Annotated in this window: 59 protein-coding genes (1 of these 59 cut by a window edge); 33 read left to right on the top strand and 26 right to left on the bottom strand. The window is 66.2% G+C overall.

What is annotated here, in order from left to right:
• From A6723_RS23755 to folM, 6 genes are all read right to left on the bottom strand, one after another.
• Positions 1–622 carry the 5' portion of an ABC transporter substrate-binding protein gene (locus A6723_RS23755; RefSeq protein ID WP_064979868.1) on the bottom strand. It extends 155 nt beyond the left edge of the window, so only the first 622 of its 777 coding nucleotides appear in the window; its start codon is at positions 620–622; the stop codon falls past the left edge of the window.
• Positions 623–810: 188 nt separating this feature from the next.
• Positions 811–1149: a HopJ type III effector protein gene (locus A6723_RS23750; protein WP_024762690.1), complete on the bottom strand. Its 339-nt coding sequence runs from the start codon at positions 1147–1149 to the stop codon at positions 811–813.
• Positions 1150–1161: 12 nt separating this feature from the next.
• Positions 1162–1473: a DUF1244 domain-containing protein gene (locus A6723_RS23745; RefSeq protein WP_054908682.1), complete on the bottom strand. Its 312-nt coding sequence runs from the start codon at positions 1471–1473 to the stop codon at positions 1162–1164.
• 126 nt (positions 1474–1599) lie between these two features.
• On the bottom strand, positions 1600–1971 hold the full coding sequence (gene folX, locus A6723_RS23740) for a dihydroneopterin triphosphate 2'-epimerase (RefSeq protein ID WP_017519088.1): 372 nt from the start codon (positions 1969–1971) through the stop codon (positions 1600–1602).
• A 1-nt stretch (position 1972) separates the two neighbouring features.
• On the bottom strand, positions 1973–2533 hold the full coding sequence (gene folE, locus A6723_RS23735) for a GTP cyclohydrolase I FolE (RefSeq protein WP_054908683.1): 561 nt from the start codon (positions 2531–2533) through the stop codon (positions 1973–1975).
• 32 nt (positions 2534–2565) lie between these two features.
• Positions 2566–3291 carry a dihydromonapterin reductase gene (folM, locus tag A6723_RS23730; RefSeq protein WP_054908684.1) on the bottom strand — a complete coding sequence of 242 codons (726 nt, stop codon included), beginning with the start codon at positions 3289–3291 and terminating at the stop codon, positions 2566–2568.
• A 144-nt stretch (positions 3292–3435) separates the two neighbouring features.
• Between folM and A6723_RS23725 the strand changes: the two genes are divergently transcribed.
• The gene (locus A6723_RS23725; RefSeq protein WP_054908685.1) at positions 3436–3891 is read left to right on the top strand and encodes a flavodoxin; all 456 of its coding nucleotides are present in this window, start codon (positions 3436–3438) and stop codon (positions 3889–3891) included.
• Positions 3891–4361 (top strand): cupin domain-containing protein, encoded by a 471-nt coding sequence (locus A6723_RS23720; protein WP_054908686.1) that lies wholly within the window; start codon positions 3891–3893, stop codon positions 4359–4361. The genes A6723_RS23725 and A6723_RS23720 overlap by 1 nt, the downstream gene beginning before the upstream one ends.
• A 79-nt stretch (positions 4362–4440) precedes the next feature.
• Here A6723_RS23720 and A6723_RS23715 read toward each other — a convergent pair whose 3' ends face one another.
• Positions 4441–5328, bottom strand: coding sequence for a LysR family transcriptional regulator (locus tag A6723_RS23715; protein ID WP_054908687.1), 888 nt, complete (start codon positions 5326–5328; stop codon positions 4441–4443).
• Between the two features lie 113 nt (positions 5329–5441).
• Here A6723_RS23715 and A6723_RS23710 point away from each other — a divergent pair, with 113 nt between their 5' ends.
• Positions 5442–5819: a CidA/LrgA family protein gene (locus tag A6723_RS23710; RefSeq protein WP_024762696.1), complete on the top strand. Its 378-nt coding sequence runs from the start codon at positions 5442–5444 to the stop codon at positions 5817–5819.
• Positions 5806–6492 (top strand): LrgB family protein, encoded by a 687-nt coding sequence (locus tag A6723_RS23705; protein WP_064979867.1) that lies wholly within the window; start codon positions 5806–5808, stop codon positions 6490–6492. The genes A6723_RS23710 and A6723_RS23705 overlap by 14 nt, the downstream gene beginning before the upstream one ends.
• A gap of 3 nt (positions 6493–6495) precedes the next feature.
• Here A6723_RS23705 and A6723_RS23700 read toward each other — a convergent pair whose 3' ends face one another.
• Positions 6496–7209, bottom strand: coding sequence for a WbqC family protein (locus tag A6723_RS23700; protein WP_233298999.1), 714 nt, complete (start codon positions 7207–7209; stop codon positions 6496–6498).
• A 422-nt stretch (positions 7210–7631) separates the two neighbouring features.
• Here A6723_RS23700 and A6723_RS23695 point away from each other — a divergent pair, with 422 nt between their 5' ends.
• The 5 genes from A6723_RS23695 (at position 7632) to A6723_RS23675 (ending at position 11604) form a co-directional block, all read left to right on the top strand.
• Positions 7632–8414, top strand: coding sequence for a class II aldolase/adducin family protein (locus A6723_RS23695; RefSeq protein ID WP_024762699.1), 783 nt, complete (start codon positions 7632–7634; stop codon positions 8412–8414).
• Positions 8414–9319, top strand: a complete 906-nt coding sequence (locus A6723_RS23690; RefSeq protein WP_054910124.1) for an alpha/beta fold hydrolase — start codon at positions 8414–8416, stop codon at positions 9317–9319. The genes A6723_RS23695 and A6723_RS23690 overlap by 1 nt, the downstream gene beginning before the upstream one ends.
• 72 nt (positions 9320–9391) lie before the next feature.
• The gene (locus tag A6723_RS23685) at positions 9392–9685 is read left to right on the top strand and encodes a hypothetical protein (RefSeq protein ID WP_024762701.1); all 294 of its coding nucleotides are present in this window, start codon (positions 9392–9394) and stop codon (positions 9683–9685) included.
• Positions 9686–9797: 112 nt separating this feature from the next.
• Complete coding sequence (locus A6723_RS23680; protein WP_024762702.1) at positions 9798–10709, top strand: SDR family oxidoreductase; 912 nt, start codon at positions 9798–9800, stop codon at positions 10707–10709.
• A 124-nt stretch (positions 10710–10833) separates the two neighbouring features.
• The gene (locus A6723_RS23675) at positions 10834–11604 is read left to right on the top strand and encodes a crotonase/enoyl-CoA hydratase family protein (protein WP_054910123.1); all 771 of its coding nucleotides are present in this window, start codon (positions 10834–10836) and stop codon (positions 11602–11604) included.
• Positions 11605–11786: 182 nt separating this feature from the next.
• On the opposite strand, the gene A6723_RS23670 is transcribed toward A6723_RS23675, so the two are convergent.
• From A6723_RS23670 to A6723_RS23660, 3 genes are all read right to left on the bottom strand, one after another.
• Positions 11787–12134 carry a cupin domain-containing protein gene (locus A6723_RS23670; protein ID WP_045210828.1) on the bottom strand — a complete coding sequence of 116 codons (348 nt, stop codon included), beginning with the start codon at positions 12132–12134 and terminating at the stop codon, positions 11787–11789.
• Positions 12135–12180: 46 nt separating this feature from the next.
• Complete coding sequence (locus A6723_RS23665) at positions 12181–13602, bottom strand: FAD-binding oxidoreductase (RefSeq protein WP_054910122.1); 1422 nt, start codon at positions 13600–13602, stop codon at positions 12181–12183.
• Positions 13603–13716: 114 nt separating this feature from the next.
• The gene (locus tag A6723_RS23660) at positions 13717–14469 is read right to left on the bottom strand and encodes a helix-turn-helix domain-containing protein (protein ID WP_371914070.1); all 753 of its coding nucleotides are present in this window, start codon (positions 14467–14469) and stop codon (positions 13717–13719) included.
• 304 nt (positions 14470–14773) lie between these two features.
• Between A6723_RS23660 and A6723_RS23655 the strand changes: the two genes are divergently transcribed.
• From A6723_RS23655 to A6723_RS23645, 3 genes are all read left to right on the top strand, one after another.
• Positions 14774–16585, top strand: coding sequence for a DUF1302 domain-containing protein (locus A6723_RS23655; RefSeq protein ID WP_054910120.1), 1812 nt, complete (start codon positions 14774–14776; stop codon positions 16583–16585).
• A 22-nt stretch (positions 16586–16607) separates the two neighbouring features.
• Positions 16608–17978 (top strand): DUF1329 domain-containing protein, encoded by a 1371-nt coding sequence (locus A6723_RS23650; RefSeq protein WP_054910119.1) that lies wholly within the window; start codon positions 16608–16610, stop codon positions 17976–17978.
• A 196-nt stretch (positions 17979–18174) separates the two neighbouring features.
• Positions 18175–20703, top strand: a complete 2529-nt coding sequence (locus tag A6723_RS23645; RefSeq protein ID WP_054910118.1) for a LuxR C-terminal-related transcriptional regulator — start codon at positions 18175–18177, stop codon at positions 20701–20703.
• A gap of 4 nt (positions 20704–20707) precedes the next feature.
• Here A6723_RS23645 and A6723_RS23640 read toward each other — a convergent pair whose 3' ends face one another.
• A complete protein-coding gene (locus A6723_RS23640; RefSeq protein WP_054910117.1) occupies positions 20708–21517 on the bottom strand; it encodes a SirB1 family protein in 810 nt (269 codons plus the stop codon).
• A gap of 155 nt (positions 21518–21672) precedes the next feature.
• Here A6723_RS23640 and A6723_RS23635 point away from each other — a divergent pair, with 155 nt between their 5' ends.
• Complete coding sequence (locus A6723_RS23635; protein WP_054910116.1) at positions 21673–22707, top strand: Glu/Leu/Phe/Val dehydrogenase dimerization domain-containing protein; 1035 nt, start codon at positions 21673–21675, stop codon at positions 22705–22707.
• Positions 22708–22725: 18 nt separating this feature from the next.
• Here A6723_RS23635 and A6723_RS23630 read toward each other — a convergent pair whose 3' ends face one another.
• Together A6723_RS23630 and A6723_RS23625 are read right to left on the bottom strand one after the other, a co-directional pair.
• A complete protein-coding gene (locus tag A6723_RS23630) occupies positions 22726–22992 on the bottom strand; it encodes a YebG family protein (protein ID WP_024762711.1) in 267 nt (88 codons plus the stop codon).
• A 270-nt stretch (positions 22993–23262) separates the two neighbouring features.
• Positions 23263–23544 carry a DUF3509 domain-containing protein gene (locus A6723_RS23625; protein ID WP_054910115.1) on the bottom strand — a complete coding sequence of 94 codons (282 nt, stop codon included), beginning with the start codon at positions 23542–23544 and terminating at the stop codon, positions 23263–23265.
• A gap of 169 nt (positions 23545–23713) precedes the next feature.
• Here A6723_RS23625 and A6723_RS23620 point away from each other — a divergent pair, with 169 nt between their 5' ends.
• The 9 genes from A6723_RS23620 to A6723_RS23580 all read left to right on the top strand — a co-directional run bounded on the left by A6723_RS23620 (position 23714) and on the right by A6723_RS23580 (position 31031).
• Positions 23714–24196 (top strand): phosphate-starvation-inducible protein PsiE, encoded by a 483-nt coding sequence (locus A6723_RS23620; protein WP_024762713.1) that lies wholly within the window; start codon positions 23714–23716, stop codon positions 24194–24196.
• Positions 24197–24280: 84 nt separating this feature from the next.
• Complete coding sequence (locus A6723_RS23615) at positions 24281–25252, top strand: HlyD family secretion protein (protein WP_054910114.1); 972 nt, start codon at positions 24281–24283, stop codon at positions 25250–25252.
• Positions 25234–26406 (top strand): ABC transporter permease, encoded by a 1173-nt coding sequence (locus tag A6723_RS23610; RefSeq protein WP_024762715.1) that lies wholly within the window; start codon positions 25234–25236, stop codon positions 26404–26406. The genes A6723_RS23615 and A6723_RS23610 overlap by 19 nt, the downstream gene beginning before the upstream one ends.
• 9 nt (positions 26407–26415) lie before the next feature.
• Positions 26416–27549 (top strand): ABC transporter permease, encoded by a 1134-nt coding sequence (locus A6723_RS23605; protein WP_054910113.1) that lies wholly within the window; start codon positions 26416–26418, stop codon positions 27547–27549.
• A 28-nt stretch (positions 27550–27577) separates the two neighbouring features.
• Positions 27578–27937, top strand: a complete 360-nt coding sequence (locus tag A6723_RS23600; protein ID WP_054910112.1) for a YceK/YidQ family lipoprotein — start codon at positions 27578–27580, stop codon at positions 27935–27937.
• 16 nt (positions 27938–27953) lie between these two features.
• Complete coding sequence (locus tag A6723_RS23595; protein WP_054910111.1) at positions 27954–28286, top strand: YceK/YidQ family lipoprotein; 333 nt, start codon at positions 27954–27956, stop codon at positions 28284–28286.
• A 42-nt stretch (positions 28287–28328) separates the two neighbouring features.
• Positions 28329–29114: a 3-hydroxybutyrate dehydrogenase gene (locus A6723_RS23590; RefSeq protein WP_037016952.1), complete on the top strand. Its 786-nt coding sequence runs from the start codon at positions 28329–28331 to the stop codon at positions 29112–29114.
• A 406-nt stretch (positions 29115–29520) separates the two neighbouring features.
• Positions 29521–30054: a sigma-70 family RNA polymerase sigma factor gene (locus tag A6723_RS23585; RefSeq protein WP_082450808.1), complete on the top strand. Its 534-nt coding sequence runs from the start codon at positions 29521–29523 to the stop codon at positions 30052–30054.
• Positions 30051–31031 carry a FecR domain-containing protein gene (locus A6723_RS23580; protein WP_054910109.1) on the top strand — a complete coding sequence of 327 codons (981 nt, stop codon included), beginning with the start codon at positions 30051–30053 and terminating at the stop codon, positions 31029–31031. The genes A6723_RS23585 and A6723_RS23580 overlap by 4 nt, the downstream gene beginning before the upstream one ends.
• Positions 31032–31101: 70 nt before the next feature.
• Here the strand turns inward: A6723_RS23580 and A6723_RS23575 are convergent, their stop codons facing one another.
• On the bottom strand, positions 31102–33132 hold the full coding sequence (locus tag A6723_RS23575; RefSeq protein ID WP_139093045.1) for a DEAD/DEAH box helicase: 2031 nt from the start codon (positions 33130–33132) through the stop codon (positions 31102–31104).
• Positions 33133–33573: 441 nt separating this feature from the next.
• A complete protein-coding gene (locus A6723_RS23570; protein ID WP_054910107.1) occupies positions 33574–34461 on the bottom strand; it encodes a DMT family transporter in 888 nt (295 codons plus the stop codon).
• Positions 34462–34596: 135 nt separating this feature from the next.
• Between A6723_RS23570 and A6723_RS23565 the strand changes: the two genes are divergently transcribed.
• From A6723_RS23565 to A6723_RS23540, 6 genes are all read left to right on the top strand, one after another.
• The gene (locus A6723_RS23565) at positions 34597–35994 is read left to right on the top strand and encodes a PLP-dependent aminotransferase family protein (protein WP_054910106.1); all 1398 of its coding nucleotides are present in this window, start codon (positions 34597–34599) and stop codon (positions 35992–35994) included.
• An 85-nt stretch (positions 35995–36079) separates the two neighbouring features.
• A complete protein-coding gene (locus A6723_RS23560; protein ID WP_054910105.1) occupies positions 36080–38521 on the top strand; it encodes a TonB-dependent siderophore receptor in 2442 nt (813 codons plus the stop codon).
• 214 nt (positions 38522–38735) lie between these two features.
• Positions 38736–39323: a hypothetical protein gene (locus A6723_RS23555; protein ID WP_054910104.1), complete on the top strand. Its 588-nt coding sequence runs from the start codon at positions 38736–38738 to the stop codon at positions 39321–39323.
• 131 nt (positions 39324–39454) lie between these two features.
• The gene (locus tag A6723_RS23550; protein WP_054910103.1) at positions 39455–39742 is read left to right on the top strand and encodes a hypothetical protein; all 288 of its coding nucleotides are present in this window, start codon (positions 39455–39457) and stop codon (positions 39740–39742) included.
• Positions 39739–41262 carry a PepSY domain-containing protein gene (locus A6723_RS23545; RefSeq protein WP_054910102.1) on the top strand — a complete coding sequence of 508 codons (1524 nt, stop codon included), beginning with the start codon at positions 39739–39741 and terminating at the stop codon, positions 41260–41262. Before A6723_RS23550 ends, A6723_RS23545 begins: the two co-directional genes overlap by 4 nt.
• Positions 41262–41585, top strand: a complete 324-nt coding sequence (locus A6723_RS23540) for a DUF3325 domain-containing protein (protein WP_037016593.1) — start codon at positions 41262–41264, stop codon at positions 41583–41585. Before A6723_RS23545 ends, A6723_RS23540 begins: the two co-directional genes overlap by 1 nt.
• Positions 41586–41709: 124 nt before the next feature.
• Here the strand turns inward: A6723_RS23540 and A6723_RS23535 are convergent, their stop codons facing one another.
• Entirely contained in the window at positions 41710–42585 is an 876-nt protein-coding gene (locus A6723_RS23535; protein ID WP_054910101.1) for a helix-turn-helix domain-containing protein, read from the bottom strand.
• Positions 42586–42721: 136 nt separating this feature from the next.
• Between A6723_RS23535 and A6723_RS23530 the strand changes: the two genes are divergently transcribed.
• On the top strand, positions 42722–43615 hold the full coding sequence (locus A6723_RS23530) for a DMT family transporter (protein ID WP_054910100.1): 894 nt from the start codon (positions 42722–42724) through the stop codon (positions 43613–43615).
• Between the two features lie 148 nt (positions 43616–43763).
• Here A6723_RS23530 and A6723_RS23525 read toward each other — a convergent pair whose 3' ends face one another.
• Complete coding sequence (locus A6723_RS23525; RefSeq protein WP_054910099.1) at positions 43764–44738, bottom strand: D-glycerate dehydrogenase; 975 nt, start codon at positions 44736–44738, stop codon at positions 43764–43766.
• A 314-nt stretch (positions 44739–45052) separates the two neighbouring features.
• Positions 45053–45988, bottom strand: a complete 936-nt coding sequence (locus tag A6723_RS23520; protein ID WP_017519048.1) for a LysR family transcriptional regulator — start codon at positions 45986–45988, stop codon at positions 45053–45055.
• 294 nt (positions 45989–46282) lie between these two features.
• Between A6723_RS23520 and A6723_RS23515 the strand changes: the two genes are divergently transcribed.
• From A6723_RS23515 to A6723_RS23500, 4 genes are read left to right on the top strand one after another with little or no spacing between them, the layout of a single operon-like run.
• Positions 46283–47797, top strand: coding sequence for an efflux transporter outer membrane subunit (locus A6723_RS23515; RefSeq protein ID WP_082450806.1), 1515 nt, complete (start codon positions 46283–46285; stop codon positions 47795–47797).
• A 1-nt stretch (position 47798) separates the two neighbouring features.
• A complete protein-coding gene (locus A6723_RS23510; RefSeq protein ID WP_054910098.1) occupies positions 47799–49985 on the top strand; it encodes an FUSC family protein in 2187 nt (728 codons plus the stop codon).
• A 1-nt stretch (position 49986) separates the two neighbouring features.
• Positions 49987–50187 (top strand): DUF1656 domain-containing protein, encoded by a 201-nt coding sequence (locus A6723_RS23505; protein ID WP_045211321.1) that lies wholly within the window; start codon positions 49987–49989, stop codon positions 50185–50187.
• Between the two features lie 13 nt (positions 50188–50200).
• Complete coding sequence (locus A6723_RS23500) at positions 50201–51106, top strand: HlyD family secretion protein (RefSeq protein ID WP_054910097.1); 906 nt, start codon at positions 50201–50203, stop codon at positions 51104–51106.
• A gap of 190 nt (positions 51107–51296) precedes the next feature.
• On the opposite strand, the gene A6723_RS23495 is transcribed toward A6723_RS23500, so the two are convergent.
• The 7 genes from A6723_RS23495 to A6723_RS32200 all read right to left on the bottom strand — a co-directional run.
• The gene (locus A6723_RS23495; protein WP_054910096.1) at positions 51297–51548 is read right to left on the bottom strand and encodes a hypothetical protein; all 252 of its coding nucleotides are present in this window, start codon (positions 51546–51548) and stop codon (positions 51297–51299) included.
• Between the two features lie 31 nt (positions 51549–51579).
• Positions 51580–52467 carry a TIGR01459 family HAD-type hydrolase gene (locus tag A6723_RS23490; protein ID WP_054910095.1) on the bottom strand — a complete coding sequence of 296 codons (888 nt, stop codon included), beginning with the start codon at positions 52465–52467 and terminating at the stop codon, positions 51580–51582.
• A gap of 73 nt (positions 52468–52540) precedes the next feature.
• Positions 52541–53197: a dual specificity protein phosphatase family protein gene (locus tag A6723_RS23485; protein WP_054910094.1), complete on the bottom strand. Its 657-nt coding sequence runs from the start codon at positions 53195–53197 to the stop codon at positions 52541–52543.
• 85 nt (positions 53198–53282) lie between these two features.
• On the bottom strand, positions 53283–53669 hold the full coding sequence (locus A6723_RS23480) for a hypothetical protein (protein WP_054910093.1): 387 nt from the start codon (positions 53667–53669) through the stop codon (positions 53283–53285).
• Positions 53669–54499 (bottom strand): SDR family oxidoreductase, encoded by an 831-nt coding sequence (locus A6723_RS23475; protein ID WP_054910092.1) that lies wholly within the window; start codon positions 54497–54499, stop codon positions 53669–53671. Before A6723_RS23475 ends, A6723_RS23480 begins: the two co-directional genes overlap by 1 nt.
• A 61-nt stretch (positions 54500–54560) precedes the next feature.
• Positions 54561–55025, bottom strand: coding sequence for a hypothetical protein (locus A6723_RS23470; RefSeq protein ID WP_054910091.1), 465 nt, complete (start codon positions 55023–55025; stop codon positions 54561–54563).
• A 145-nt stretch (positions 55026–55170) separates the two neighbouring features.
• Positions 55171–55555: hypothetical protein (locus A6723_RS32200; RefSeq protein ID WP_175405578.1), on the bottom strand; the 385-nt coding region annotated here is incomplete at its 5' end.

Raw genomic sequence — 55555 nt, 5'->3', positions numbered from 1 at the left:
CCGGCCGGGCGTTGAGGTTGCGATCGCGGATGGTCAGCAGGCCGGCGATCTTGTCGGTGACGAAGCCGTCGATGCGCTTGTTCTGCAGGTCCAGGAGGATGTCCGGCAGGCCCTTGTAGGTTTTCAGCGTGACGTTGGGCTTGTGCTCGCGCAGCCAGCTTTCGTAGGTCTCGCCCAGGGTAATGCCGATGACCTTGCCGTCCATCTCGTCGATGCTCTGCAGCGGGCTGTCCTTGCGCACGAACAACTGCGCGCCGGAGAGGTAGTAGGGCTCGGAGAAGTCGACGGCCTTCAGGCGTTCGTCGGTAATCGCCAGGCTGCCGATGATGGCGTCGTACTTGCCGGCGAGCAGGCCGCCGACAATGCCGTCCCAGGCGGTGGTCACCGGTTTGGCCGTCACGCCCAGGCGCCGGGCGATGCCATCGCCGATGTCGACGTCGAAGCCCTGCAGCTTGCCGTCGATGTCGATGAAGCTGAAGGGCGGGTATTTGCCGGTGAGGGCGAAGCTGAGTTCGCCTTTCTGCTTGATGCCATCGAGGTCGCCGGCCTGGGCGGCAAGCGGGGTGAGACAGGCGGATGCCAGCAGCAGGCAACCGGCCAGGGCGCGCATTGTTCTTGTCATTGGCGGAGCTCCCGGTAGTCAAGTGAAGTCGCCGGGGAGTGTTCCAATCGCCTGTTTTCGCGTCAATCTATGTTGTTTTTCAATCACATGAGTCGTTTGGCTAAGCACCCGCGGCGTTGAGCCGCTGCGTTCTTCCCGGCCAAGAAAAAGCCCCGCATCGGCGGGGCTTTTTCATCGAGCCAGTCGCCTCAGCCGCGGCGCGACAGCGGCTGGCGCTCGAAGTTGACGCCGGCCAGGCCAGTCACCTGCAGGGCGCGGATGTTGGCGTGATCGGTGCCTTCGGGGTGCTCGCGCACGGCGCGGTAGTGCTCGCCGAACGCCAGCAGGCTCTCTTCCTGGCTCAGGCCTTCGAGAATGGCGAAGCCCAGGGTCTTGCAGGAGCCCTCGTTCTGCCCGGCGGGGTTTTCCACGCTGCCGTTGGTGAAGGCGCTGGGGCTGTAGCTGTAGTGCTCGGCGATGTACGCCAGGGTGTCGGTGAACAGGTGCTGCTCGCTGCGCAGGCGCACGCGAAAATCGGTGAGGGTCATCAAGGCAAACTCTTAGTGTTTCTTCGCGTTATCGAAGGCCGTCTGCTGGGCAGGGGTCGCTTCCGTCTGGTACTTGGCCTTCCATTCGGCGTAAGGCATGCCGTAGATCTCTTCGCGGGCCTGGTCCGGGCTGACTTCCAGGCCCATGTCGTCGGCCGCTGCCTTGTACCACTTGGACAGGCAGTTGCGACAGAACCCGGCAAGATTCATCAGATCGATGTTCTGCACGTCCTTGCGGGTACGCAGGTGCTGCACCAGGGTGCGGAACGCGGCGGCTTCGAGCGCCGTGCGTTGCTCGTCGGTCAGGTTCATCGGCTCGGTCATGGCAGGTCTCTCAACAAAGGCGCTTCAGAGGCGCATGGCGGGGCTGGCGAGATTCTAAGAGGCGGGCGATCTGCCAGCAACGCCCGTTGGCCGACTGGCACGGGCGTGCAGGTGCTTGGGCGGCCTTCAGCGTTGCGCGGCGAGGGCGATGGACACCGATTCGGCGAAGCGCAGGGCGTGGGGCTTGTCCACTTCCACCTCGGCATAGCGTACTGCCGGGTTGGCCATGACCAGGTCGAGCAGCTCCTGGGTCAGGCGCTCCAGCAGGGCGAAGCGGTTTTCCTCGACGTGGGCGATGATCGCCTTGGTGATGGTGCGGTAGTTCAGCGCGTGGTCGATGTCGTTGACTTGCACCGCGTCGCCGGCTGGATAGAGGATGGTGAGGTTGATCAGCACATCCTGCTTGTTGAGGATTTCCTCTTCCTTGATGCCGATGTAGGTGCGTACGCGCAGGTCCTTGACCCGGATCCGCGCCATGCCCGGCTGCAATTGCGTCATTTCACTTGCTCCGTCCGATCAGTTGCAGGAATTCCTGGCGGGTATTGGTCGATTCGCGGAAGGCGCCGAGCATCACCGAGGTGTTCATCACCGAGTTCTGCTTCTCCACCCCGCGCATCATCATGCACATGTGCTGCGCCTCGATCACCACGGCCACGCCAGCGGCGCTGGTGACCTGCTGGACGGCCTCGGCGATCTGCCGGGTCAGGCTTTCCTGGATCTGCAGGCGACGCGCGAACATGTCGACGATGCGCGCCACTTTCGACAGGCCCAGCACCTTGCCGGTGGGAATGTACGCCACATGGGCCTTGCCGATGAAGGGCAGCAGGTGATGTTCGCACAGCGAGTAGAGTTCGATGTCCTTGACGATGACCATTTCGTCATTGTCCGAGGCGAACAGCGCGCCGTTGACGATCTCGTCCAGCGTCTGCGCGTAGCCGTGGCAGAGGTACTGCATCGCCTTGGCCGCGCGCTTGGGGGTGTCCAGCAGGCCCTCGCGGGTCGGGTCTTCGCCGAGCCCGAGGAGAATCTCACGGTAGTGGTGAGACAGGTCTTCGATCATGGTGGGAGTTCCTCGTGCCCGCACCGGGCGGGTCATTTGAGGTGCCGGCCGCCGTTGACGGTCAGGGTGGTGCCGGTCACGTAGGGGCTGTCGAGCAGGTAGCGCACGCTCTGGTAGATCACATCCGGGCCGGGCTCGATGCCCATGGCGGATTTCGCCAGGGTGCGGGCGCGGTACTCGGCGTCGTCGCCGGGATTGAACATGATCAGTGCCGGCGCGATGCCGTTGACCTTGATGCGCGGTGCGAGGCTGGCGGCGAAGGACAGGGTGAGGTTGTCCAGGCCGGCCTTGCTGGCGCAGTAGGCGATGCGGTTGGCGCTGCCCTTGCGGGCGACGTCGTCGCTGAGGTGAATGATGTCGGCCGGGGCGCCGCGCCCGGCGGCGTCGCGTTCGAGCAGTTCGGCGCAGCGCAGGTTGATCAGGTAGGGCGCGAGCATGTGCACGCGGAACAGCGACTCGAAGGCCTGCGCCTCTTCGCCGGGCTGCTCGGTGATCCACGCCGAGGCGTTGTGGATGATCGCGCGCAGCCGGTCGGTGCGGGATTTCAGCTCGTCGATGAAGGCCAGGATGCCGGCCTCGTCGGCCAGTTCGGCGTGAAGGCAGGTGGCGCCCAGTTCGCGCAGTTCGGCGATGCCGGGTTTTTCCTGGCGATAGGTCGCGATGACCGGCTGGCCGTCTTGCAGCAGGCGTTTCGCGCAATGCAGGCCGATGCGCTGGCTGGCGCCGGTGATCAGGATGGGGGCTGGGGTCTGGCCCATGCACGCCTCGCGAAAATCCACAGGGGAAGCGCCGCGATGGACAATGTCCGAGCGGCCGGGTAGGGCAAAACTATACCAGCCCCGGCGCGGTGCGGCACGGATGGGGCATAATGGGCGGCCTTGTATTGCCTTGTGGGAGTGAACATGAAAGTCGCCATCCTGTCCGGATCGGTCTACGGCACCGCCGAAGAAGTCGCCCGTCACGCCAAGCGCCTGCTCGAGGCCGCCGGCTTCGAGGCCTGGTTCGACCCGCGCGCCACCCTGGATGCGGTGATCGATTTTTCTCCCGAGGCCTTCCTGGTGGTGACTTCCACCACTGGCATGGGCGATCTGCCGGACAGCTTCCAGCCGCTGTTCCATGCCATCCGTGATCGCCTGCCCGCGCAATGGCGCGGTTGCCCCGGCGGCGTGCTGGCGCTGGGCGATTCCAGCTATGGCGACACCTACTGCGGGGGTGGCGAGCAGGTGCGTGAACTGTTCGTCGAGCTGGGCGTACGGGAAGTGGTGCCGATGCTGCGCCTGGACGGCAGCGAGACGGTGGATCAGGAGACCGACTCCGAGCCATGGCTGGGCGAATTCATCGCCGCGCTGAAGGCCTGATGCATCCCCGCGCCCGCCAGCTGATCGACACGTTGCAGCTCGCCCCGCACCCCGAGGGTGGCTTCTACCGGCGTGTGTTCGAGTCGCGGCTGAAGGGCGCCGATGGCCGGCCGCAATCGTCGGCCATCCTGTTCCTCCTGCCGGCGGGAACCGTCAGCCGCTGGCACCGCGTGGATGCCGACGAGCTCTGGCACTTCCACGAGGGTTCGCCGCTGGAGTTGCTGATCGCCGATGCTCCGGAGTCTGCCGTGCGCATCGAAACCCTCGGCCCGGTGGGCGAGGGCAGCCTGCCGCAACGCGCCGTGCCCGCCCATGCCTGGCAGGCGGCGCGCTGCCTGGGAGACTACGTGCTGGTGGGGTGTACCGTGTCGCCGGCATTCGAGTTCGCCGGGTTCCAGCTGCTGGCCGATGATGAGCAGGCGCAGCGGGAATGGCCGAAGCTGGCCGGCGAGTTTCCGCAGCTGCTCTGAAGCGCTTCGCGAGCAAGCTCGCTCCGACAGGTATGTGCCGCGCGCTCTTCGTAGGAGCGAGCTTGCTCGCGAACCGGTTTCACTCCGGATGCAACGGCATCTCGACCATCAACGCCAACCAGGCCTTCGCCGCATTCGACAGGTAGGCGTCGCGCCGCCAGATGAAACTGATGTCCCAGCGCAGGTCCGGCTGGCTCAGCAGCACGCGCACCAGGCCCGGCCGCTCCAGGTCCTTCGCTACCACGCGGGGCAGCAGCACCGCGCCCTGGCCGGCAGCGACCAATGCGCCGAGGAAGTCAGCCTGTCCGCTGCGCCCGCCCTCCTTGGGTTCGAAGCCGGCTTCGCGGCAGGCGCGCAGCAGGCGGTCATTGAGGGTGAAGCTCTGCTGGTAGAGCAGGAAAGGCGTATCGGACAGCTCCACCAGTTCCAGGCTTCCCCGCGATGCCAGCGGATGATCGGCCGGCAACAGGACGTCCAGCGGCTCGTTGCAGAACGGCTGCCAGTCGAAGCCAGGCTCGTCCGGTGTGAGGCCGCCGCCCAGTTCCAGTTCGCCGCTGCGGACCATTTCCTCCATGGTCTTGCTGCCGCCCTCGATCAGGTGCACGTCGATGTTCGGGTAGCGCCGCCGGTACTCGGCGAAGCGCCCGGCAAACAGCGCGTCGGCGCCCAGTAGCGGTAAGCCAAGGCGCAGTTCGCCGCGGTGCAGATGGGTGAGGTCGTCCAGTTCGGTATGCAACTCGCGGCGCAGACGCAACATGTCTTCGGCGCGGCGCAGTACCACTTCGCCGGCGGCCGTCAGGCGGATGTGCGGGCCGCTGCGCTCCAGCAGCTGTACGCGCAGGCTCTGCTCCAGCTGCGCAACCTGCTTGCTCACCGCGGACTGGCTGGCGTTCAGGTGTACCGCCGCCTGGGTGAAACTGCCGTGGCGCACCACTTCGGCGAAGGTGCGCAGTTGCTTGAATTCCATTCTGGAATGGCTCCGATTCGATCTATTCGCTTTGGGGATGATAGGCGCGGGAGTAGGCTTTGCGCCATTCCCAACCGATTTATTCACCCACTCAACGCATCGAGATCGCCGCCATGTTTCGCCGCGCCGCCCGCCTGATTTTTGAACTCGCCGTCCTGGTCGCCTTTTGGTGGATCGGCGGCTGGGTTGCCACGCTCACCGGGCTGCCGCTGCCCGGCGGGGTGATCGGCCTGGCACTGCTGCTGGTGCTGTTCGCCTGCGGGGCGATCCGCCCGGCGCTGTTGCAAGGCGGCGCTGGCCTGTTGCTGGCGGAGATGCTGCTGTTCTTCATCCCCGCACTGATGAGCCTGCTGGACTACGGCCCGCTGCTGCGCAGCGAAGGCTGGAAGATTCTGCTGGTGATCACCGCCAGTACCGTGATGGTGATGCTCTCCACCGCCTTGGCGGTGGAATGGATGTGCAACAGGAGTTCGCGCCATGAGCCTCGATAAGCAAGCGCTGTTCTGGTTGGCCGTGACCCTGGGCGGCTATCTGCTCAGCCGTACCCTTTACCGCCGTTTCCAGCAGTACTGGCTGTCGCCCATCGTCTTCGTGCCGGTGCTGCTGTTCGCCCTGGCGATCCCGATGCAGGCCCGTTACGCCGACTACGCCCGCGACACCAGCTGGCTGGTGGCGCTGCTCGGCCCGGCTACCGTGGCCTTCGCCATTCCGATCTGGCAGCAGCGCGCCTTGCTTGCGCGCCACTGGCCGGCGCTGCTGACCGGCATGCTGGCCGGCTCGACCATGGCCATCGGCAGTTCCTGGGCCCTGGCCCATGCGCTGGCGCTGGATGGCCAGGTGACCCTGTCGCTGATTCCGCGCTCGATCACCACGCCCTTTGCCATGGAGATGTCCCACGACCTGGGCGGCGTGCCGGCGCTCACGGCGGCCTTCGTAATGATCACCGGGGTATTTGGCGCATTGATCGGCGGCGTGCTGATGAAAATGCTGCACCTGCGCTCCGCCCTGGCCCGTGGCGCGCTGCTGGGCGTTGGCGCCCACGGCGCGGGTACCAGTCGGGCTTATGAGTTCGGCGGTGAGGAAGGTTCGGCTGCGGGGCTGCTGATGGTGCTGACCGGGCTGTTCAACCTGCTGATGGCCCCGGTCCTGGCCTGGTGCCTGTAAGGCTCAGCTGAGCTCGTAGGCATCGAGCATGCGCGAGGTGTCGGCGGGGGAGTTGAACATCATCACGTCGATGATCGACAGGCCGGCCTCGAAGGTCGGCCGCTTCTGCTCGTAGGGCACCAGCTTGGGCTCCTGGAAGCGCAGCGTCAGCCCGGCAGCGTCGTACTTGCGGCGGTCGAAGAAGCTCTGGCCGCCCGGCGGGTTCCAGTATTCCTCCACGCTGCCCAGTGCCTTGCAGATGTTCAGCGCCCATTCGTCCGGCGCTTTCGGGCGCTCCATCGGCAGGTCCATGCGCGAAAGCACCGGCATCTGCCGGGGGAAGCCCAGGTAGGCGCAGGTTGCCTCCAGGGTGGTCTTGTTCAGCGAGACGATGTCCTCGAACGGATGGTCCAGGGAGGCGGCGATCATCTCCCGTACGTCGCGGTAGTAAGGGGCCACCTTGCGGTACACGTCGAGCTGCGAGAACAGGCTGCGCCGCCAGTCCTGGCGGTTGTCCAGGCGCACGTCCTTGATCAGCGTCTCGCGGTGGTGCTTGATCCGTGGCACGCGGATGTACAGCCAGCCGTCCTGCTGCTTGAGGATGCGGTTGCGCTCGATCCAGCCGTGATGGATGTACTGCACGGTATCGAACAGGACGAACAGGTCGGTGTGCTTGATCAGGCTGAAGTAGCCCAGGTAAGGAAAGAAGTAGGGCTGCATGATGGCGGTTCGTTTCACGTCGGCTGCCTCGTTGGCCGAACTGGAGTCTCCTCCCGACTCCCAGGTACTACTGCGGAATGGTGCCAAAGATATTGCGAAATGTTTCCAGGTGGACCGAAAGCGCCGGATCAGGCGTCGGGGGCAGGGCGGCAAACGGGCACGCTTCCGCCAGCCCGGACCTGCGATCTGGCTGCCGCGCTGTCTGGATAGCGCCTTTGGAAGGAGTTGCCGGCGCGCCGGGTCCCGCTGGCGCCGCTCAGTGCAACTTCGCCCACTATAGGTGGTGAGACTCGCCGCGCAAGGCGGCTCATCGGTCCGCGCTTATGGGGGAACATTCGCCAGACAGTGACAGAGCCAACTGTCAGTTCCGTGACAGTCGCTTCGCCGCGCTGCTGACTAGACTGCGCCATCGAACAACAACAACGAAGAGGCTACCGACCATGCACGCCGCTCATCCGCTGCCCACCGTGAACGTCAAGGACCAGGTCTCCGCCGCCGAATGGCAGACCCGCGTGGACCTCGCCGCCTGCTACCGCCTGATCGCCCTGCAGGGCTGGGACGACCTGATCTTCACCCATATCTCGGCCAAGGTCCCCGGCACCGAGGATTTCCTGATCAACCCCTACGGCATGATGTTCCACGAGATCACCGCGTCGAGCCTGGTGAAAGTGGATGCCTCGGGCAAGAAGCTGATGGACAGCCCCTACGACATCAACCCCGCCGGCTACACCATCCACAGCGCCATCCATGATGTACGTCACGACGTCGCCTGTGTCCTGCACACCCACACAGCCGCCGGCATCGCCGTCTCGGCGCAGAAGCAGGGCCTGCTGCCGATTTCCCAGCAGTCGCTGTTCGTCCTTTCCAGCCTGGCCTACCACGGCTACGAAGGTGTTGCGCTGAACCATGACGAGAAGGCGCGGCTGCAGGCCGACCTGGGCGAAGCCAACTTCATGATCCTGCCCAACCATGGCCTGCTGACCTGCTCCGCGACCATCGCCGACACCTTCTTGATGATGTTCACCCTGCAGCGCGCCTGCGAGATCCAGGTGCTGGCCCAGGGCGGCGGCGCCGAGCTGATCATGATCCCGCAGCAGATCCTCGATGGCGCCCGCGCCATGGCAGCAGCCGTCACCAAGAGCAAGCAGGGCATGGGCGGCGCGCTGGCCTGGCCGGCACTGCTGCGCAAGCTGGACCTGCAGAACCCCGGCTACCGCGACTGATGGCGCTGGCCGGCATCACCCTGCGCGACTGGCGCGCGCAGGGCTGCGACTTCACCTTCCGTGGCCACCCGATTAGGTACTGGAGCGCCGGCAGCGGTGCTCCGCTGCTGTTGATCCACGGATTTCCCACGGCATCCTGGGACTGGCACTTCCTCTGGCAGCCACTGGCCGAGCGCTACCGGGTTATCGCCTGCGACATGCTCGGCTTCGGCGACTCCGCCAAACCCACGGGGCACGACTACCGCATCCTCGAACAGGCCGACCTGCAGCAGTCGCTGCTGGAACACCTGGGTGTGCAGGAACCGGTGCACCTGCTGGTGCACGACTACGGCAACAGCGTCGGCCAGGAGCTGCTGGCGCGTCACGAAGAGGGGGCTTTCAAGCTGGCTTCGCTGGCCTTCCTCAATGGCGGGCTGTTCCCGGAGACCCATCGCGCCGTGCTGTCGCAGAAACTCCTGCTCAGCCCGCTGGGTGGCTTCTTCGGCAAACTCTTCGATCGCCGGCGACTGGCGCAGAACTTCGCCAAGGTGTTCGGCCCAGGTACGCAACCGTCCGAAGCGGAGCTGGATACCTTCTGGGAACTGATCCGCCACAACGACGGGCCGAAGGTCATGCACCGGCTCATCCACTACATCCTCGACCGTCGCGAACATCGTGAGCGTTGGGTCGGGGCGATGCAGCGCACCCACGTGCCGCTGCGGCTGATCGACGGACCGGAGGACCCGATCTCCGGCGCGCACATGGTGGTGCGCTATCGCGAACTGATACCGCATCCCGATACGGTGGAGTTGCCCGGGATCGGCCATTACCCGCAGGTCGAGGCGCCGGAGCAGGTACTGCAGCACTATCTGGCCTTCCGACAGGATCGTGCCGAGCAGGTACGGACTGATCCGCCCGTAGATTAGGAACTGGCTGATAGGCACACTCTGAGTGGCAGCGGTAGCTTCCCCGGCTTTGTTCCGCCGGAGGCCGCTGACATGCCACTCAGATCCGTCATTCCCGTCCGCCAGCCGCAAGGCTCGCTGCGCTACCGGGTGTTGTTGCACATGCGCCAGGACTTCGTCTGGATCGCCATTCCGCTGCTGTTGTTGCTGCTGGCGGCCAGCGCGGCCGGTTGTTACTACGCCTGGCTCCTGCAGCACTGGGCGCCTGCCGCTGGCGCTGCGTTGGCGATGCTTGCGGCGGTGGGGCTGGTGCTGTTCTGGAGCGAGTACGACTGGTGGCTGTTCAAGCTCGGCCCGCGTGGCAACCTGAACATGCCCATGCGCTGACGGATCATCCCCTGGCCTTATCGGGCACCATTCAGCCGCGGTCGTCTTGGTTGTGACCGGATCGTGACTGCCGGACACTTGATGAAAAACCATCCTGTCTGGAGCCCCAATCATGAGTGATGCCCTGCACTTCGACGGAAAAGTCGTGATCGTTACCGGAGCCGGTGGCGGCATCGGCCGTGCCCACGCCCTGCTGTTCGCCAAGTACGGCGCCAAGGTGGTGGTGAACGACCTGGGCGGCAGCACCCATGGCGAAGGCGCCAATGCCTCGGCCGCCGACCGCGTGGTCGCCGAAATCCGCGAAGCCGGTGGCATCGCCATCGCCAACCACGACTCGGTGACCGACGGCGAGAAGATCGTTCGCCAGGCCGTCGAGGAATTCGGCCGTATCGACGTGGTGGTGAACAACGCGGGCATCCTGCGCGACAAGACCTTCCACAAGATGGAAGACGCCGACTGGGACCTGGTCTACAAGGTCCATGTCGAGGGCGCCTACAAGGTGACCCGTGCCGCCTGGCCGTTCATGCGCGAGCAGGGCTATGGCCGCGTGATCTTCACCTCGTCGACCTCCGGCATCTACGGCAACTTCGGCCAGAGCAACTACGGCATGGCCAAGCTCGGTCTCTACGGCCTGACTCGCAACCTGGCCATCGAAGGCCGCAAGAACAACATCTTCGTCAACGCCATCGCCCCCACAGGCGGCACCCGCATGACCGAAGGCCTGATCCCGCCGCAGGTATTCGAGCAGCTCAAGCCCGAGCTGGTCAGCCCGCTGGTGGTGTACCTGGGCAGCGAGGCCTGCCAGGAAACCTCCGGCCTGTTCGAAGTGGGTGGCGGCTGGATCGGCAAGGTGCGTTGGGAGCGCAGCCTGGGCGTGGGCTTCGACCCGCGCAAGGGCTTCAGCGTCGAGGACGTGGCGGCCAACTTCGCGCAGATCTGCGACTTCGAGAATGCCGCGCATCCGAAGGACAACGTCGAGGCGCTGCGCGAAATGATGGCGAACCTGCAGAAATACGTCAGCTGATCCGGTCAGCCTGACCGGCGGAACCGCCAGCGGGGCTGTTCCGGGGCGGTGAACGCAGTAAGGTGAAAGGGCCGGCTGAATGCCGGCCCTTCGCTTTTCCGCTTCCAGGCTCGAGGAGTTCGCCATGAGCGTGATAATCCAGAAGAACGGCCCGGTGACCACCCTGGTCATCGCCCGCCCTGCGGTGCGTAACGCTGTGGACCTGCCCACTGCCCAGGCGTTGGCCGATGCCCTGCGCGAGTTCGAGCAGGACGAGGAAGCCCGCGTCGCCGTGCTCACCGGTGCCGGCGGAACATTCTGCGCAGGTGCCGACCTTGGGGCGCTGGCGGAGGATGGCGAGCGGCGCAACCGACTGGAAACCGAAGGCGACGCTCCCATGGGGCCGAGCCGGATGCAGCTGTCCAAGCCATTGATTGCCGCCATCGAGGGCTACGCCGTGGCTGGCGGCCTGGAGCTGGCGCTGCTGGCGGACTTGCGGGTGATGGCCGAGGACGCCGTTTGCGGTGTGTTCTGCCGGCGCTTCGGCGTGCCGCTGATCGATGGCGGCACTGTGCGTTTGCCACGGATCGTCGGCCAGGGCAGGGCGTTGGACCTGATTCTCACCGGCCGCCCGGTGGGCGCCCAGGAAGCCTTCGCCATGGGCCTGGCCAACCGCGTGGTGGCCAGCGGCACGGCGCTGGAGGCGGCGGAAGAGCTGGCGCGGGAGATCGCCGACTTTCCGCAGCGTTGCATGCTGGCCGATCGGGCGAGCGTGTTCGCGCAATGGGAGCTGTCGTTCGACGTGGCGTTGGCCAACGAATTCCAGGGTGGAATGGCGGTGATCGAAAGCGGCGAGACGGTGGACGGGGCGAAGCGCTTTGCCGGCGGAGCGGGGCGGCACGGGGAGTTCGGATAGGGATTCTGACGGTAGGAGCGAGCTTGCTCGCGAACCCGATCAGTTGTGGTGCTGCCGGTAAATCCGTTCGCGAGCAAGCTCGCTCCTACAGATACCGGCTGATACCGCGTTGCGCATTGATCCGGGCAGTTGGGGCGAGGGAAAGCCCGTGCACCGGCCCTCCCATCGCACCAACAGGCCGATCAGTCGCGCTCGATGATCACGTAGGTCTTGCGCGTGGTTTCCTGGATGTCCCAGATACCGAGGCTGTTCTGCGGCAGCAGGAAGGCGTCGCCGGCCTGGAAGGCGATCGGCTCGCCGCCGTCCGGGGTGAAGGTGCCGCGGCCGGAGATGAAGTGGCAGAACTCCTGCTCGACGATCTGGCGGCGCCAGCGGCCGGGGGTGCATTCCCAGATGCCGGTTTCCACGCCGTCCGGACGCTCGATGGACTCCACGCGGGTCTCGGAAATCGGCTCGCCCAGGGGCACGGCGACCGGGTTCGCCTCACCGAGTTGAGCGTGCAGGGTGTCTTTCAGGTGGGTCAGTTTCATACGGGGCTCCAGTGGGGGCTTTCTATCCAGGGGTGGGGCCGGCGGATCAGCCGACCTTCCAGGTCATCAGGTTTTCCATGGTCGCGGCGACCTTCTCCGCCAGCCGGCGGCGCCAGGGCGCGCTGTTCGGGTTGGCCAGCACGTCATCCTCGTGCACGAAGCTGCGGATGATGGCGTTGTAGCCCAGCCAGCGGCAGGGTTCCGGCTCCCAGCCGCGCAAGCCGTCCTGCACGCTGCGGTCGTTGATGACCCAGGGCTGGCGGGTGAGGGCGCTGTCCTGGCCGAGGATCAGGTCGGCCAGCGTGCGGCCGCCCAGGTTGGTGGCGCCGACGCCTTCACCGCCGTAGCCGCCGGCGAGGGCGATGCCGTTGCGGCGGTCGATCAGCATATGCGGGTGGAAGCGCCGCGACATGCCCAGGTTGCCGCCCCAGGTGTGGGTGATGCGCACGTCCTTCAATTGCGGGAACAGTTCGCTGAACAGGTAGCGGCGCAGCTCCACTTCATCATTGGTCAGGCTGAAGTCGTTGCGCAGCTTGCCGCCGAAGCGGTAGCCGCCACGGGCGCCAAAGGCCAGGCGGTTGTCCGGGGTGCGCTGGCCGTAGGTGACCTGGCGGCTGAACTCGCTGAAGGCCTGGCCCTTGTCGAGGCCGATCTCCGCCCAGACCGATTCGGGCAGCGGCTCGGTGGCCACCAGCAGGCTCTGCACCGGTAGCTGGTAGTTGCCCAGCGGGGGCAGGTCGGCAGCGTAGCCTTCGATGGCCGGCACCACCCATTGCGCTTTCAGTTCACCCTGCTCGGTGCGCAGCAGGCCGGGTGCCCAATGCGTGACGCGGCTCTTCTCGAAAATCTGCGTACCCTGGCGTTCAACCGCGCGGGCCAGGCCACGCACCAGCTTGGCCGGGTCGATGGTGGCGCAGTGCGGGGTGTGGATGGCGCCCAGCGCGCTGGGAATGCGCAGCTGTTCGGCCAGCTCGCTCTTGCTCAGCCAGCGGTAGTCGTCCTCGGTCAGGCCTTCGCTGTGCAGATGCTTGAGGTAGTCGCGCAGGCGGGTTTCCTGCTCCGGGTAGCGCGCGGCGGTGTAGAGCACACCAGCCTTGCGGTAGTCGCAGTCGATGCCTTCGCGGTCGAGGACGCGGGCCACTTCATCGGGGATGTCGTGCAGCAGGTCGTAGGACGCGCGGCGCTGCTCGGGCGACAGGCCGGCGAGCAGGCGGTCTTCGCCGAGCATGTTGCCCATCAGCCAGCCGCCATTACGACCGGATGCGCCGAAGCCGGCGGTCTCGGCCTCGACGATGGCGATCTTCAGCTGCGGCGCGCGCAGCTTCAGGTAATAGGCGGTCCACAAACCGGTGTAGCCGGCGCCGGCGATGGCCACATCGACGTCCAGGGTGCCCTGCAGGGATGGCCGCGGGACGAGATCATCGTCCAGCTGGTTCATCCACAGACTGATATGACGCCATGCCGACATAGACGACTCCAAAAGGAAGAAGGGGGGAATGTCGGCAAGCCTAGATTTGGCGCGGGGTTCTGTCGTGCGCGCGGGTACGCGAGGATTGCTCGCGTACCCGCCGGCAGGGGCGCATCAGGCCTCTGCCTGTTCCTCGCGCAGGCGTTTGAGGTACTCGCGGGGGGACTGGCCGGTCTGCTGGCGGAAGCAGCGATAGAAGGCCGAGAGCGAGTTGAAACCGGCGGAGAAGGCCAGTTCGTCGATGCGCGAAGGCAGCGGCGGGCGCAACTGGCTGAGCAGGTGGGTCAGGCGGGTCTGGTTGACGTACTGGTAGAAGCTCAGCCCCATCACCTGGTTGAGCAGGTAGGAAATCTGGTTGCGCGTGTAGCCGGTGGCCGTGGCCACCTGGGTCAGGTCCAGGTCCGGTGCCAGGTAAGGCTGGCTCTTGCTGAAGTAATCCTCCAGGTCGCTGGCCAACTGGCTGAGCTGGCGCGGCGAGAGGCCCAGGCGGCTGGTGGCCGGACGCGGGTCGATGGCCTGTGGACGGCTTTCGCCGCCTTCGCGCACGACCGAAGCATATTCGTTGATGCGCCAGATCAGGCCGTCGCGCACGGTGATCGCTTCGCTGGAGTGGAAGGTCGCCAGGCGGCCGCTCAGGGTGACCGCGATGCGGTACTGGATGAAGGCGGTGTCGCCGTCCACGCGGATGCGGTCGATGTGGTCGAGGAACTCTTCCGGGCGGCTGGGCATGGTGGCCTGCACGTAGTCGCGCAGGTCGGTGTAGCCCAGGGTGCGGTTCTGGAAGAAGTCGTTGTACTGCACCTGCGGGTGATACAGCGCGAGCACCGCTTCGAGGTCGCGGTGCTTCCAGCACTGGTGGTAGCGCAGCACCACCTCGCGGGTCTGCTCGGTGAGGTGGCTGTCGGTCGGGCGTTGGTCGATGGCATGCATAGGGGGCTAAGAATGCCCCAGACGGCGCTTCTCGGGTAGTGGCAAAGCACCTGCCGGGTGCAACGCACTATCCATCGTCTCGATGATCCGTCATCGCCTGCGCCAATATCGCCCGCCAGAGCCCATGGCAGAGGGGGGATTCACTCTTTCGGGCGACACGCCAAATACCACCTTGGAGCGCTTACTCCCCGTCAGGTCGCTCAGTAGGGTAAGGCCACCTAGACACCGTCAGGAGAGCCGCATGACAACAAAAACAAGGCGCGGATTCTTCCAACCGCAACTTCTCGCCACCGCTGTCGCCCTGGGATGCGCCACCCAGGCTCAGGCAATCAACTTCAATATCGGGGAAATCGAGGGTCAGTTCGATTCCAGTCTGTCCGTGGGGGCCAGCTGGAGTACCCAGAGTCCGAAAGAGGATCTGATCGGGGCTGCCAACGGCGGCCACGGCATGACCCAGACCAACGACGATGGCCGGCAGAACTTCCGCAAGGGCCATACCTTCTCGAAGATCTTCAAGGGCATCCACGACCTGGAGCTGAAGTACGGGGACTTCGGCGTCTTCACTCGGGGCAAGTACTGGTATGACTTCCGTCTGAAGGATGAAGGCGTCGCCTTCAAGGACCTTTCGGACGACGGCCGCAAGGAAGGCGCCAAGGCTTCCGGCGCCCAGTTGCTCGACGCCTTCGGCTACTACAACTACGCGATCGCCGATATGCCCGGCACCGTGCGCCTGGGCAAGCAGGTGGTGAGCTGGGGTGAGAGCACCTTCATCGGCAACAGCATCAACACCATCAACCCCATCGACGTCTCCGCCTTCCGCCGTCCCGGTTCGGAAATCAAGGAAGGCCTGATCCCGGTGAACATGCTCTATCTGTCGCAGAGCCTGACCGACAGCCTGTCCGTCGAAGGTTTCTACCAGTTGGAGTGGGACCAGACGGTGCTCGACAACTGCGGCACCTTCTTCTCCACCACCGACGTGGCGGCCGACGGCTGCAAGACCAACTACAACATTCTCGACCCGGCCACGGTCAACTCGCTGAACGCACCGGCGACCAAGGCGCTGCTCAATTCCCTGGGCGTCACCGTCACCCCCGAAGGCCTGATGGTGCCGCGCGGCGCTGACCGCGATGCACGCGACTCCGGCCAATGGGGCCTGGCCCTGCGCTGGCTGGGCAGCGATGTGGAGTACGGCGCCTACGCCATGAACTACCACAGCCGCACGCCCATCGTGAGCATGAAGAACGCCGGCACCGCCGACATCGGCAACGTGCTCCGCGCGCTGTCCGTGCCGGGTGGTGCAGCACTCGCACAACCGCTGCTGCTCGGTCGCGGCAATTACTTCCTCGAGTACCCGGAGGACATCCGCCTCTACGGCCTGAGCTTCTCCACCACCCTGCCCACCGGCACCGCGTGGAACGGCGAGATCAGCTACCGGCCGAACATGCCGCTGCAACTCAACACCACCGACATGACGCCGTTGCTCGCCACTACCGTGGTCGGCGGTTTCACCTCCGGTGGGGCGGCTGGTGCGCTGGCCCAGGCCAACCAGATCAGCCACGGCTATGTGCGCAAGGAAGTGACCCAGGCACAGACCACCTTCACCCACTTCTTTGACCAGACCATGGGCGCGGACCGCGTCACCCTGGTGGGCGAAGTCGGCATGACCTACGTCGGCGGCATGACCGACGAAGTCGGCGAGCGCTACGGTCGCGACTCCGTCTATGGCGTCCCGGAGAACGCCACCGCACGTAACGAGTACGGCAGCGGCGGCTTCTACACCTCGTCCTCCTGGGGTTATCGCGCCCGCGCCATCTGGGACTACAACAACGTCTTCGCCGGGGTGAACCTCAAGCCGAACATCGCCTGGTCCCACGACGTGCACGGTTACGGCCCGGTCTTCAACGAAGGCAGCAAGGCGGCCAGCGTCGGCATCGATGCGGACTACCAGAACACCTACACCGCGAGTCTGAACTACACGAACTTCTTCGGCGGCGATTACAACACCATCGTCGACCGGGACTTCCTGTCGCTCAGCTTCGGCGTGAACTTCTGACCTGCCTGCTCAAGGAATCGACATGAGAACGACAAGAATCCTCCAATGCGGCGCGCTGGCCCTGAGCCTGCTGTCCTGTGGCGTGATGGCGGCGGTGTCCGCCGACGAAGTGGCCAAGCTGGGCACGACCCTGACGCCCATGGGCTCGCAGAAGGAAGGCAACGCCGACGGCAGCATCCCGGCCTGGACCGGCGGCATCTCCCGCACCGCCGGCAAGCTCGACGGCAAGGGCTTCCTTTCCAACCCCTTCGCCGATGAAAAGCCGCTGTTCACCATCACCGCGCAGAACGCCGACCAGTACAAGGACAAGCTTTCCGCCGGCCAGTTGGCGATGTTCAAGCGCTACCCGGATACCTACAAGATCCCGGTATACAAGACCCACCGCACCTTCGCGCTACCCGACGACATCTACGCCGCCATCAAGCGCAGCGCCGAATTCGTCCAGCCGATCAATGACGGCAACGGTCTGGAGAACTTCGAGAAGAGCCGCTACTACGCCTTCCCGCTGCCCAAGAATGGCGTGCAGGCGCTGTGGAACCACCTGACCCGCTACCACGGCGGCAACATCTCCCGCTCGGTGGTTCAGGTCGTGCCGCAGACCAACGGCAGCTATACGCCGATCCGCTTCGAGGAATCGATCGCGGTGCCGCAGAACATGGGTGACCAGGATGTCAGCAAGACCGGCAACATCCTCACCTACTTCAAGCAGCAGGTAACGGCGCCGGCGCGCCTGGCCGGTAACGTCCTGCTGGTGCACGAGACCCTGGACCAGGTGAAGGAGCCGCGCCTGGCGTGGATCTACAACGCCGGCCAGCGCCGCGTTCGCCGCGCCCCGCAGGTTGCGTACGACGGCCCGGGCACCGCCTCGGACGGCCTGCGCACCTCGGACAACTACGACATGTTCTCCGGCGCACCGGACCGTTACGACTGGAAACTGGTGGGCAAGCGCGAGATGTACATTCCGTACAACAGCTACCGCCTGAACTCGCCGGAGCTCAAGTACGACGACATCGTCAAGCCGGGCCACATCAACCAGGACCTGACCCGTTACGAACTGCACCGCGTGTGGGAAGTGGTCGGCACCCTGAAGTCCGGCGAGCGCAACATCTACGGCCAGCGCCACTTCTACCTCGACGAGGACAGCTGGCAGATCGCGGTATCCGAGCTGTACGACGGTCGCGGCCAGCTGTGGCGCGTCGGTGAAGGCCACGAGATGACCTTCTACACCGAGCTCGCCACTGGCTACGCCGCCGAATCGCTGTACGACATCCTCGCCGGTCGCTATGTCACCTTCGGCCTGAACAACGAAGAGAAGCGTGGCTATCAGTTTGGCCAGAAGGCCAGCATGGCCGACTTCACCCCGGCGGCACTGCGTAACACCGGCGTTCGCTGAAGTAACACTCCGCTCCTTGGCCCCGGCATCCCTCGTGGATGCCGGGTTTCTTTTTTTTGTGCTCCGGCCAAGCGGCGCGCCTCTACTTCGGGCCTGAGCGCAGTCTGCGCTATACCGTCCCATGAATCTGGCTGATGGTCCTTTGCCCGCTCTGCCCAGCGGCATAGTCTGGCCTGCAAATGGCCGGAAGAAGCCCATGTCGACAATCGCCCAGCACAGCGCGGCGCTGCCTCGCCTGCCCCGCCAGCACCTGCCCCGCGAACGGCTGCATGCCAGCCTGAGTGCCACCGAGTGCCGCCTGCGCCTGCTGGTGGCGCCGCCCGGTTGCGGCAAGACGGTGCTGATGAGCGAATGTGCACGCCTGGCACCGGCGGGAACTCGCGTGGTCTGGCTGGGGCTTGGGGGCCGGGCGTTGCAGCCGGAGCAGTTCTGCGAGCGGCTGGGCGAGGCACTGGGCGTGCCCTGGGCCGGCGAGGCGGCACTGGCGAGCTGGCTGGAGAACGCCAGCGAGCCGGTCTGGCTGATGCTCGATGACTATCCCCGCGCACCCGATCCCGCTCTCGACGACTGCTTCGACCGCCTGCTTGCTGTCGCTTCTCCGCTGATCGGCTGGTGGCTGGCCAGCCGCCGTCGCCCGGCCTGCAACCTGACCCGCCTGCTGCTCGAAGGCGAGCTGCTGGAGCTGGGGGCCAGCACCCTGGCCCTGACCCAGGGCGAGCTGGACGCCTACCTGCAGACCGCTGGCCTGGAATGGCCCCAGGCCCAGCGCCAGGCGCTGCAGGACGCGACCCATGGCTGGTTCGCCGGCGTGCGCCTTCGCCTGCTCAGCCTGGGCAATGAGCCCATCGCGCCTTGCGCTACCCAGGTCGCCGAGACCGGCAATGGCTTGCTGCAGGATTACCTGCAACGCGAAGTCCTCGCGAGCCTGCCGGCGGAGCTGGCGGAGACGCTTTGTGGCCTCGCGCAGATTGCCCGCTTCAACCGCGAACTCTGCGATTACCTGTTCGATGAGCCCGGCCTTGGCCTGGACGGTCTGCAAGCCTGGGGCGTGCTGATCGAAGCGGTGGACAACACCCAGCACTGGTTCCAGGTGGCGCCCATGCTCGCCACGGCGCTGGCCAGCCTGTCACGCTGGCCGGCGGCGACCCTGCACCGGCGCGCCTGCCAGTGGTTCACCCAGTGCGGGGAGATCCACTCGGCGTTCGAGCACTCCCTGTACGCCGAGCAGCCGGATGTCTCCGCCAGCCTGCTGCAGCGCCTGACCGAAGAGCAGCTCTTGCACGGTCGCAATGTCGAGCGTGTGCTGCAACTGCGTGAGTCGCTGCCCGAGGAGCTGCTGTGCAGCACCCCGCGCCTGCTTATCCTTAATGCGTGGACCCTGTTGTTCGTCGGTCGCCTGGATGATGTGGAAGCGCTGCTGACCGGTTTCGATCGTTTCCTGCCGATGCCCGGCGAGCACCGCCAGCGTGCGCTGATCGCCCAATGGCAAGGGCTCAACGGCATGCTTACCCACGCCCGTGGCCTGCGTGGCTCCCGCGAGCAACTGCGCGAGGCACTGGCGCACCTGCCGGAGGAGGCCTGGGCGCAGACCCTGATCTGCCTCTCCGCGCTGACCCAGCAGGCCCAGGCCGAAGGGCGCCTGGCCGAGGCACGGCTGATCAACCGCGAGGCGCTGCGGCGAGCGCGCCTGCAAGGCAGCACCACGTTCGAAGCGCTGCTGGAACTGGACCGCGCCCAATGGCTGGAGCAACGCGGCGAACTGCAGCGCGCCGATGCGCTGCTGGCGCGGGTGCAGGAATACCTCGACGAGATGCGCATCACCTGCAACGCCATGGCCGGCCGTGTCGCGCTGCGCCGCGGCTGGCTGTGCCTGCGCCAGGGGCGTGACGACGAGGCCCGCGAACTGTTCATTGCCGGGTTGAACGAAACCCGCCGCAGCCAGGACCCGAGCTCGATCTACGGCTTCACCGGCATGGCCTGGCTGGATGCGCTGGACGGCGACACCGACGGCGCCTTCAGTCGCCTGCTCGAGGTCGAGCGGCTGATGCAACTGCAGCATGTGCCGGAACCCATCTACCGCGGCCCGCTGCTGCTCGCCAGCGGCGCGTTGAACCTGCGGCAGAACCGGGCGGGCCCGGCGCGGGAAGTCCTGCAACGCGTGGCCGCGCGCTACCGTACCGACTCCCTCTGCCCGCCAGCGGCGGCGCCGGACCAGATCCTGCGGGTCGAACACCACCTGGCGCTGGCCGAGCTCTACGACGGCGACGTGGATGCCGCGCAGCAGAGGCTGCTGGCAATGCTGCCGGACCTGCTGCGCCAGGGACGCAACACCCTGGCCTGCGACGTCTGGCTGGCGCTGGCCGAAGTCCATTTCATCGCCGGCAGCCTGGACGAGGCGCGCGGCGCGCTGGACGAGGGCGTTGCCCTGGCCCAGCGTTTCGGCCTGCTCTCCACCCTGCGCGACACCCAGCGCCGCCAGCCGGGCCTGTTCGGTCTGCGCCCGCATGCCGGCGAGATGGCCCCGCACAACCTGCTGAGCCTGCGTGAGCTGTCGGTACTGGAATTGATCGCCCGAGGGTGTTCGAACCTGGAAATCGGCGAGCGGCTGTACATCTCCCTGCACACGGTGAAGACCCATGCACGCCGGATCAACGGCAAGCTCGGCGTGGAGCGGCGCACCCAGGCGGTGGCGCGGGCGAAGGAACTGGGGCTGCTGAAGGTCTGAGGCGTCAGTGCAGTGCCTTGGGCGGCACGCTGATGTCGGCCAGACGCTGGGCCAGGCGCATCTGCTCGGCGGCATCGTCGCTGAGCAGCATGGCCCGTTCGAGGTCGTAGCGTTCCGCCTGCGGGCAGTCCAGTACATGGTAGAGGTCGGCGCGCGCGAGGTGGTCGCTGGCGCTGGGTGGCCCCAGTTCCAGCACACGCTGGGCATCCTTCAATGCCGCCAGTGGTTCCCCGGCGGCGAGGTGTAGTTGACGCAGATTGCGTGACAGGCGCTGCAGCATATCGGTAGCGCTGGCCGTGCGCAGGTGCTCGGCGGACAGCTCGACATGGGCGCCCATCTGGCGAGCCAGCAGGTCGCGGCAGTCGCGGGTATAAAGACGGCGGCCGGTGGCCGGGTCGAGCAGGTGGTCGGCGCCAGGCACCCGCAGCAGGAAGCGACCGGGGAAGTTCACGCCGACCAGGGTGATGCCGTTGCGGCGTGCCATCTCCAGGGCGATCAGCGCCAATGACAGCGGTTGGCCGTGGCGGCGTTGCAGAACCTGGGGGAGCAGGGCGGCGCGCGGGTGCAATGGGTACGCGTCATCCTCGGCAAAGCCCAGTTCGCTCAACCGGCGCAGCAGGAACTGCGCGCGTTCCGCATCGCCGGTGCCCTGCGGCAGCGCCACCGCGACCTGGTGCGCGAGCGAGTCGAAGAGCCGCAGCGCATGTTCCGGCGGCAGGTGCGGCTCGTGCTCGGTGGCGATCCACAGGGCTGCTTCGAACAGGGCTGGCGGGTCCTGGGCAAGACAGGCAAGGCAGGCTTGACGCGGGTCCATGGCGTTCTCCGGCTGACCCTGCGGTTGTAACCGGAGCAATGGGCGCTCGTCCAGTGGTGCGGTCGTCGCCCGTGAAGGTGATGTGACAGGCGCTGCCTATACTCAGGAAGGTCCGTCTACGGACCATTGTCCACCCACAGCAAGGGAGCGCCGCCATGTTCGACATGATGGAAGCCACCCGGCTCGAGTCGCTGCATCTCTTCCAGGACCCGGCCACGGGACTCAAGGCCATCATCGCCATCCACAACTCCCGGCTCGGGCCGGCCCTGGGTGGCTGTCGCTACCTGCCCTATCCCAGCCAGGATGCCGCATTGCGTGATGCCGCACGCCTGGCCCAGGGCATGAGCTACAAGGCGGCGCTGGCCGGCCTGCGCCAGGGCGGCGGCAAGGCGGTGATCCTGCGTGCGCCCCACGTCAACAACCGTGGCGAACTCTTCGAAGCGTTCGGCCGCATGATCGACACCCTCGGCGGCGCCTACATCACGGCGGTGGACAGCGGCACTTCCAGCGCCGACATGGACTGCATCGCCCAGTTCACCCGCCATGTCACCAGCACCACCAGCGGTGGTGATCCTTCCCCGCATACCGCACTGGGCGTTTTCGCCGGCATCCGCGCCAGCGCCCAGGCGCGCCTGGGCAGTGATGACCTCGATGGGTTGCGCATAGCGATCCAGGGGCTGGGGAACGTGGGCTTTGCGCTGGCCGAACATCTGTCAGCGGCGGGCGCCGAACTGCTGGTCAGCGATATCGACGCAGGCAAGGTTCAGCTCGCCGTGGAGCAACTGGGGGCGCGCCCGGTGCCTAATGAAGCGTTGCTCACCACCCCTTGCGACATCCTTGCGCCCTGTGGGCTGGGCGGTGTGCTGACGTCGCAGGTGGTCGGCCACCTGCGCTGCGCTGCTGTCGCCGGGGCGGCCAATAATCAGCTGGCGCACCCTGAGGTGTCCGATGAACTGGAGGGCAGGGGCATCCTCTATGCACCGGACTACGTGATCAACTCCGGCGGCTTGATCTATGTGGCCCTGCAGCACCAGGGCGAGTCACTGCCGACCATTACCGCGCACCTGTCTCGTATCGCCGAGCGCCTGACCGAAGTCTATGCCCACGCACAGGCCGATCACCTGTCGCCGGCCCGGGTGGCCGACAAGCTGGCTGAGCGGATTCTCTACGGGGAATATTCGGGGCACTGAGCGTCGTGCCGCCGTGCGTCACTCCTCGGCGGCGCCCTCGCTGAAGATGTCGTTGAGCGCATCGGGCTGGTTCTTGAAGGCCCGGGCGAAGGCGTCGCGATTCTTGGCCATGAAGATGCCGATCTCCTCGAGCTGATCTTCCTTGAGCGAAGGCACCGCCTTCTCCAGTACCTCGGCCAGCGTTTCCGCCAGTTCCAGCATCTTGTCGTGCCGGTCGGCTTCTGCCTTATCCATGAACAGGCGCTCCGGATCGCGGCTGCTGCGGTACACCACTTCGACGGCCATTCATCACCTCTGTGCCTTCTCTTTGATTGGGGGGAGCAAATTTACTGGTTGTTTATACAGTAAAATGATTGCGCAATGCTACTGCTGGTGTGCGAATCGTTGTCAGCAGCGTAGACGCAGGAAGGGGAAGTGCCTGTATCTGGCCACCATCGGTGGGCGGCCCAAAGCGGTGCGCACGCCCTGTTGGCGCGCGCCAGCGAGCCAGGTGACTGGCGCAATGAATCGTCAGTCAGATGGCTCTGAGGGAAGGAATTCTTGCAGAGGGGGATGTCAGGACGCGATCGGCAGGCCGTTATCGCCGCGCGTCATGGCAGCCAGCAGCTGCGGCGCTGTGCCGCCTTGCTCGATGGCGATGCCGAACCGGATGCTCTGGATGAAGCGCTGGAGCTGTTCCGGGTCCTGCAGCTGGGGATTGCGGATCAGGCGGCGCGCGGTCACACCCTCTTCGGTGGAGAGGGTAAGGACGATGCTGCCGTCGGGCCGTTCAACGCTGAAGTTGACGCGGTATTGGTCCTGAAAGGCGTCGGTCAGTGTCTGAAAGGGACTATCCATCACTCGTTCCTGCCTGTTGTGGGGCGTGCCTCTGGATGGACCGGGGCGCAGCCGAAAAAGTTCGCAGTCATATTCGCGCAGTCGATCTGTGCCATGACTGCGCAAGATCAATGGCGTAGCACTTGCAGGCTTCACGCCAACCAAGCCTTGTATTGCGGAGAACCGACGAATGAAACAGAACTGGGCCGAGCGCCTGAGCGAACGGATGCACGGCTGTGCCGAATCCCTGGGCAATCTGCTGGTGGAGGGCTTCCACTACCTGGCGCTGTTCGCCATCGGGGGCACGGTGTTCTGGTCGGCGGCGGTGGCCTTCGGCGAGATGGTCGGCAAGGGCCATGCGAGCATCGACGACATCCTGCTGCTGTTCATTTACCTCGAACTGGGTGCGATGGTCGGCATCTACTTCAAGACCAACCACATGCCGGTGCGCTTCCTGATCTACGTGGCGATGACCGCGCTGACCCGCCTGATGATTGCCGACATCCAGCACAACCACGTGCCCGACGACGGCATCATCCTGGTTTCGGTGGCATTGCTGCTGCTGGCGCTGGCGATCCTCGTGGTGCGCTACGCCTCCTCGCGCTTCCCCTCGCCGAGCTCCTCGCAACGGGGTGGCGGTGAGCGCGATCTGATCAGCGACGACGAGCGCTGATCGCCCGCCGGCTTGATCCAGAGCCGCCGCTCGGGCGGCGGATGCACTACCATCGGTGCATCCGCCGCCTGAGAAGACCACTCCATGAAGGGATGGAAGCTGTTTGCACCCCTGCTGATCCTGGTGATCATCGCCATCACCCTTTACCTGCGCCTGCACACCCAGCCGTTGTTGCTGCAGGGTGAAGCGGACGCCACCAACGTCATTGTCGCCTCCAAGGCCAAGGGGCGGGTCGAAGTACTGCATGTGCGGCGTGGTGACGACGTGAAGCAGGGCCAGGTGCTGATTTCCCTCAGCAGCCCGGAGCTGCAGGCCCAGCTGGATTCCCTGCGCGCTGCGCGCAACCAGGTGCAGGCCAATCTCGACGAATCTCTCCATGGCACCCGCGAGGAAACCCTGCGCGCCCTGCAGGCCAGCCTGTCCCAGGCCCAGGCCGAGCTGCGCAATGCCGAGCTGGAGTACCAGCGCAATGAAGAACTGGCCGGGCGCGGCTTCGTTTCCCAGGCGCAGATGGACCTCTCCCGTCGCGGCCGCGACGTGGCGCGCAACCGCGTCGCCGAGGCCCAGGCCAATCTCGACCAGGGCAACCAGGGCGACCGCGAGGAGCGCCGGCAGGCGCTGGAAGCTGCCGTTCGCCGGGCCGACGCGCAAATCCTCGAACTGCAGGCCCAGACCGACGACCTCAACGTGGTGGCACCGGTGGACGGCGAGGTCGGGCCGATCCCGGCGGAACAGGGCGAGCTGGTCAACGCCTACAGCCCGCTGCTCACGCTGGTGCGCCTGTCCGACAGCTATTTCGTCTTCAACCTGCGGGAAGACATCCTCGCAGATGTGAAGAAAGGCGATGAAGTGGCCATCCAGGTTCCGGCATTGAAGGGCGCCGAGGTGAAGGCCAAGGTCAGCTATATCGCGCCTTTGGGCGACTTCGCGACCAAGCGTGCCACCCGTGCCACCGGTGACTTCGACCTGAAGACCTTCGAGGTCCGCCTTTATCCGGAGCAACCGGTGCCAGGCCTGCGACCCGGGATGAGCGCGCTGTGGCAGTGGAAGCAGTAAGAAGCAACCTGCGGCGCTTCGCCCAGGCCTTCGGTAGCGAGACACGGGTCGCCCTGCGGAGCTGGACCATCCACTGGCTCGGCTGGCTCTGGCCGTTGCTGCTGTTCGTGGTGATCAGCGGCGTGTACCAGGCGGGCACCTTGCTGGACATGCCGGTGGCGGTGGTCGATGCCGACCACAGCAGCCTGTCGCGACGCATCGTCCGTGAGCTGGATGCCGGCTCCCACGCCAAGGTCGAGGTGCTCGGCGGCGGCCTGCAGGAAGGCCTGCGCCGCCTGCGCATGGCCGACGACTATGCGCTGCTGTATATCCCCCGCGACTTCGAGGCGGATGCGCTGTCGGGTCGCCAGCCGGTTGCCGAGCTCTACTACAACTCGCTGTTCTATTCCGCCGGCTTCTACTCGACCCAGGATTTCAGCGGCCTGATGAGCTCGGTCAACGCCGAGTTGCGCCCACGCCTGGCCGTGGGCATGGATCGCAGCATGCCGGCGCTGGCCAGTATCAGCGTGTCCTATGAAAGCCTGTTCAATGCCAGCGGCAACTACATCTACTTCCAGCAGTTCGCCGCCATCGTGCATCTGCTGCAGCTGTTCGTGATCGTCGCCACGGTACATGTGCTGGCCCGGGAGGCACCGGAGCTGCGCGCGTCCTCGCCACACATCCTGCGGGCCAAGGCTCTTGGGGCGCGTCTACTGGGCAAGATGGCGCCCTACACGTTGCTGTTCAGTACGTTGCTGATGGTCGAGCTGTTCCTGCTGGTGGAGATCAATGGCGCGCGGATCAACGGCAATCCGTGGTGGATGCTGGCGATCACCGTCTGCTATGTGGCTGCGGCGCAGAGCGTGGGACTGATGTTGTTCATCTTTACCGCCAACCGATTCAGCGCCTATTCGCTGATCGGCCTGCTGATCGGTGTGGCGCAGACCTATTCCGGCGTATTGCTGCCGGAGCTGGCGATGCCGCAGATCGCCCGCATCATCTCCGAGGCCGAGCCGCTGACCCATACCCTGCACGGCCTGTTCGACCAGTTCCTGCGCAGAGCACCGGCCGAATCCGGGCTCTATACCTGCTGCAAGCTGCTGCTCTACCCGCTGATCGCCTACATGATCGCCAAGATGCGCCTGCGTCGGCGCCTCGACCTGAGCCCGGCGTAAGGAACCGCCATGCAGAACTTCTGGACCGTCTTCCGCCAGTCCCTGGGCAACATGCTCGGCAAGCCGCTGTGGCTGTTGATGGTGTTGTCGGTGACGCTGACCACCCTGCCATACGCCCATCGCACCATGGACGACCTGCCGGTGGCGGTGATCGACATGGATCACAGCTCGGTGTCCCGCGAGCTGATCCGCCAGCTCGACGCCGCGCCGAAGATCGCCGTGCGTGCCTACGACCAATTGCCTGAAGCCCAACGCGATCTCGCCTGGCGCGAACTGTTCGGGATCGTGGTGATTCCCGTGGACTTCGAGAAGCGCGTGCTGCGTGGCGAGGCGGTCACCGTGCCGATCTTCGGCGATGCCACCAACCGCATGGCCAACGGGCAGATCCAGCAGGATATCAGCGCCACCTACACCGAACTGTCGCTGCGCTACAACCGCGAACGGCTGATGCGCGGGGGCTTCTCCGAGCAGCAGTCGAACGTCCTGCTGCAACCGGCCATCGGCCAGCTCACCGACCTGTTCAACCCTGGCACCAGCTTCGCGGCCATTGTGCTGCCGGGGCTGGTGACGCTGATCCTGCAGCACAGCCTGTTGCTTTCCTGCACACGGGTGAATCTCAACCTGCGCGGCGGCACACCGCGTTCGTTACGCCAGCCGGCGTCCACGCGTTTTGGCCGGTACGCCGCCCAGCTGTCGATCTGGACGGTGCTGGCGATGCTCTTCTACGTGATCTGGCCGTGGATGATGGGTTACCGGCAGACCGCGTCGTTCTTCATGCTGATGGGGCTGGTGTTGCCGTTCCTGCTGGCGGTGATCGCCATGAGCGAATTCATCGCCGAGGTGCTGCCCTCGGAAGAGGCGGTCTACCTGACCATGACCTTCATCACCCTGCCGCTGTTCTACATGGCCGGCTTCACCTGGCCGCCCCAGGCCATGCCGCAGTGGGTGCAATTGCTGGCCGACGCGATACCGTCCACCTGGGCGATTCGCGCGGTGGTGGAAATGAACCAGATGAACCTGCCGCTCTCTGCTGTTGCCGACAGGATTCTCATCCTGTTCGCCATGGCGGCGGCCTACGGTTTACTGGGTACACTGGTCTACCAGTACCGCAACTGGCGCTGGGACCAGCTCAAGGGCTGGTAAGCTTTCGCTGTCGAGAAGGAGTTTCGATATGACGATGTGCCGTGCCTGCCTTATGCTCGGTGCCGCTCTGCTCAGCGGTTGCGGTTCCTACCACACCCTGCGCAGCGATGACGTGGTGGACGCCAGCGACCTGAGGCTCAAGGGGACCTACTGCGGCGCCATCCCGCGCATCTACGGTGGCGTGGTCTGGGATGCCTGCCAACTGTACGGCGAGCCCCCGGCCGATACCGGCACTACGCAACCCTCAACACCGGCCAACTACACCTTTGGCCCGCCGATCCTGCCCGTGCTGGACATGGCATTTTCCGGCGTCGTCGACACCCTGGCCCTGCCTTACACCGTCTATCGGCAGAATCGCGATGGCAGCATCGAATTGCGACGTGACTGAGTAAAGGAGTCCAATCATGCTGTTTCGTTTACTTGGCCTGCTGCTTGTTGGATGTGTCGCTGGTTGTGGTTCGGTACGAACGCTTTCCAGTGACAACGTTGTGCAAACGTCCGATCTGAAGCTCAAGGGCACTGGCTGCGGCGATACCTTGCCGCGAGTTTACGGGGGGGTGATCTATAACCTCTGCGTGATGAGTGGCGATGGCCAGCAGCGTGGCGGCGCGCTTTACCGCGCCCAGCCGATGCCGATCTTCGACATGGGCCTGTCAGCGGTGGCCGACACGCTTGCGCTGCCCTATACCCTGTACCGCCAGGATCGCGACGGTGACATTCAATTGCTGCGCGACTGATCCGTCTAGAGTGAGAGTTCCTAACTCTCCGGGAGCTCTGTGATGAATGCATTGAACGGCAAGGTTGCGGTGGTCACCGGCGCAGCCAGTGGCATCGGCAGGCAGATCGCGCTGACGCTGGCACAGGCGGGCGCGGCCGTGGCCATCGCCGACCTGCAGCAGGGCGCCGCCCAGCGTGTGGTGGATGAGATCGGGGCAGCCGGCGGAAAGGCCCTGGCGGTGGTCATGGACGTCACCGACGAGCAGGCGGTCGACAGCGGCATTGATCAGGTGGCCGCCACGTTCGGCGGCATCGACATCCTGGTCTCCAACGCCGGCATCCAGATCGTCAACCCGATCCAGGACTTTGCCTTCACTGACTGGAAGAAGATGCTCGCCATCCACCTGGACGGCGCCTTCCTCACCACCCGCGCCGTGCTGCGCCATATGTACCCGGCCAAGCGTGGTGGCGTGGTGATCTACATGGGCTCGGTGCATTCCCATGAAGCTTCGCCGCTGAAATCCGCCTACGTCACCGCCAAGCACGGCCTGCTCGGGCTGGCCCGTACCCTGGCCAAGGAAGGCGGGCCCCAGGGCGTGCGCTCCCATGTGGTCTGCCCCGGCTTCGTGCGCACGCCGCTGGTGGAGAAGCAGATTCCCGAGCAGGCGAAGGAACTGGGCATCAGCGAGGAAGCGGTGGTCAAGCAGGTGATGCTCGGCGGCACCGTGGATGGCGAGTTCACCACCGTGGAGGATGTGGCGCAGACGGTACTGTTCCTGGCCAGCTTCCCCTCGGCGGCGCTCACCGGGCAGTCGGTGCTGGTCAGCCATGGCTGGGGGATGCGCTGAAGCGCAGGTGTAGCGCCAGAAAAAAGCCCCGGCTCAATCGATAGGCGAGCCAGGGCTTGGGGACAACATCTGCGCCGGCAAGCGCTCCGGTTCTCCTGGAATTTCTGCCTGTTCCGGGGTCGGGGCTGGTTGATTCGGCGCAGCAGTAGATTCCCCTGGATCGGGGCCGAGCGATGTAGTGGGTTTACCGTTCGGTCTGTCAGGCAATTCTCCATCGACTGGCACGTCCGATTTGCCGTCGGGCGATTGCCGCTGGCTAGTCGTCCCCGGTGGCGACAAATGGCACTTCCGTCCCTGCCGATGATCGTCACGACACACATGGTGCTTGCCGTGGCGGGGCCGCCATGGCATCTTTCGCGCAAATGATAAGTTTTCGCATTTGAGGTGCGGTTTCAGCTGCACCTCGATGCCTGGCGTTCGCGCGCAGGGGGCACTCGTGACGTCGTCCACACACCACTCGCAGATCGGCGAACTCTATGCCGGCCATCACTCCTGGCTGCTCGGCTGGCTCTATCGCCGGCTGGAGTGCCGCAACCAGGCGGCCGACCTGGCGCAGGATACCTTCGTGCGTCTGCTCGGGCGCCAGGAACTCAGGGGCCTGCGCGAGCCGCGCGCCTTCCTTGCCGCCGTTGCCCGCGGGTTGATGATCGATCACTTCCGCCGCCAGACCCTGGAACGCGCCTGGCTCGACAGTCTGGCGCAGCAGCCGGAGGCCGAGGCGCCGTCCGCCGAGGAGCGGGCCATCGTGCTGGAAACCCTGATGGAGATCGACCGCCTGCTGGATGGCCTGCGGCCGGTGGTGCGCAGCGCCTTCCTGCTGTCGCAGCTCGATGGCCTGACCTACCCGCAGATCGCCGAGCGCCTGGGCGTTTCCCTCAGCTCGGTGCAGCAATACATGACCCAGGCTTTCGGCCACTGCTACAAGGCGCTTTACTCATGAACCGCGTTGGCGCCCTGGACGCGGCCCAGCGTCTGGATCACTCGGTGGTGGAACAGGCGATTGGCTGGCGTGTACGCCTGGCCTCAGGGCTGGCCGCCGCCGACGAGCTCGCTGCCTGCCAGCAGTGGCGCGCATCCGACCCGGCCCACGAACAGGCCTGGCAACGCCTGGAGTTCTTCGACGGGCGCCTGGGCGGCATGGCGCCGGCCATGGCCAGCCGTTCGCTGCGCCAGGCCGCCGCCGACCCGGCGCGCCGCCGCGCCCTGAAAAGCCTGCTGCTGCTCGCCGGTACCGCGGCGGTGGTGGGCAGCGGCAGCCTGGGCCTGCGCGACTCGCCTTGGCTGGCGCAGCAGCGCACCTCGGTGGGCGAGCGCCGGCGCATCGCCCTGCCGGATGGTGGCTGGCTGCAACTCAACACCGACAGCGCCGTGGATGTAGCCTACGACGCCCACACTCGACGCGTGCGCCTGTACGCCGGCGAGATGCTGGTACAGACCGCTCCGGACAGCGCCGGCCGTTCCTTCTGGGTCGATACGCCGCTGGGGCGTCTGCAGGCGCTGGGCACGCGATTCGCCGTACGCCTGGACGGCAGCGATGCGCGGCTTTCGGTGCAGGAAGGCGCGGTAGCGGTCATGCCCGCGCTGCGCCATGAGTCGGCCGGTGTCATCGAGGCCGGCCGCCAGGCCCGTTTCGACCGCAAGGGGCTGTACGGTGAAACGACGCTGGAGGCAGATTCGCTGGCGTGGAGCGAGGGTTACCTGGTGGCGCGGCAGTGGACGCTCGGCCGCCTGTGTGCCGAACTGGCGCGCTATCGCCCCGGCGTGCTGCGCTGCGATCCGGCGGTCGCCAACCTGGCCATTTCTGGCGTGTTCCCCCTGGACCAGCCCGAGCAGGCCATTGCCGCGCTGCAACGCAGCCTGCCAGTGCGCGCGCAGTACCGTACGCGCTGGTGGGTGACGCTGGTGCCGTTGGCTTGAGGCCAATGTCCAAGGCTCCCGAGGCGTTTTCCGCAGGAGCCTGTTCGTTTGCGCAACGCTCCGCTGGCAATCACACCGCCTTGGGCAGCGGTGCGAAAAGTGCGTCGATATCCGCGTCGTCCAGTTGCCAGTCGGCGCCGGTACCTTCGAGGATGCCGGCGGCCAGCGCGGCCTTGTCGCGCTGCAGCCGCTGGATCTTCTCTTCCACCGTGCCGCGGGCGATCAGCTTGTAGACGAATACCGGCTTGTCCTGGCCGATGCGGTAGGCACGGTCGCTGGCCTGGTTTTCCGCGGCCGGGTTCCACCAGGGGTCGTAGTGGATCACGGTATCGGCGGCGGTAAGGTTCAGGCCTACACCACCGGCCTTCAGGCTGATCAGGAACAGCGGCACGCGGCCTTCCTGGAAATCCTTCACCGGCGCGCGGCGGTCGCGGGTGTCGCCGGTGAGCAGGGCGTATTCCAGATTGCGTTCGGCCAGCGCCTCGCCGATCAACGCGAGCATCGAGGTGAACTGCGAGAACACCAGTACGCGGCGGCCTTCGGCGAGCAGCTCTTCGAGCATGTCCAGTAGGTAGACCAGCTTGCCCGAGGTCACCGCGCGGGCGGATTTGCCGGTGGGCGGCGGCGCTTCCTTGTTCACCAGGCGGATGTCGCAGCAGACCTGGCGCAGCTTGAGCAGCGCCTCGAGGATGATGATGCGGCTGCGCGCCAGGCCTCGGCGGGCGATCTCGTCGCGGACCTTGCGGTCCAGCGCCAGGCGCACGGTTTCGTAGAGGTCGCGTTGCGCCTCGCTGAGTTCGATGTGCTGGATGAACTCGCTCTTGGGCGGCAGCTCCGAGGCGACCTGTTCCTTGGTGCGGCGCAGCAGGAACGGGCGGATGCGCGCGGCCAGGTGCGCCAGGCGGCCCTGGTCGCCGTGGCGCTCGATGGGCGTGCGGTAGTCCACGGCGAACTGCCGGGCGTCGCCCAGCCAGCCCGGCAGCAGGAAGTGGAACAGCGACCACAGCTCGCCCAGGTGATTCTCCAGCGGCGTGCCGGTCAGGCACAGGCGATTGCGCGCGCGCAGGTGGCGCGCGGCCTGGGCCGCCTTGGTGGTGGCGTTCTTGATGTTCTGCGCCTCGTCGAGGATCAGCAGGTGATACTCGTGCTGCCCGAGCTTCTCGGCATCGCGCGGCAGCAGGGCATAGGTGGTGAGGATCAGGTCGTGTTCGGCGATCTTCGCGAACGCCTTGCGCCGGCCGGCACCATGCAGCGCGAGTACGCGCAGCTCCGGAGTGAAGCGCTCGGCCTCGTCCAGCCAGTTGGGGATCAGGCTGGTGGGCATGATCACCAGCGCCGGGCTGGTCAGGCGCCCGGCCTGCTTTTCCAGCAGCACGTGGGCGAGGGACTGCAGCGTCTTGCCCAGGCCCATGTCGTCGGCGAGGATGCCGCTGGCGCCGACTTCGCGCAGCGTCTGCATCCAGCTCAGGCCCTCGTGCTGGTAGGCGCGCAGCTCGGCGTTGAGGCCGGCGGGGATCTGCGCCGGTTGCGCGCGGTAGTCGCGCAGGCGATGGGCGATCTCGCGCAATTGCTCGCCGCCCTGCCAGGTCAGCGGCAGTTCTTCCAGTTCGGTCAGGCGCGCGGCGTCCGGCGCGCCCATGCGCAGGCGGCGTACCGGCAGCTGTTCGCCGAGGTAGAACTCGGACAGCGTGCCGAGCATCGGCTTGAGCTTGCCGAAGGGTAGCGAGACGCGCAGCGGTCGGTCGGAGGCGGTCTGCCAGGTGTGGATCGGGTTGCGCCCGGCATCCAGGCGCAGCACCAGTTGTTCATCGTCGGCATGGCGGGCGAGGGCGACCGGGTCGAGCAGTGCCGGCATGCGCCGGATCAGTTCGATCAGCGCCGGCAGCAGGCTGATGCGCCGGCCTTCCACCTCGATGCCCAGTTCCAGGTCGAACCACTGGCGGTCGTCGGTTTCCTCGATCTCGGCGTACCAGTTCTCCACCGGTGTCAGGTCGAAGACGAACTCCGGGCGGATGTCGATTTCCCAGCCCTGCTCGCGCAGGCGGGGCAGGCCCTCGCGCATGAATTCCTGCCAGGCACTGTCGTCGGGCAGTTCGAACATTTCCCCGGCGCTGTCTTCCAGGGCATCGCTGCGGCGCATCGCCGGCTTGAAGCCGAGTTCGCGCAGGTCCAGGCGCCAGGCATGCTCCAGTTCCAGTTCGCGGCTGACACGGACGATCTGGTCATCGCGGAATACCCGGATCTCGCGGCCCGAGCGCGGAGTGACGCTGCCCGAGACCGGCATGTCGCCATACAGGAAGGCCAGCGCGGCGCGGTGCCGGGAGATGTTCTGCATGCGCCCGCTGCGCAGGTCGAAGCCGCTGTGCACGTGGCTGCCCAGGGTCAGCCGTGGCCGGGGCGCGAGTTCGTCGCGCTCCACGGCAGGCAGTGGAGATTCGGCGGGTGGCTTCATCCGAGTGTCCTTCCGGCAGTCCAGCCGAGTACGCAAACGCCCGATGATACCGCGATTTTTCTCGGGCGGGACGCGGAAGGAAACCGGCGGTCAGCGGGCGAAGCGTTTCGCCCCGGCGACGCACAGCACCACGGCGACGGTGGCGCCGGCCATCAGCGGGCTGATCTGCTCGTGCAGCAGCAGGCCGGCCAGCGCCAGGCCGAAGAAGGGTTGCAACAGCTGCAGCTGGCCGACCGCGGCGATGCCGCCGGTGGCCAGGCCGTGGTACCAGAAGAAGAAGCCGATCAGCATGCTGAACAGCGACACGTAGCCCAGGCTCAGCCAGGCCGGCCAACTGGCGCCGCTGAAAGTCTGCGGCTGGGTATACCAGGCCAGCGGCAGCATCAGCGGCAGAGACAGCACCAGCACCCAGCAGATCACCTGCCAACTGCCCAGGTGACGGGCGATGCGGCCACCCTCGGCGTAGCCCAGGCCGCAGACGACGACGGCGGCCAGCATCAGCAGGTCGCCGGTGAAGTTGCCCGCGCCACTCTGCGACAGGGCGAAGCCGGCCACCACGGCGCTGCCCAGCAGCGAGCAGATCCAGAACGCCGGGCGCGGCTGCTCGCCGGCGCGGATCACGCCGAACAGCGCGGTAGCCAGGGGCAGCAGGCCGACGAAGACGATGGCGTGGGCCGAGTTGACGTGCTTGAGCGCGAGCGCGGTGAGCAGCGGGAAACCCACCACCACGCCGCCGGCAACCACCAGCAGGGGAATCAGGTCCTTGCGCGCCGGCAGCTTCTGCCGCAGCAGGATGAGGATCGCCGCCGCCAGCAGGCCGGCGATGCTGGCGCGGGCCAGGGTGAGGAAGGTCGGATCGAAGTCGGCCACCGCTACCCGCGTTGCCGGGAGCGAGCCGCTGAAGATGAGAACGCCGAGGAAGCCACTGAGCCAGCCGCCGAGGTGGCTGTTCGAGGCGGCAGTGTGGGAGTTGTTCATGGGGAGCATCCGGCAGGAGAGCGAGCCTGGAGGATGCGCGCAGAGCCGCCCGGCGGCCAGTGACAGAAAGGTACAATTTGCGCAAACTGTCCGTAAATTATCCCGGTACAAAATCCAGGGGCGGGCGAGGGCGACATGGGCAGGCCAAAGAGCACGCGGGTCGATTCGGTGATGCAGCATGTTCGCGAGCGCCTGGCGGCGCGGGCGCTGGTGCCGGGTGAACGGCTGCCGTCGATTCGCCAGCTGGCCGAGCAGCTGGAGGTGTCCAAGACCACCGTCGTGGAGGCCTACGACCGGCTGGCCGCCGACGGTGTGATCGCTGCGCGGCGTGGCTCCGGTTTCTATGTGGCCGGCCATGCGCCGCCGCTGTCCCTGGCGGACGTCGGCCCGACGCTGGACCGCAGCATCGACCCGCTGTGGATTTCCCGGCAATCCCTGGAGGCCGCGGATACCTCGCTCAAGCCCGGTTGCGGTTGGCTGCCGCCGTCCTGGCTGCCGGAAGAGGAACTGCGCCGCGCGTTGCGGCAGATTGCCCGCGCGCCGCAATCCAGCCTGCTGGAATATGGTCGCCCCTACGGCCACTCCGGCCTGCGCGAACAGCTGGCGCGGCGGCTGGGTGATTACGGCGTGCCGGTGGGCCCGCAGCAGATAGTGCTGACCGACAACGGCACCCAGGCCATCGACCTGATCTGCCGCTTCCTGTTGGAGCCCGGCGACTGTGTGCTGGTGGACGACCCGGGCTACTTCAACTTCCAGGCACTGTTGCGTGCCCATCGGGTGCAGGTCGTCGGTGTGCCCTATACGCCGACCGGGCCGGACGTCGCCGCCATGGCTGGCCTGCTGGAGCAGCACCGCCCGCGCCTGTACATCACCAACTCGGCCTTCCATAACCCCACCGGCGCGGTGCTCTCGCCGCTGGTCGCCCATCGTCTGCTGAAGCTGGCCGAGGCCCATGACCTGCTGATCGTCGAGGACGATATCTTCGGCGACTTCGAGCACGAAAGTGCGCCGCGCCTGTCGGCCTTCGACGGGCTGGAGCGGGTGATCCAGGTCGGCAGCTTCTCCAAGACGCTGTCGGCTTCGGTGCGCTGCGGCTACATCGCCACCCAGCCGGAATGGTGCGAGCGCCTGGTGGACCTGAAGCTGGCGACCAGCTTCGGCAACAGCCCGTTCAGTGCCGAGATGCTCTTCGAACTGCTGCGCAAGGGCAGCTACCGCCGCCACCTGGACAGCTTGCGCGGGCGCCTGGCCGACGCCATGGGCGAGACGCTGCTGCGCTTGCGCGCGCTGGATATCCAGCCCTGGCTGGAGCCGCGCGGCGGGGTGTTCGTCTGGGCCTGCCTGCCGGGACGGCTGGACGCCGCCGAAGTCTCGCGCGCGGCCCTGGCGGACAACCTGGTGCTGGCGCCGGGCAACGTTTTCAGCCTGAGCCAGAGCGCCACCGGTTACTTGCGCTTCAACGTCGCGCAGTGCCTCTCGCCACGCGTTTTCCAGGGGCTGGAAAGAGCCATGGAGCAGGCGCGCGGACGCTGACGGAAAATATTTTCAGATCGGCCTGCAGGTTTCCTTTCGTCGTACGGCCTCTGTGCAGTCCCGCTTCTCTGCACAAGGAATCTTCATGCCTGCCGTTCCCACCGCGCCCCTGCTGCCGCTGGCTCGCGCGTTACGCATCGCCGCTTTCGGCCTAGTCGCCAGCCTGCCGCTGCTGCAGCACTCCACCGCGTTTGCGGCCTCGGCCGCGCAACATTTCAGCGTACCCGCCGGCAGTCTGGAAGATGCTCTCAATGCCTACGCCCGCCAAGCGGGCGTGCTGCTGACCTTCGACCCGGCGCTGACCCGGAATCAGCGCAGCACTGGCCTGAACGGCGACTATTCGGTGAGCGCCGGCTTTGCCGTGCTGCTGTCCGGCAGTGGCCTGGCGGCCGAAGCCAGCGAGGACGGCAGTTATCGCCTGCAGCCCAGCGCTACCGAGGGCGCGCTGGAAATGAAGGCGCAGACCATCACCGGGCAGGCCGGGGAAGATCCCAAGGGCCCGGTGCACGGGTACGTGGCCAGGCGCAGCGTCACCGCGACCAAGACCGATACGCCGATCCACGAGACGCCGCAGTCGATCTCCGTGGTGACCCGCGACCGCATGGAGGCCCAGGGCGTGCAGTCGGTGAACGAGGCGTTGCGCTATACCCCCGGCGTGTCCTCTTACGGCTCGAACAACCGTTCCGACTGGTACACGGTGATCCGTGGCTTCTCGCCGACCACTTACCAGGACGGGCTGCAACTGCCCAGCACCATCAACCTCGCCAGCTGGATGGTCGATCCCTACATGCTCGAACGCGTGGAAGTGCTGCGCGGCCCGGCGGGTGTGCTGTATGGCCAGGGCGACCCGGGCGGGGTGATCAACCAGGTATCGAAGCGGCCGAGCACCGTCGCCAGCCATGAAGTCCAGGTGCAATACGGCAGCGATGCGCGCAAGCAACTGGGCATCGACACGACCGGCCCGCTGGATGATGCCGGCGTGTGGAGCTACCGCGTGGTGATGGTTGGCCACGAGGGCGATATTCGCGACACGCCCTGGGAGGACAAGCGCCTGGCCCTGGCGCCGTCACTGACCTGGCAGCCGGATGAGGACACCCATCTGACCGTCATGGCGAGCTATCTGAAGGACGATACCAACGCCCAGGACAATTTCCTTCCGGCAGACGGGAGCCTTCACCGCAGCGCCTACGGCAAGATCCACCGCAGCTACTTCACCGGCGATGAGCACTTCTCCAAGTACGAGAAGACCCAGTACGGCATCGGCTACGAGTTCGAGACACGCCTGAACGACGTCTGGCAGGTCCGCCAGAACCTGCGCTATGCCCATCTCGATCTCAACGACAACATGGTCTATGGCGCCGGAACCACCGGCTACTGGGGCATGGACGGTGGTGACGACCGCACCTTGCTGCGCTTCGCCGGCATCGAGAATCCCAAGTACGAACGCTGGACCCTGGACAACCAGGCCCAGGCCGACTTCAGCACCGGCTGGCTGCGTCACACCCTGCTGCTTGGCCTGGACTGGCAGCGGCAGAAGACCGAGGACCCGCAGGCCTACATCATGACCACGCCGCTGGACCTGTATGGCGGCCCGTCCTACGGCCCTGTGGACAAGTCCGCCTTCACCGCGGACGACTGGACCTACACCGACCAGACCCAGCGTCAGACCGGCGTGTACCTGCAGGACCAACTGCACTTCGACGAACACTGGGTGCTCTCCCTGGGCGGGCGCTACGACTGGGCCAACTCCAGCACCGATAACAGCAGCACCGCCGGCAGCACCCATGCCAGCCAGAAGGACGAGGCCTTCAGTGGCCGGGTGGGGCTGGTCTACCTCGCCGATAACGGCCTGGCGCCGTACTTCAGCTACAGCGAGGGCTTCACGCCCAACGCCGGCACCGACTACGCAGGCAAGCCCTTCGACCCGACGAAGGCCAAGCAGTACGAAGTGGGCGTGAAGTTCCAGCCCAAGGGCTCGGACAGTTCGCTGACCGCCGCCGTGTTCGAGATCACCCAGCGCGACGTGCTGACCCTCGATCCGGACCCGACCCATCCCAACAGCAGCGTGCAGACCGGCGAAATCCGCTCCCGTGGCCTGGAACTCGAAGGCGTTGCCAGCCTGACCGACGAGTTGAACCTGATCGCCACCTACACCTATCAGGACGTGAAGAACACCAAGGCCAACGACGAGAGCGATGGCAAGACCCCGATCAGCATTCCCACGCCGCGCAACCTGGCTTCGTTGTGGGCCGACTACACCCTGCGTGACGGTGAGCTGAAAGGTTTCGGCTTCGGCGGCGGCGTACGCTACAACGGCCGCAGCCCAGGCGCCCCGGACAACTCGCTGAATGTGCCCAGCTACACCCTGCTCGACGCTGCCGTGCATTACCAGACGGGCCCCTGGCGCTTCGCAGTCAACGCCAACAACCTTACCGATCGCGAGTACATCGCCGGTTGCTACGACGCTACCCGTTGCATCTACGGCAACGGCCGGATCGTCACGGGCTCGGCGACCTACCGCTGGTAAGCCCGTCGCCAGGGAGGGCGATCGCTCCGCGGTGGGCGGAAATGCCTGAGGAAAATTGAACGGTTGTACAGGGGTATCGGAAGGATACGACTTCACAGTCGAAAAGGGCGGGCGAAACCCGGTCGAGGTGAACCTCTAGGATTATCGATTCAGCTTCTCAGGGCGCGGTGAGCATCCCGAGGCGAATCGGTGGATCAGAAGAAGAGGAAATCCTATGGCCGAACCATGCCAGTTGTACCTGAAGGTCTCCATCAGTCGCTCCAGGCTTGAGGAATTCCTTTCCCGGGAAGCAGGCTCTGCGGCCTGTTTCAAGGATCTCGAGCAGTGGCTGGAGGGAAATCGCCAACGACAAGGCGGACTCACCTGGAGCGAACTCTGCGAACTGGGGCAGGGCACCACCGCGGCGGCCTGGGTCGCGGGCTGGAGCCGGCACCTGCGCTCGCCGGCCTGGAACCACTACGACGATGCGACCCAGACCTGGAGCCTGGGCGTGCTGGAGTTCACCGAAAGCCGGGACTGGATCATCGGCGCGATCAACGTGTTGCGCAGAATCGCGGAGTACAAGGACCAGCCGGACACGGACTACCTGCTGATCTACGAATACCTGTTCGGCAAGGGCTCGGTGGTGGCTGCCGTCGAGCTGACCCCCGGCGCTTCCTGGATCCTGCCGGGGCCGCCGCCCCTGCATGTCACGGGCGAAGCCGACCTGATGATGAACAGCCTCTTGCGTGCCATGGATGTGACCGCGACCTATGCCGTTCAGCGAATTTTCGACACAGATACTCACAAACGGCGCTGCTGAGTTCTTTTAATTGAGAACCAATATCATATAATTCCGCTTTTCAATCGCGCGCCCGGGCAGTGTCCGGGTCGCCTCGCAGGATTCACCTCGATGTGCGTTTCCCCGCGCCCGACCCGTTCGAGCATCCAACCATGAGCGCAACCCAGGCCGGCGCCATCGCTGCCCGTATCCTCAGCGCCGTGGTCGGCGGCTATGCCCTGGCCTACACCGCCACGGCCTTCTTCAGCGTCTACCTGCCGATGTCGCGTTCGGACCGCGTGTCGCTGGCCAGCCTGGCCTGCTTCATTGTCTGGGTCGCGGCGATCCTCTACGCCTTCGGCGCGAAAAGCCCGTGGCGGGCGGTGTGGGCACCGGTGGCGCTGAGCGTCGTGCTGGGCCTGGCCGCCTTCCTGCCGACCGCCTACGGGGTGCGCCCATGAGCCTGCGCCAATCCATGTCCGGCCTGCACACCTGGAGTGGGTTGCTGGTCAGCTGGATTCTCTTTGTCGTGCTGTTCTCCGGCACCGTCGCAGTGTTCGACAAGGAACTCACCCGCTGGATGACGCCGCAGCTGCACAAGCTGGATGAAGTTAAAGTCGGTGCCGACCAGGTGCGTGAACTGATCGTCGAGCGCGCGCCCAAGGCCCACGGCTACTGGATGCACCCGCCCACCGAACGCATGCCGTACTGGACGGCTGGCTGGGAGCCGGCGGACTTCAGCGAGTTCCAGTCCTTCCTGGTGGACGCCCAGAGCGGCGAGGTATTGCCCAGGACCGTCGGCGGCAACTTCTTCCTCGAACTGCACTACGAGTTGCATGGCGGGATGATCGGCCTCTACGTGGTCGGCGTGGCCGGTGTGTTCATGCTGGTGGCGCTGGTCAGCGGGGTGATCGTCCACCGGCGCATCTTCAAGGACTTCTTCACCCTGCGCCCGAAGGCGGCGAAGCAGCGCGCCTGGCTGGATGCGCACAACGTGCTGGGCGTGCTTGGCCTGCCGTTCCATCTGCTGATGGCGTACACGGGGCTGGCGATCTTCATCACCTTCTATATGACCGCCGGCATCAAGGTGGCCTACAAGAACGACATGGAGCATTTCTTCCATGACGTGCAGGGCGCCTTCGACCGTGAAGCGCTGGGCAAGCCGGCGAAGGCGACCAAGTCCATCGACAACATGATCCTGAAGGCCCGCGAAGCCTGGGGTGACGACAGCCAGGTCGGCTGGATCAACATCGAGAATCCGGGCGATGCGGCGGCGATGGTGCAGATCCGCAAGGCGGTGGACAAGGGCATGGTCAACGACCAGCGCACCGTGTCCTTCGACTCCGGCAGCGGCGCGCTGCTGCACGTGCAGAAGCCCTACAAGCCGGGCTACAAGACCTACGCCTGGCTGACTGGCCTGCACATGGCGCAGTTCGGCAACGAGCTGCTGCGGGTGATGTATTTCGTTCTCGGCCTGGTGGGCTGCGTGATGGTCTTCGGCGGCCTGCAGGTCTGGGTGAGCAAGCGTGAATCCCGTGGCCACCGGGGCGTGGCGCTGGTGCGTACGCTCAACGGCGCGGTGTGCGGCGGGCTCCCGATCGCGTCGCTTGGCCTGCTCGCAGCTTCGCGGCTATTGCCGGCCGACCTGCTCCAGCGCACTCGCTGGGAGGCCACCGCCTTCGTGGTGATCTGGCTGCTGGCGCTGCTCCACGCGTTGCTGCGCCGCGGCAGCCGGGCGATGGCTCGCGAGCAGTTCGTCGCCCTGGCGGCGCTGGCGTTGCTGTTGCCGGTGCTGAGCCTGTTCGGCCCCGAGCCGGGACGGGTATCGACGCATTTCGCCAATGGCGACTGGATGATGGTCGGCATCGATCTCGGCCTACTGCTGATCGGCGGGTTGTGCGCCTTCCTCGGCTGGCGATTGGGCCAGGAGCGCGCCGAGCCCGCCCGTGCACGTCGTACCCGTAACGAGGAGTTCGCCTGATGCTGCTGGTGTTCGGTCTCAACCTGCTGGCGCTGGCGGCGGCCTGCCTGTCGCTGTCGCGCCATCACCGCGATCTGTTCGGTAATGCGCCCTCCGAGTCCCGTGTGCGTCTGCTGCGTATCGTGGCGCTGGTGGATGGTGCGCTGGCGCTGGCTTATGCGATCCACGTCATCGGCATGGAACTGGGCATCGTCTATTGGGCGTGCCTGTTGATGATCGCGGGGGCTGTGCTGGTCCTGCTGCTGGCCTGGCGGCCGCGCTGGGCGCTGCCGACGGCGGCGGCGATGCCGGTGATTGGTGGTGTGTTGGCCGTACTCGGCTGACGCTTCGGGCTCTTGTAGGAGCGAGCTTGCTCGCGAACAGATTTCCCGATTGATCCGGTGGTGTGCGGTTCGCGAGCAAGCTCGCTCCTACAGGTCGGGTGTTCGCGCAGGATCGGCCAGCGGACTACTCCTCGAACGCCTGCCGATATTCCCCCGGCGTGCCACCCACCACTGACCTGAACCGATTGGCGAAATGGCTGGCGCTGGAGAACCCGCACGCCAGCGCCACCTGGCTCAACGGCTGGCGCGTATCGCGCAGCAGGCGCTGCGCCAGTGCTACGCGGCGGGCCAGCACATACTGGTGCGGCGGCATGCCGAAGCTCTCGCGGAACATCCGCGCGAAGTGGTATTCCGATAGCGCCGTCTGCATCGCCAGCTCGCCCAGCGACAGTGGCTGGTCCAGGCGCTGCTCGATGTATTCGGCAACGCGCCGGCGCATCACCGGTGCCAATCCGCCCTTGAGCTTCAAGCCTTCCCGCAGGCCGACCTGATTGAGCAACAGATGATCGATCAGGTCATGAGCCAGGGTACTGGTGCGGATGCGTTCGCCCGGCTCGTGCCAGTCCAGCTTCACCAGTTGGCGGAAGCGCGCGGCCTGTTGTGGGTCGTCGAGGAAGGTGCGCTCGTGGAGCTGCAGTTCACGCGGTTCGCGGTCGAGCAGGCGGATGCAGCCGAGGGCGAACTGCTCCTGGCCGATGTAGAGGTGGGCCAGGCGGATGTCGCCGTTGACGATCCACGCCGACTCGGCGCCGGCCGGCATCACGCACAACTTGTCCGGCGCACCCTTGCTGCCCGGCGCGCCGCGGCGGAAGGTGCCGGTACCGTCGTTCAGGTAGCACGACAGCGTGTGGTGGCTCGGCGCGTGGTAGTCGCGGGCGTCGTGGCTGTTGCTCCAGATCGCCGCGGACAGCCCGTCGCCCAGCTCCGCGCAACGCTCCAGGCGGGCGTTGGGCGAGGCGTTCATCGACTGGAAGACTTCGAGCTGCGAAATGGCTGACATGGGTGTTCCTCTGCTGCCTTCACTCTACCCGCGCGGGCGCGCCTTGCCAGCCCGGTTGTCGCAATAAGCGCAAGAATCTGCAAGCCGGCCCCGGGGCAGGGCGGGAGACTGTTTCTCCAGTCATCCGGAGATCGCCATGAACCTCTCGCTCTACCTGCTCACGGTGCTCATCTGGGGCACCACCTGGATCGCCATCAAGCTGCAGGTCGGCGCCGTCGCCATTCCCCTGTCCATTGCCTACCGCTTCAGCCTGGCAGCGCTGGTGCTGTTCGCCCTGCTGCTGGTGTCGCGGCGGCTGCAACCGCTGGGCCGGCGCGGGCAGGCGATCTGCTTCGCCCAGGGGTTGTGCCTGTTCTGCGTGAACTTCCTGTGCTTCTACACCGCCAGCCAATGGGTGCCGAGTGGCCTGATCGCCGTGGTGTTCTCCACGGCGACGCTCTGGAATGCGCTGAATGCGCGAATCTTCTTCGGCCAGCGGATCGCGCCCAACGTGCTGGGCGGCGGTGCGTTCGGGCTGGTCGGCCTGGCGCTGTTGTTCTGGCCGGAGTTGTCCGGGCACCAGGCGACGCGGGAGACCTTCTACGGCCTGGGCCTGGCGCTGCTTGGCACCTTGTGTTTCTCGGCGGGCAACCTGCTGTCGAGCCTGCAGCAGAAGGCCGGGCTGCGGCCGCTGTCGACCAATGCCTGGGGCATGCTCTACGGCTCGCTGATCCTGCTGGGCATCTGCCTGGTACGGGGCGTCCCGCTGACCTTCGACAGCAGCCCGCAGTACGTCTGGTCGCTGCTGTACCTGGCGATTCCCGGCTCGGTGATCGGCTTTACCGCCTACCTGACACTGGTCGGGCGCATGGGCCCGGAGCGCGCGGCCTATTGCACCGTGCTGTTCCCGGTGGTGGCGCTGAACGTCTCGGCCTTCGCCGAAGGTTACCAGTGGAGCCTGCCGGCGTTGGCCGGGCTGGGGCTGGTGATGGCCGGCAACGTACTGGTGTTCCGCAAGCCGAGGCCGGTGCTGCAGCCGGCGCGGGCGTGATGGTTCATGATCGTGGCGGGCCCCGTTTGACCGCTAACGGGAAGCGCTGACGTAGGATGGGTGGAGCTTGCGATACCCATCAACGGTGTCCGCACGTTGATCGATGGGTATCGCAAGCTCCACCCATCCTACGAAGAGCTTCGCTGAGTCAGGCCTTCCACGACTGCGGGTTGACCAGGTTCTTCGGTCGCTCGCCACGCAGCGCCGCCTCGAAGTTGTCCAGCGCACATTCGGCCATGGCCTGGCGGGTTTCGTGGGTTGCCGAGCCGATGTGCGGCAGGGTCACGGCGTTGGGCAGGGTGAACAGCGGCGACTCGACCAGCGGTTCCTTCTCGTAGACGTCCAGGCCGGCGGCGAGGATGCGTTTCTCCTGCAGGGCTTCCACCAGCGCGGCTTCGTCGATCACCTGGCCACGGGCGATGTTGACCAGGATGCCGGTGGGCTTCATCAGTTCCAGTTCGCGCTTGCCGATCAGCTTGCGGGTCTTGTCCGATAGCGGCACCACCACGCAGACGAAATCCGCCTCGCCCAGCAGTTCATCGAAGCCGCAGAAGCGGGCGTTGAACTCCTGCTCCAGCGCCGGCTTGCGGCTGTTGCCGTGGTAGAGGATGTCCATGTTGAAGCCGAAGTGGCCGCGGCGGGCGATGGCTGCGCCGATGCGGCCCAGGCCGAGGATGCCGAGCTTCTTGCCGTGCACGTCGACGCCGAAATGCTGGGCGTCCACGGTGCGCTTCCACTGCCCGGCCTTGGTCCAGGCATCCAGTTCGGCGGTGCGCCGGGCGGCGGCCATGATCAGGGCGAAGCCGAGGTCGGCGGTGGTTTCGGTGAGTACGTCCGGGGTGTTGGTCAGCGGGATGCCGCGCTGGTTCAGGTAATCCAGGTCGTAGTTGTCGTAGCCCACCGAGACGCTGGAGATGACTTCCAGCTGCGTGGCCTGGGCCAGTTGCTTCTCGCCCAGCGGCCGACCGACGCCGATCATGCCGTGGGTTTCCGGCAGGGCCGCGGCAAGCTGCGCGTCGACGTCGCCCTGCTTGGGATCGAGCACGGTGACGTTGAATTGGCTGCGCAGGCGGTCGAGGTGTTCCGGGGCGAGGCGGCTGAAGACGAAGACGTTCTTTTTCATGGTGGTCGGACGGCTGGGAAGCGGAAAGGGGCTTTACCCTAACACTGGCGGACCAGAGCGGCGCAAGGCTTGCGTGCGTGATGGGCGGCTATCGAACGAGGCTCTTCGCAGGAGCGAACTTGCTCGCGAATCGCGTACTGCCGAAGCCACCGGGAAATCTGTTCGCGAGCCAGAACTGGGCGTCCCCCTCGCTCCTAGTAGGAGCAGGGCAGGTCGGCACGGGGGAAGAAGATGGGTTCGCGGGCAAGCTCACTGAACACCGGGGTAGGGAGTTACACAGTGAGCTTGCCCGCGAAACACGACGAAAAGGGTGGTCAGGGTCCCACATCGGCGAGGCCGGCGCCATCCGCCTGGAGCACGCCAGGGAGGTTCTCGCGCAGGTAGGCTACCCAGGTCTTGATCTTCGCGTCCAGGTACTGCCGCGACGGATACAGCGCGTAGACGTTGAGGATCTGCAGCTTGTAGTGCGGCAGCACGCGCACCAGCGAGCCATCGCGCAGACCGTCGATCGCCGAGTAGACGGGCAGGGCGCTGATGCCCATGCCGGAGCCGATGGCCTCGGTCATGGCGTCGCCGACATTCACCTGGAAGGGCGAGGGGCCGAGGGTGATCATTTCCTGGCCGTTGGGGCCGTCGAACAGCCATTTGTCCAGCGGCAGTACCGGGCTGATCAGGCGCAGGCAGTCGTGCTCCATCAGTTCGGTGGGTGTCTTCGGCGTGCCGCGCCGGGCCAGGTAGTCGGGCGAGGCGCAGAGGATGCTGTAGGTCTCGCCGATACGTTGGGACACCAGGCCCGAATCGGGCAGTTCCGAGGCGACCACGATGGCCACGTCGAAGCCTTCGTCGAGCAGGTCCGGCACGCGGTTGGCCATGGTCAGCTCGAAGGTCACGTCCGGATGCAACTGGCGATAGTTGGCGATGGCGCGGATCACGTAGTGCTGGCCGATGCCGGTCATCGAATGCACGCGCAGGCGGCCGGCGGGGCGGGCGTGGGCGTCGCTGGCCTCGGCCTCGGCTTCCTCGACGTAGGCGAGGATCTGCTCGCAGCGCAGCAGGTAGCGCTGGCCGGCCTCGGTCAGGGCGATGCGCCGGGTGGTGCGGTTGAGCAGGCGGGTCCGCAGGTGGGACTCCAGATTGGCGACCGCGCGGGATACGTAGGCGGTGGTGGTGTTCAACTGCTGCGCGGCGGCGGTGAAACTGCCGGTTTCCGCGACACAGGCGAACGCACGCATGGTCTGCAGTGTGTCCATTGGGGCCTCGTCAGTGGGGCGTCTGTCCCGGGTGGCGACGTCGATGCAGCGATACGTCGCCGCCGCCGGCATGTCCTTGATGGGTGGCAATGCGCGGAGCAGAGCGGGGGCGGCCTATTGTCACATGGATGACGACACACATTGTTTCATTATCGGTAATAAACAATCACAAAACAGCCGGCTTATCCGTTCCCTTTCCCGTCCCTAGAATTCAATCGCCGCAACTGGCTTTGCCGGCTCTCCACGCTTAAAAGCCCCACGCTGAAAAGCAAGACCACTTCCAGGACCTCCACCGTGTCGCGTCACCTCGTGAAAGGACTGACGTTCGTCGGCTCCTTTGTCATTTTTTCAACAATCGCCGGATGTATCAGCACCAACGGCATCGCCCCGCAGGAACAACGCCTGGGCGACACCGAGCTGGCCACCGACGCCGCCATCGCGCACGCCAACCAGGAAGCTGGCTGGCCCGCCGAGCAGTGGTGGCGCGCCTATGGCGATCCGCAGTTGAATAGCTGGGTGCAGACTGCGCTGGACGGCAGCCCGACCCTGGCCCAGGCCGAGGCGCGGGTGCGCATGGCCATGGCCATGGCTGGCGTCGCCGAGTCCGCCGAGTCGCCGCAGATCAGCGGCGATGCCTCGCTGACCCGCCACCGCTGGCCGACCGACTATTTCTACGGCCCGGGCGAACTGGCCGATACCACCACCTGGAACAACAACGCCGCCCTGGGCCTGAGCTACTCGCTCGACCTCTGGGGCCGCGAGCGCAGCAACACCGAGCGCTACGTCGACATCGCCAAGATGACCGCCGCCGAGGCGCGCGTGGCCCAGCTGGAGCTGGAGAGCAACATCGTCCGCGCCTACATCCAGCTGTCGCTGCAATACGCCGAGCTGGACATCGGCAAGGCCATGCTGGCCCAGCAACAGGGCATCCTCGCCCTGGCCCAGCGCCGCCTCGATGGCGGCATCGGCACGCATTTCGAAGTCAGCCAGGCGGAAGTCCCGCTGCCGGAGACCGAACGCAAGATCGAAGCGGTGGACGAGGAAATCCAGCTGACGCGCAACCAGCTCGCCGCCCTGGCCGGCAAAGGCCCCGGCGCCGGTGCCTCGATCCAGCGCCCGAGCCTCAAGCTCGCCGAAGGCCCCGGCCTGCCCAGCAAGCTGCCGATGGAGCTGCTCGGCCATCGCCCGGACGTGGTCGCCAGCCGCTGGAAAGTCGCTGCCCAGGCCAAGGGCGTGGACGTCGCCCGCGCCGAGTTCTACCCCAACGTCGACCTGGTCGCGAGCATCGGCTACAGCGCGGTCGGCGGCGGCATGCTGGAATTCCTCAATGCCGAGAAATTCACCTACGGCGTCGGCCCGGCCATCTCCCTGCCGATCTTCGACGGCGGTCGCCGCCGCTCGCAGCTGAGCCAGGAATCGGCGGGCTACGACGCCGCCGTGGCGCAGTACAACCAGACGCTGATCAACGCGCTCAAGGGCATCTCCGATCACCTGATCCGCATGCACTCCATGGAGCTGCAGCAAGGGTTCGCCGAGAAGTCCGTGGCGTCGGCCCAGCGCACCTACGACATCGCCACCAAGGCGTACCGTGGCGGCTTGACCGACTACCTCAACGTGCTCAACGCGCAGACCCGCCTGTTCCAGCAGCAACTGGTCGAACAGCAGGTTCGCGCCGCACGCCTGGCCACCCATGCCGGCCTTGTCGTCGCCCTCGGCGGCGGCCTGATGGACAAGCAGGAAGGCCCGAAAGAGCAGAAGATGGTCCCGGAAACCGTCGACGTCCGCGCGGCTCAGGGAGCCGGGCGCTGATATGGCGGCGAACGACTTCAGCGCCCATCCGACACCGCTCGACGCCCTGCGTCGCGCGCTGCTGGAGTGGGGCCGCAGCGACGGCGTCACCTGGGTGTACATCGCCAAGGTGCTGCTCGCCGCGCTGCTGACGCTGTGGCTGGCGATGCGCCTGGAACTGCCGCAGCCAAGCACGGCGACCATCACCGTGTTCATCGTCATGCAGCCGCAAAGCGGCCAGGTGTTCGCCAAGAGCTTCTACCGGATTCTCGGCAGTGTCGTCGGGTTGACCGTGATGGTCGCGCTGATCGCGATCTTCGCCCAGCAGCGCGAGCTGTTCCTGCTGGTCTCGGCGCTGTGGATCGGCCTGTGCACCGTCGGCGCCGCACGCTACCGCGACTTCCGCTCCTACGCCTGCGTGCTCGCCGGCTACACCGCCACGCTGATCGGCCTGCCTGCCACCCTGCACCCGGAAGCCGCGTTCATGTCGGCCATCTGGCGCGTGCTGGAAATCAGCCTGGGGATTCTCTGCTCCATGGTGGTCAGCGCCACGCTGTTCCCGCAGACCTCCAGCACGGCCATGCGCAGCGCGCTGTACCAGCGTTTTGGCGCTTTCGCCGGCTTTGTCCTGGACAACCTTGGCGGTGGTGATCGGAGCAGGTTCGAGGCATCCAACGTCGCCTTCGCTTCCCAGGCCGTGGGCCTGGAGGCGCTGCGCAGCGTTACCCGTTTCGAAGACCCGCACATGCGCCTGCGTTCCGGCCGCCTGTCGCGCCTGAACAACGAGTTCATGGTCCTCACCACCCGCTACCACGCGCTGCACCAGTTGCTGGCGCGGCTGCGGGCACAACAAGCGGATGCGGTGTTGCGCGCCTTGCAGCCGTGCCTGGACGAACTGGCCCAGGTACTCGCCCCGTGGCGCGGCCAGTCGGTCACCGACCGCGACGCCGAGCGCCTCGCCGCGCAGCTGGAAAGCCACCGCACGCGGATGATGCAACGCATCCGTTCCGGCCGCGCGCAGTTGCTGGACGAGCAGGATGATCCTGCCGCGCTGCTGGACTACAACACCGCCGGCGAGCTGCTCTACCGCCTGGCCGACGACCTCTACAACTACGCCCTGACCCACGCCTCCCTGGCCGCGCACAAGCACGAGCGGGAGAACTGGAAGCACGGCTTCTCGCCCAAGGCCAACCTGGTCGCCTCGCTGGTGGCGGGCGGGCGTACCGCGCTGATGGTGCTGGTGTTCGGCCTGTTCTGGATCGAGACCGCCTGGCCCAGCGGCAGCACCTTCGTGCTCAACGCCGCCGCCGTCGCCGCGCTGGTCTCGGCCGCGCCGGACCCGGCGAAGATGGCCATGCAGATGGCCGTGGGTACCTTCTTCGCGGCGATTCTCGGCTTCTCGGAAACCTTCTTCGTGTTCCCGCACCTGGACGGCTTCGCCCTGCTGGCCTTCGCCCTGGCGCCGGTGTTCGCGGCGGGCGCGTTCTTCTCGATCAAGCCCAAGTACGCCGGCTACGGCCTGGGCCTGCTGGTGTTCTTCAGCTTCGGTGCGATCCCGGCGAACCTCACCGTCTACGATCCGGGCCGCATGCTCAACGAGTACATCGCCCTGGTGCTGTCGCAGAGCCTGGCCGCCGTGGTCGCCGCAGTGATCATGCCGCCCACCAGTGCCTGGCTGTGGCGGCGCCTGGAGAAGGACCTGCGCCTGCGCGTGGTGGAAGCCATCAGCGGCAAGCTCGACGGCCTCGTCTCGTCCTTCGAGAGCGGCACCCGCGACCTGCTCAACCAGGCCTACGGCGTGGCCGCGCGCAGCCCGCAGATGCAGCGCCGCCTGCTGCGCTGGACCTTCGTGGTGCTGGAAATCGGCCACTCGATCATCGAACTGCGCGTCGAGCAGGAGAACCTGCCGAGCGAGCCCTGCTATGCCGAATCGACGCCCTGGCGGCAGTCGATCCGCGCCATGGGCCGTGCGCTGATCCGCCTGTTCGTCAAACCCTGCGAGGCCAACCGCGAGCGCGCCCTGGCCGCCGTGGAACAGGCCATCGATTGCGTGAAGACCACCGACGAGCCGCGCGCACCGGACTTCGAAAGCTCGCCGCTGCGCCGCGTACTCAGCTACCTGCACTTCATCCGCAGCAGCCTGCTCGACCCGCAGTCGCCGCTGCGCGATGGCGAAACCACTTCTGGAAGAACCACCCATGTTGCCTGACCTGCCCCGCGAGATCGCGTTCCACGGGGTCTACATGCCGACCCTGACCCTGATGTTCCTCGTTGCCGCAGTGATCTGCTGGGGCATCGACCGCATCCTCGCTTCCGTCGGCCTGTACCGCTACACCTGGCACCCGGCGCTGTTCCGCGTGTGCCTGTTCGCCTGCCTGTTCGGCGGGCTGTCCCTCACTATCTATAAGTAACGAGCGTGCACCCATGACTCTCAAATCCATCATCAGCCTGCTGGCGACCCTGATCATCCTGGCGGTCGCCGCGTTGATCGGCCGCGCCCTCTGGGTGAACTACATGGATACGCCCTGGACCCGCGACGGCCGGGTGCGCGCCGATATCATCAACGTCGCCGCCGACGTCTCCGGCGTGGTGGTCGACGTACCGGTGCGCGACAACCAGCAGGTGAAGAAAGGCGACCTGCTGATGCAGATCGACCCGGACCATTACCAGATCGCCGTGAAGCAGGCCGAAGCCCTGGTCGCCTCGCGCAAGGCCACCCTGCAGATGCGCCAGCTCAACGCCAAGCGCCGCCGCGCCATGGACGAGGAAGTGGTCTCCCGCGAGAGCCTGGACGACGCCAGCAACACCGCCGCCGCCTCCGAGGCCGACTACCAGCAGGCCCTGGCTGCGCTGGACGCGGCCAAGCTGAACCTGGAGCGCACCCAGGTGCGCGCCTCAGTGGACGGCTACGTGACCAACCTCAACGTGCACCGTGGCGACTACGCCCGCGTCGGCGAGGCGAAGATGGCGGTGGTCGACGAGAACTCCTACTGGATCTACGGCTACTTCGAAGAGACCAAGCTGCCGCACATCCGCGTCGGCGACCCTGCCGAGCTGCAACTGATGAGCGGCGAGCGCCTGAAGGGCCACGTCGAAAGCATCGCCCGCGCTATCTACGACCGCGACAACCCGGAAAGCCGCGAGCTGGTGGCCGACGTCAACCCGACCTTCAACTGGGTGCGCCTGGCCCAGCGCGTGCCGGTGCGCATCCACATCGATGACGTGCCGGATGGCGTGCTGCTGGCGGCGGGCATCACCGCCACCGTGATCGTCAACCCGCAGAGCCGCAACGCGGAACATTCCGACGGCGCGGCTGCGCCGGCGCAGTGATCTGATCCAATGAACGACAACGGGAGCTTCGGCTCCCGTTTTCGTTGGCGGCCAGATCGCGGCGCTCATACGGCGGCATGCATGTCGCGTAGGGCAGAGCCCAGGGGCTCTTCGTAGGAGCGAGCTTGCTCGCGAACGCCCCAACTCCGGTGCCATGCGGTTCGCGAGCAAGCTCGCTCCTACAAATGGTTCAGCCCTCGGCGTGCTCGCCCTGGCGGTTCTTGTAGCTGCCACGGATGTTCATGGCTGCCAGGCACAGCTGCAGGAGCACCAGCGCGTAGGCGTGGGCCGGCAGGCCCCAGGCGATCCATAGCGCGTTGCTGGCGAGGAATACCCAGAAGCCCACCTTGCGCCGCTTGCGGTCGCGGGAGCCGACCAGCCAGGCGGCGAGGACGGTGACCAGCATGGCGGGCCATTGCAGCAGGTCGATCAGTTCGTTCATGGCAGGTCGGATTCAGGCCGGTGTCCTGACGTCAGACCAGCCCTGGTGCGGCAAAGTGCGGACGAACTGGGTAGCCATCGAGCAATGCGTTGGTCTTTTCCGGGTCCAGTTCGCCATTGAACGGCACGCCCAGCGCCTGGCGGTGGATGCCGGTGGCGGCAAGCCAGAGGGTGTCGATACGCGCGGCCAGGGCGCCGGGGACGTCGGTCACCAGGGAGTCGCCGACGAACAGGATGTGTTTCGCGCCGCGCGCCTCCAACTGCCGCTGGGCGATGCGGAACGCGGAGGGATCGGGCTTGCCGTACCAGTGAACCTTGCCGCCTTCTTCCGCGAAGGCTTCAGCCAGGCGGCCGGCGCCGAACACCGTCTGGCCGCCGGAGACCACCACACGGTCGGGGTTCGCGCACAGGAACGGTTTTTCGGTGGCGCCACGCAGCGGGGCGAAGCGCTCTTCCAGTTCGTCCTGCGGGAAGCTGCCGACGCCGAGAATCATCGACGCAGCGTGGATGTCATCGCAGAAGCGTTCGCGGATGTCTGCCGGCCAGGTGGTCAGCGCATCGCCTACGCCGACGGTGTAGATGCCGCCGCGCTGGAATTCGCGTTCATGGGTGAAAGCGTCGATGGCCAGTTGGCCGGAGGTGGTGATGCTGGCGAACAGTTCGCGGGAGACACCCAGCCGTACCAGGGTGTCGGCCATCTCCGGGACGCTGCGCGAGGCGTTGCTGAGGAACCACACCGGCTTGCCTTCGGCGGCGCGGCGGGCGAGCCAGGCGAGGGCGCCGGGGAAGACATCGACGCCGTCGATCAGCACGCCCCAGAGGTCGAGCAGGAAGCCGTCGTAGTCGGCGCAGAAGGCATCCAGGCCGGCGTGGTCGATATAGCGGGTGTGGGTGACGGCGCTGAAACGGGAAACGGTCATGGCGAGCCTGTGAAACGGTAAAGGTGCGGATAAGCTACCGCACTCTCGCCGATTCGGTGTGACAGGCCGCCGATCAGTGCGCCGGATGCGGCGACCGCTCCTCGCCGAAGGTGTCCGCCAGCCAGCCCTTGAGCTGGCAGCCAGCAAAGGCCGAGGTGCTGCATTCGCCACTGGCCAGGGCCTGCTGCAACTGGCCGATGTCGGCCTTCTGCACATAGGCGATGGCATCCTGCATGTCATCCTCGGTGCCGAAGCCGCCCAGGGTCATTTCCTTGAGTGCGTCTTCCTTGCTCCAGCCCTGGATCACCGTGCGGTACATGGCCGCGAACAGGCCGGTACGATCGCGCCCGTGCTTGCAGTGCATCAGCACAGGGCCCTTTTGTTCGGCGCTCTGCAGGATACGCAGGACTTTCAGCACGTCGGCGTCATCGACGCGGTCGGCATGGGTCGGGAAGCTCACTGCCTCGATGTTCTGCTGGCCGATCCATTCACGGTCGTCGTCCTTGATGAAGCTCACCACGGTCTTCACCTGCAGGCGCTGCAATTCAGGCAGGTCGGTACTGCTGGGCAATGCGCTGCGGTAGAGCGTCGGCGACATCTGGTAGAGGTTGAACGACTGGTCCACAGGCTTCGCCCAGTCGGCCGGCGTCTCGCCGGCGGCCAGGGCGAGCGGGCCGAAAGTCAGCAGGGCGGCGGCGATGGCGCCACGAAGGGTGCGGGGCAGGGACATAGGGACTCCTCCAAGGTCTGCGTCACCTTAGGCGGGGTCGGGTCGTGCCCGGATGAAATGCAGGTGAAGAAAGCGTGAAGCCCGCTCAGCGTCTGTCGGACGGCAGGAAGCGCACCAGCACGCCGGGGCGGAAGAACCACCAGACGCACAGCGGATAGCACAGGTAATTGAGGAAATAGAGCAGCAGTGCTGCCGGGCTGGGCGTGTTCTTCCATGCCGCCATGCCCACCAGGATGGCGTAGAGCAGGGCCAGGCCGCCGCCATACAGGGCGGTCAGTCGCCAGCGTTCGCCGGTTTCCGCCAGTCGCTTGTGTCGGCGGGCGAACCAGAAGGCCATGGCGGCGGCAATCAGGGCGGCCACCAGCAGTGTCGCCGGCACGCCACCAACCCGCAGCAGGGCGCGCGCAACGACGTTGAGGAAGAAGGCGGCGAGTATGCCGGCGAGGGCGAGGTAGCGAACCTGATAGGCCATCAGAGTTGCCCGTCGAGGCCGAAACGCTTTTTCAGGACCTTGTCCAGCAGGCCGCTGGGCACCCAGCGCGAGAGCAGCGGCAGGGCCCGGCTGCCGTTACCGATGCGGACCAGGCGCGGACGTGGCGAGCGCTGCGCGGCGGCCAGCAGTTCACGGGCGAAATCGACGGCCGGGGTGGGCTTGTCCTGGGACGCGGCGGCGCGCGCCTGGATGAATTGGCGCAGCGGCCACCAGGCGGATTCCTCGCTGACCACCGCGGCCATCTCGCGGCTGGCGTTGGCGCCGAAGTTGGAGGCGATGGCGCCGGGCTGCACTTCCATCACCTCGACGCCGAAGGGCGCAAGCTCCAGGCGCAGTGCGTCATTCAGGGCATGGACGGCAGCTTTCGATGCGCAGTACGCGCCAGCGAAGGGCGTGACCAGCACGCCGGACACGCTGCCGATGTTCACCACCAGCCCGCGCCGGGCGCGCAGGGCGGGGAACAGCGCGCGGGTGACGCCGACCACGGCGAACACGTTGGTCTCGAACTGCCGGCGGATCGCCTGGCTGCCGCCGTCCAGCAACGGGCCCATGGCGCCGTAGCCGGCGTTGTTGATCAATACGTCCAGCCCTCCGACTTCGCGCAGCATCTGCTCGGCAAGGCGCTCCACGGCGGGTTCGTCATTGACGTCCAGGAGCACGCCACGAAAGCCCGCTTGGCCGAGGGCGGCGACGTCTTCATCGCGGCGGGCGGTGGCCCAGACCTGGTACCCGGCGGTCTGGAAGGCATCGGCAAGGGCGCGGCCGATACCGCTGGAGCAACCGGTGATGAGGGCGACGGGCTGGGGCATGGTCTGGCAGTCCTTGGGCTGTGGGCGGGACTACCGTACCGGATTGTGCGGGGCAGGTGAATCAGTTGCCGAAGCGGCCGTTCACCCGCTCGGCGCGGAACTCCAGGGTGCTGGCGCGATAGCCGGGGCGCAGCGGCGGCAGCGGCAGGCAGTCGTTCCAGCTGTCGCCGGCGAGCAGGGCGCCAGGGCCGCGATAGCGGGGAGCTTCGTAAAGGTTTTCGGCGAGGTCGGTGGTGTCGCCGGGGCGGTAGGCAGCGACCTTCCAGCGCAGTTCCAGGAGTGGATGGTTCGAGCCGTTCTTCAGGCTCACGGCCAGGGGGCGATCGGTCGGGCACTGGTCGGGCTGGTAGGCGATGCGCAGTTCCAGGTGCTGCAGTTGGCGGGCTTCGCTGTTGTCCTGCCAGATGGCGAAGGCGATCACACAGGCCAGCCCGACCAGGCCGGCGCCGGAGATCGGCAGGGCGCGGGAAGGGTAGCGGATCAGCAGGATGATCCAGGTGACGATCAGCAGGATGCCGTACAGCATGGAGTGCTCCGCAGGGATATCGAGCATTACCTTAGCAGGGTGTGAGACGACTCGGATTGATGCCGATCGGATCTTCGCAAGGGTGATCGGCCCGCTGCCGGCCGTGGCGAAGGGGGCGCTGCTGCGCCCCGCGCATTTCCCTGCATCAGTCCTGCTGGGTCAGCAGGTCCGGGCTCAGATGCGCTGCAAGCCAGGTACTCGAGGAGTTGTATGCGTTGGCTGCCCGATCACCGGTTTCCACGTTCTGCTGCGCGGCGGTGGAGGCCTGCCAGGGCAGGTCGTCCTGCGCATGCACCAGCACGTCCGCCAGCGATAGTTTCGAGGTGTTGCTGCTGCCGGCATTCACCAACAGAGCGCTGTCGACTTCCTGGGATGGCTGTGGCTCCACGATGGGAGTATCGATGATGGTGATCACAAAGGCAGCGGTTGGTTGGCTGGAATGGCCGTCGGCGTTCGTGGCGACGGCGGTGATGCTGTGGGTGTCCAGCGTCAGCGCTTGTGCGGGGGTGAAGCTCCAGGTGCCGTCGGGC

Source organism: Pseudomonas sp. AU11447 (genome assembly GCF_001672555.2).
GTDB lineage: Bacteria > Pseudomonadota > Gammaproteobacteria > Pseudomonadales > Pseudomonadaceae > Pseudomonas > Pseudomonas nitroreducens.
Note: the sequence above shows the minus strand (reverse complement) of the source record. Positions and strands in the feature narration are given on the sequence as shown.

Coding starts and splice junctions, on each gene's coding strand:
- A6723_RS23650 (WP_054910119.1), top strand. CDS start 16,608: ATGAGAACGACAAGAATCCTCCAATGCGGCGCGCTGGCCCTGAGCCTG.
- A6723_RS23565 (WP_054910106.1), top strand. CDS start 34,597: ATGGGCAGGCCAAAGAGCACGCGGGTCGATTCGGTGATGCAGCATGTT.
- A6723_RS23535 (WP_054910101.1), bottom strand. CDS start 42,585: ATGTCAGCCATTTCGCAGCTCGAAGTCTTCCAGTCGATGAACGCCTCG.
- A6723_RS23670 (WP_045210828.1), bottom strand. CDS start 12,134: ATGAAACTGACCCACCTGAAAGACACCCTGCACGCTCAACTCGGTGAG.
- A6723_RS23550 (WP_054910103.1), top strand. CDS start 39,455: ATGAGCGCAACCCAGGCCGGCGCCATCGCTGCCCGTATCCTCAGCGCC.
- A6723_RS23480 (WP_054910093.1), bottom strand. CDS start 53,669: ATGGCCTATCAGGTTCGCTACCTCGCCCTCGCCGGCATACTCGCCGCC.
- A6723_RS23575 (WP_139093045.1), bottom strand. CDS start 33,132: ATGTTCGAACTGCCCGACGACAGTGCCTGGCAGGAATTCATGCGCGAG.
- A6723_RS23590 (WP_037016952.1), top strand. CDS start 28,329: ATGAATGCATTGAACGGCAAGGTTGCGGTGGTCACCGGCGCAGCCAGT.
- A6723_RS23540 (WP_037016593.1), top strand. CDS start 41,262: ATGCTGCTGGTGTTCGGTCTCAACCTGCTGGCGCTGGCGGCGGCCTGC.
- A6723_RS23555 (WP_054910104.1), top strand. CDS start 38,736: ATGGCCGAACCATGCCAGTTGTACCTGAAGGTCTCCATCAGTCGCTCC.
- A6723_RS23580 (WP_054910109.1), top strand. CDS start 30,051: ATGAACCGCGTTGGCGCCCTGGACGCGGCCCAGCGTCTGGATCACTCG.
- A6723_RS23635 (WP_054910116.1), top strand. CDS start 21,673: ATGTTCGACATGATGGAAGCCACCCGGCTCGAGTCGCTGCATCTCTTC.
- A6723_RS23520 (WP_017519048.1), bottom strand. CDS start 45,988: ATGGACACACTGCAGACCATGCGTGCGTTCGCCTGTGTCGCGGAAACC.
- A6723_RS23615 (WP_054910114.1), top strand. CDS start 24,281: ATGAAGGGATGGAAGCTGTTTGCACCCCTGCTGATCCTGGTGATCATC.
- A6723_RS23725 (WP_054908685.1), top strand. CDS start 3,436: ATGAAAGTCGCCATCCTGTCCGGATCGGTCTACGGCACCGCCGAAGAA.
- A6723_RS23655 (WP_054910120.1), top strand. CDS start 14,774: ATGACAACAAAAACAAGGCGCGGATTCTTCCAACCGCAACTTCTCGCC.
- A6723_RS23585 (WP_082450808.1), top strand. CDS start 29,521: ATGCCTGGCGTTCGCGCGCAGGGGGCACTCGTGACGTCGTCCACACAC.
- A6723_RS23695 (WP_024762699.1), top strand. CDS start 7,632: ATGCACGCCGCTCATCCGCTGCCCACCGTGAACGTCAAGGACCAGGTC.
- folM (WP_054908684.1), bottom strand. CDS start 3,291: ATGGGCCAGACCCCAGCCCCCATCCTGATCACCGGCGCCAGCCAGCGC.
- A6723_RS23620 (WP_024762713.1), top strand. CDS start 23,714: ATGAAACAGAACTGGGCCGAGCGCCTGAGCGAACGGATGCACGGCTGT.
- A6723_RS23545 (WP_054910102.1), top strand. CDS start 39,739: ATGAGCCTGCGCCAATCCATGTCCGGCCTGCACACCTGGAGTGGGTTG.
- A6723_RS23705 (WP_064979867.1), top strand. CDS start 5,806: ATGAGCCTCGATAAGCAAGCGCTGTTCTGGTTGGCCGTGACCCTGGGC.
- A6723_RS23690 (WP_054910124.1), top strand. CDS start 8,414: ATGGCGCTGGCCGGCATCACCCTGCGCGACTGGCGCGCGCAGGGCTGC.
- A6723_RS23750 (WP_024762690.1), bottom strand. CDS start 1,149: ATGACCCTCACCGATTTTCGCGTGCGCCTGCGCAGCGAGCAGCACCTG.
- A6723_RS23485 (WP_054910094.1), bottom strand. CDS start 53,197: ATGTCCCTGCCCCGCACCCTTCGTGGCGCCATCGCCGCCGCCCTGCTG.
- A6723_RS23470 (WP_054910091.1), bottom strand. CDS start 55,025: ATGCTGTACGGCATCCTGCTGATCGTCACCTGGATCATCCTGCTGATC.
- A6723_RS23685 (WP_024762701.1), top strand. CDS start 9,392: ATGCCACTCAGATCCGTCATTCCCGTCCGCCAGCCGCAAGGCTCGCTG.
- A6723_RS23475 (WP_054910092.1), bottom strand. CDS start 54,499: ATGCCCCAGCCCGTCGCCCTCATCACCGGTTGCTCCAGCGGTATCGGC.
- A6723_RS23680 (WP_024762702.1), top strand. CDS start 9,798: ATGAGTGATGCCCTGCACTTCGACGGAAAAGTCGTGATCGTTACCGGA.
- A6723_RS23625 (WP_054910115.1), bottom strand. CDS start 23,544: ATGGATAGTCCCTTTCAGACACTGACCGACGCCTTTCAGGACCAATAC.
- A6723_RS23510 (WP_054910098.1), top strand. CDS start 47,799: ATGGCGGCGAACGACTTCAGCGCCCATCCGACACCGCTCGACGCCCTG.
- A6723_RS23665 (WP_054910122.1), bottom strand. CDS start 13,602: ATGTCGGCATGGCGTCATATCAGTCTGTGGATGAACCAGCTGGACGAT.
- A6723_RS23630 (WP_024762711.1), bottom strand. CDS start 22,992: ATGGCCGTCGAAGTGGTGTACCGCAGCAGCCGCGATCCGGAGCGCCTG.
- folE (WP_054908683.1), bottom strand. CDS start 2,533: ATGATCGAAGACCTGTCTCACCACTACCGTGAGATTCTCCTCGGGCTC.
- A6723_RS23675 (WP_054910123.1), top strand. CDS start 10,834: ATGAGCGTGATAATCCAGAAGAACGGCCCGGTGACCACCCTGGTCATC.
- A6723_RS23605 (WP_054910113.1), top strand. CDS start 26,416: ATGCAGAACTTCTGGACCGTCTTCCGCCAGTCCCTGGGCAACATGCTC.
- A6723_RS23490 (WP_054910095.1), bottom strand. CDS start 52,467: ATGACCGTTTCCCGTTTCAGCGCCGTCACCCACACCCGCTATATCGAC.
- A6723_RS23530 (WP_054910100.1), top strand. CDS start 42,722: ATGAACCTCTCGCTCTACCTGCTCACGGTGCTCATCTGGGGCACCACC.
- A6723_RS23570 (WP_054910107.1), bottom strand. CDS start 34,461: ATGAACAACTCCCACACTGCCGCCTCGAACAGCCACCTCGGCGGCTGG.
- A6723_RS23600 (WP_054910112.1), top strand. CDS start 27,578: ATGACGATGTGCCGTGCCTGCCTTATGCTCGGTGCCGCTCTGCTCAGC.
- A6723_RS23595 (WP_054910111.1), top strand. CDS start 27,954: ATGCTGTTTCGTTTACTTGGCCTGCTGCTTGTTGGATGTGTCGCTGGT.
- folX (WP_017519088.1), bottom strand. CDS start 1,971: ATGACGCAATTGCAGCCGGGCATGGCGCGGATCCGGGTCAAGGACCTG.
- A6723_RS23715 (WP_054908687.1), bottom strand. CDS start 5,328: ATGGAATTCAAGCAACTGCGCACCTTCGCCGAAGTGGTGCGCCACGGC.
- A6723_RS23560 (WP_054910105.1), top strand. CDS start 36,080: ATGCCTGCCGTTCCCACCGCGCCCCTGCTGCCGCTGGCTCGCGCGTTA.
- A6723_RS23645 (WP_054910118.1), top strand. CDS start 18,175: ATGTCGACAATCGCCCAGCACAGCGCGGCGCTGCCTCGCCTGCCCCGC.
- A6723_RS23495 (WP_054910096.1), bottom strand. CDS start 51,548: ATGAACGAACTGATCGACCTGCTGCAATGGCCCGCCATGCTGGTCACC.
- A6723_RS23640 (WP_054910117.1), bottom strand. CDS start 21,517: ATGGACCCGCGTCAAGCCTGCCTTGCCTGTCTTGCCCAGGACCCGCCA.
- A6723_RS23525 (WP_054910099.1), bottom strand. CDS start 44,738: ATGAAAAAGAACGTCTTCGTCTTCAGCCGCCTCGCCCCGGAACACCTC.
- A6723_RS23710 (WP_024762696.1), top strand. CDS start 5,442: ATGTTTCGCCGCGCCGCCCGCCTGATTTTTGAACTCGCCGTCCTGGTC.
- A6723_RS23745 (WP_054908682.1), bottom strand. CDS start 1,473: ATGACCGAGCCGATGAACCTGACCGACGAGCAACGCACGGCGCTCGAA.
- A6723_RS23500 (WP_054910097.1), top strand. CDS start 50,201: ATGACTCTCAAATCCATCATCAGCCTGCTGGCGACCCTGATCATCCTG.
- A6723_RS23720 (WP_054908686.1), top strand. CDS start 3,891: ATGCATCCCCGCGCCCGCCAGCTGATCGACACGTTGCAGCTCGCCCCG.